General features: G+C 67.0%; 43 protein-coding genes and 3 tRNA genes (1 of these 46 running past the window's edge). 18 read left to right on the top strand and 28 right to left on the bottom strand.

What is annotated here, in order from left to right; all coding sequences use genetic code 11:
• The 4 genes from fadD32 to LKD76_RS00215 all read left to right on the top strand — a co-directional run.
• Nucleotides 1-1,768, top strand: partial view of a long-chain-fatty-acid--AMP ligase FadD32 gene (fadD32, locus tag LKD76_RS00230; RefSeq protein WP_227978886.1) — the 3' portion only. Its footprint begins 155 nt before the window's first position; 1,768 of the gene's 1,923 nt are visible here — the last part of the coding sequence; its start codon lies beyond the left edge, outside the window; the stop codon is at nt 1,766-1,768.
• Between the two features lie 256 nt (nt 1,769-2,024).
• A complete protein-coding gene (gene pks13, locus LKD76_RS00225) occupies nt 2,025-7,331 on the top strand; it encodes a polyketide synthase Pks13 (protein ID WP_305082758.1) in 5,307 nt (1,768 codons plus the stop codon).
• Nucleotides 7,328-8,872, top strand: a complete 1,545-nt coding sequence (locus LKD76_RS00220; protein ID WP_227978885.1) for an acyl-CoA carboxylase subunit beta — start codon at nt 7,328-7,330, stop codon at nt 8,870-8,872. The genes pks13 and LKD76_RS00220 overlap by 4 nt, the downstream gene beginning before the upstream one ends.
• 147 nt (nt 8,873-9,019) lie before the next feature.
• A complete protein-coding gene (locus LKD76_RS00215; protein ID WP_227978884.1) occupies nt 9,020-9,220 on the top strand; it encodes a DUF5988 family protein in 201 nt (66 codons plus the stop codon).
• A 78-nt stretch (nt 9,221-9,298) separates the two neighbouring features.
• On the opposite strand, the gene LKD76_RS00210 is transcribed toward LKD76_RS00215, so the two are convergent.
• From LKD76_RS00210 to dprE1, 6 genes are all read right to left on the bottom strand, one after another.
• Nucleotides 9,299-12,670: an arabinosyltransferase domain-containing protein gene (locus tag LKD76_RS00210; RefSeq protein ID WP_372465672.1), complete on the bottom strand. Its 3,372-nt coding sequence runs from the start codon at nt 12,668-12,670 to the stop codon at nt 9,299-9,301.
• A 112-nt stretch (nt 12,671-12,782) separates the two neighbouring features.
• Nucleotides 12,783-16,034, bottom strand: coding sequence for an arabinosyltransferase domain-containing protein (locus tag LKD76_RS00205; protein ID WP_227978883.1), 3,252 nt, complete (start codon nt 16,032-16,034; stop codon nt 12,783-12,785).
• Nucleotides 16,035-16,121: 87 nt separating this feature from the next.
• Nucleotides 16,122-18,056 (bottom strand): DUF6541 family protein, encoded by a 1,935-nt coding sequence (locus LKD76_RS00200; protein WP_227978882.1) that lies wholly within the window; start codon nt 18,054-18,056, stop codon nt 16,122-16,124.
• 135 nt (nt 18,057-18,191) lie between these two features.
• Nucleotides 18,192-20,174, bottom strand: a complete 1,983-nt coding sequence (locus tag LKD76_RS00195; RefSeq protein ID WP_227978881.1) for a galactan 5-O-arabinofuranosyltransferase — start codon at nt 20,172-20,174, stop codon at nt 18,192-18,194.
• A 243-nt stretch (nt 20,175-20,417) separates the two neighbouring features.
• On the bottom strand, nt 20,418-21,179 hold the full coding sequence (gene dprE2 / locus LKD76_RS00190) for a decaprenylphospho-beta-D-erythro-pentofuranosid-2-ulose 2-reductase (protein WP_227978880.1): 762 nt from the start codon (nt 21,177-21,179) through the stop codon (nt 20,418-20,420).
• Entirely contained in the window at nt 21,179-22,672 is a 1,494-nt protein-coding gene (gene dprE1 / locus LKD76_RS00185) for a decaprenylphosphoryl-beta-D-ribose oxidase (protein ID WP_227978879.1), read from the bottom strand. Before dprE1 ends, dprE2 begins: the two co-directional genes overlap by 1 nt.
• A 127-nt stretch (nt 22,673-22,799) precedes the next feature.
• Here dprE1 and LKD76_RS00180 point away from each other — a divergent pair, with 127 nt between their 5' ends.
• The gene (locus LKD76_RS00180; RefSeq protein ID WP_308188496.1) at nt 22,800-23,279 is read left to right on the top strand and encodes a GtrA family protein; all 480 of its coding nucleotides are present in this window, start codon (nt 22,800-22,802) and stop codon (nt 23,277-23,279) included.
• A 15-nt stretch (nt 23,280-23,294) separates the two neighbouring features.
• Here LKD76_RS00180 and LKD76_RS00175 read toward each other — a convergent pair whose 3' ends face one another.
• On the bottom strand, nt 23,295-25,517 hold the full coding sequence (locus LKD76_RS00175) for a molybdopterin-dependent oxidoreductase (protein WP_227978878.1): 2,223 nt from the start codon (nt 25,515-25,517) through the stop codon (nt 23,295-23,297).
• 117 nt (nt 25,518-25,634) lie between these two features.
• Nucleotides 25,635-26,117 carry a hypothetical protein gene (locus LKD76_RS00170; RefSeq protein WP_227978877.1) on the bottom strand — a complete coding sequence of 161 codons (483 nt, stop codon included), beginning with the start codon at nt 26,115-26,117 and terminating at the stop codon, nt 25,635-25,637.
• Nucleotides 26,118-26,483: 366 nt separating this feature from the next.
• On the opposite strand from LKD76_RS00170, the gene LKD76_RS00165 reads away from it, so the two are divergent.
• Together LKD76_RS00165 and LKD76_RS00160 are read left to right on the top strand one after the other, a co-directional pair.
• Entirely contained in the window at nt 26,484-27,158 is a 675-nt protein-coding gene (locus LKD76_RS00165; RefSeq protein WP_227978876.1) for a DUF4282 domain-containing protein, read from the top strand.
• 117 nt (nt 27,159-27,275) lie between these two features.
• Nucleotides 27,276-28,148 (top strand): helix-turn-helix domain-containing protein, encoded by an 873-nt coding sequence (locus LKD76_RS00160; protein ID WP_227978875.1) that lies wholly within the window; start codon nt 27,276-27,278, stop codon nt 28,146-28,148.
• A 5-nt stretch (nt 28,149-28,153) separates the two neighbouring features.
• Here LKD76_RS00160 and LKD76_RS00155 read toward each other — a convergent pair whose 3' ends face one another.
• Nucleotides 28,154-28,594, bottom strand: coding sequence for a MarR family winged helix-turn-helix transcriptional regulator (locus LKD76_RS00155; RefSeq protein WP_227978874.1), 441 nt, complete (start codon nt 28,592-28,594; stop codon nt 28,154-28,156).
• Between the two features lie 86 nt (nt 28,595-28,680).
• On the opposite strand from LKD76_RS00155, the gene LKD76_RS00150 reads away from it, so the two are divergent.
• Complete coding sequence (locus tag LKD76_RS00150; protein WP_227978873.1) at nt 28,681-30,150, top strand: MFS transporter; 1,470 nt, start codon at nt 28,681-28,683, stop codon at nt 30,148-30,150.
• Between the two features lie 83 nt (nt 30,151-30,233).
• Here LKD76_RS00150 and LKD76_RS00145 read toward each other — a convergent pair whose 3' ends face one another.
• Nucleotides 30,234-30,791 carry a dTDP-4-dehydrorhamnose 3,5-epimerase family protein gene (locus LKD76_RS00145; protein ID WP_227978872.1) on the bottom strand — a complete coding sequence of 186 codons (558 nt, stop codon included), beginning with the start codon at nt 30,789-30,791 and terminating at the stop codon, nt 30,234-30,236.
• Between the two features lies 1 nt (nt 30,792).
• Nucleotides 30,793-31,692: a glucose-1-phosphate thymidylyltransferase RfbA gene (rfbA, locus tag LKD76_RS00140; RefSeq protein WP_227978871.1), complete on the bottom strand. Its 900-nt coding sequence runs from the start codon at nt 31,690-31,692 to the stop codon at nt 30,793-30,795.
• Nucleotides 31,693-31,924: 232 nt separating this feature from the next.
• Here rfbA and LKD76_RS00135 point away from each other — a divergent pair, with 232 nt between their 5' ends.
• A complete protein-coding gene (locus LKD76_RS00135; RefSeq protein WP_227978870.1) occupies nt 31,925-32,941 on the top strand; it encodes an alpha/beta hydrolase in 1,017 nt (338 codons plus the stop codon).
• Between the two features lie 129 nt (nt 32,942-33,070).
• Here LKD76_RS00135 and LKD76_RS00130 read toward each other — a convergent pair whose 3' ends face one another.
• The gene (locus LKD76_RS00130) at nt 33,071-33,781 is read right to left on the bottom strand and encodes a DUF8020 domain-containing protein (RefSeq protein WP_227985020.1); all 711 of its coding nucleotides are present in this window, start codon (nt 33,779-33,781) and stop codon (nt 33,071-33,073) included.
• A gap of 296 nt (nt 33,782-34,077) precedes the next feature.
• Here LKD76_RS00130 and rfbB point away from each other — a divergent pair, with 296 nt between their 5' ends.
• A complete protein-coding gene (gene rfbB, locus LKD76_RS00125; RefSeq protein WP_227978869.1) occupies nt 34,078-35,079 on the top strand; it encodes a dTDP-glucose 4,6-dehydratase in 1,002 nt (333 codons plus the stop codon).
• Here rfbB and LKD76_RS00120 read toward each other — a convergent pair.
• Both LKD76_RS00120 and LKD76_RS00115 read right to left on the bottom strand, forming a co-directional pair.
• A complete protein-coding gene (locus LKD76_RS00120; protein ID WP_227978868.1) occupies nt 35,076-36,596 on the bottom strand; it encodes a DUF2142 domain-containing protein in 1,521 nt (506 codons plus the stop codon). The genes rfbB and LKD76_RS00120 overlap by 4 nt on opposite strands.
• Nucleotides 36,597-36,648: 52 nt before the next feature.
• On the bottom strand, nt 36,649-37,614 hold the full coding sequence (locus LKD76_RS00115; RefSeq protein WP_227978867.1) for a glycosyltransferase: 966 nt from the start codon (nt 37,612-37,614) through the stop codon (nt 36,649-36,651).
• 151 nt (nt 37,615-37,765) lie between these two features.
• Between LKD76_RS00115 and LKD76_RS00110 the strand changes: the two genes are divergently transcribed.
• Nucleotides 37,766-38,308, top strand: a complete 543-nt coding sequence (locus LKD76_RS00110; protein WP_227978866.1) for a GtrA family protein — start codon at nt 37,766-37,768, stop codon at nt 38,306-38,308.
• 96 nt (nt 38,309-38,404) lie between these two features.
• Nucleotides 38,405-40,315 carry a glycosyltransferase gene (locus LKD76_RS00105; protein WP_227978865.1) on the top strand — a complete coding sequence of 637 codons (1,911 nt, stop codon included), beginning with the start codon at nt 38,405-38,407 and terminating at the stop codon, nt 40,313-40,315.
• Between the two features lie 104 nt (nt 40,316-40,419).
• On the opposite strand, the gene LKD76_RS00100 is transcribed toward LKD76_RS00105, so the two are convergent.
• The 7 genes from LKD76_RS00100 to LKD76_RS00070 all read right to left on the bottom strand — a co-directional run bounded on the left by LKD76_RS00100 (nt 40,420) and on the right by LKD76_RS00070 (nt 46,880).
• Complete coding sequence (locus LKD76_RS00100) at nt 40,420-41,268, bottom strand: SDR family oxidoreductase (RefSeq protein WP_227978864.1); 849 nt, start codon at nt 41,266-41,268, stop codon at nt 40,420-40,422.
• 136 nt (nt 41,269-41,404) lie between these two features.
• Nucleotides 41,405-42,460 (bottom strand): ribosome small subunit-dependent GTPase A, encoded by a 1,056-nt coding sequence (gene rsgA / locus LKD76_RS00095; protein ID WP_227978863.1) that lies wholly within the window; start codon nt 42,458-42,460, stop codon nt 41,405-41,407.
• 268 nt (nt 42,461-42,728) lie between these two features.
• Nucleotides 42,729-43,190, bottom strand: coding sequence for a hypothetical protein (locus tag LKD76_RS00090; RefSeq protein ID WP_227978862.1), 462 nt, complete (start codon nt 43,188-43,190; stop codon nt 42,729-42,731).
• Between the two features lie 358 nt (nt 43,191-43,548).
• Nucleotides 43,549-44,472: a galactofuranosyltransferase GlfT1 gene (gene glfT1 / locus LKD76_RS00085; protein ID WP_227978861.1), complete on the bottom strand. Its 924-nt coding sequence runs from the start codon at nt 44,470-44,472 to the stop codon at nt 43,549-43,551.
• A 41-nt stretch (nt 44,473-44,513) separates the two neighbouring features.
• Nucleotides 44,514-45,320, bottom strand: a complete 807-nt coding sequence (gene wzt, locus LKD76_RS00080) for a galactan export ABC transporter ATP-binding subunit Wzt/RfbE (RefSeq protein ID WP_227978860.1) — start codon at nt 45,318-45,320, stop codon at nt 44,514-44,516.
• An 8-nt stretch (nt 45,321-45,328) separates the two neighbouring features.
• Nucleotides 45,329-46,153 carry a galactan export ABC transporter permease subunit Wzm/RfbD gene (wzm, locus tag LKD76_RS00075; RefSeq protein ID WP_227978859.1) on the bottom strand — a complete coding sequence of 275 codons (825 nt, stop codon included), beginning with the start codon at nt 46,151-46,153 and terminating at the stop codon, nt 45,329-45,331.
• Nucleotides 46,154-46,292: 139 nt separating this feature from the next.
• On the bottom strand, nt 46,293-46,880 hold the full coding sequence (locus LKD76_RS00070; protein WP_227978858.1) for a bacterial proteasome activator family protein: 588 nt from the start codon (nt 46,878-46,880) through the stop codon (nt 46,293-46,295).
• A 238-nt stretch (nt 46,881-47,118) separates the two neighbouring features.
• Here LKD76_RS00070 and LKD76_RS00065 point away from each other — a divergent pair, with 238 nt between their 5' ends.
• The gene (locus LKD76_RS00065) at nt 47,119-48,324 is read left to right on the top strand and encodes a cysteine desulfurase-like protein (RefSeq protein WP_227978857.1); all 1,206 of its coding nucleotides are present in this window, start codon (nt 47,119-47,121) and stop codon (nt 48,322-48,324) included.
• A 14-nt stretch (nt 48,325-48,338) separates the two neighbouring features.
• Here the strand turns inward: LKD76_RS00065 and LKD76_RS00060 are convergent, their stop codons facing one another.
• The gene (locus tag LKD76_RS00060) at nt 48,339-49,328 is read right to left on the bottom strand and encodes an NAD(P)H-quinone oxidoreductase (RefSeq protein WP_227978856.1); all 990 of its coding nucleotides are present in this window, start codon (nt 49,326-49,328) and stop codon (nt 48,339-48,341) included.
• Nucleotides 49,329-49,462: 134 nt separating this feature from the next.
• Here LKD76_RS00060 and LKD76_RS00055 point away from each other — a divergent pair, with 134 nt between their 5' ends.
• Complete coding sequence (locus LKD76_RS00055; RefSeq protein ID WP_227978855.1) at nt 49,463-49,954, top strand: MarR family winged helix-turn-helix transcriptional regulator; 492 nt, start codon at nt 49,463-49,465, stop codon at nt 49,952-49,954.
• 91 nt (nt 49,955-50,045) lie between these two features.
• Here the strand turns inward: LKD76_RS00055 and LKD76_RS00050 are convergent, their stop codons facing one another.
• From LKD76_RS00050 to LKD76_RS00035, 4 genes are all read right to left on the bottom strand, one after another.
• Complete coding sequence (locus LKD76_RS00050; protein WP_227978854.1) at nt 50,046-50,408, bottom strand: hypothetical protein; 363 nt, start codon at nt 50,406-50,408, stop codon at nt 50,046-50,048.
• Nucleotides 50,409-50,618: 210 nt separating this feature from the next.
• Complete coding sequence (locus LKD76_RS00045; protein ID WP_227978853.1) at nt 50,619-51,800, bottom strand: NAD(P)/FAD-dependent oxidoreductase; 1,182 nt, start codon at nt 51,798-51,800, stop codon at nt 50,619-50,621.
• Between the two features lie 82 nt (nt 51,801-51,882).
• Nucleotides 51,883-52,827, bottom strand: a complete 945-nt coding sequence (locus tag LKD76_RS00040) for an RNA polymerase sigma-70 factor (RefSeq protein WP_227978852.1) — start codon at nt 52,825-52,827, stop codon at nt 51,883-51,885.
• A gap of 97 nt (nt 52,828-52,924) precedes the next feature.
• A tRNA-Ser gene (locus tag LKD76_RS00035) sits at nt 52,925-53,009 on the bottom strand.
• A 191-nt stretch (nt 53,010-53,200) separates the two neighbouring features.
• Between LKD76_RS00035 and LKD76_RS00030 the strand changes: the two genes are divergently transcribed.
• Nucleotides 53,201-54,196 carry an alpha/beta hydrolase gene (locus LKD76_RS00030; protein WP_372465957.1) on the top strand — a complete coding sequence of 332 codons (996 nt, stop codon included), beginning with the start codon at nt 53,201-53,203 and terminating at the stop codon, nt 54,194-54,196.
• Between the two features lies 1 nt (nt 54,197).
• Here the strand turns inward: LKD76_RS00030 and hisC are convergent, their stop codons facing one another.
• Nucleotides 54,198-55,277 carry a histidinol-phosphate transaminase gene (gene hisC, locus LKD76_RS00025; protein WP_227978850.1) on the bottom strand — a complete coding sequence of 360 codons (1,080 nt, stop codon included), beginning with the start codon at nt 55,275-55,277 and terminating at the stop codon, nt 54,198-54,200.
• A 172-nt stretch (nt 55,278-55,449) separates the two neighbouring features.
• Here hisC and LKD76_RS00020 point away from each other — a divergent pair, with 172 nt between their 5' ends.
• The 3 genes from LKD76_RS00020 to LKD76_RS00010 all read left to right on the top strand — a co-directional run bounded on the left by LKD76_RS00020 (nt 55,450) and on the right by LKD76_RS00010 (nt 56,583).
• Entirely contained in the window at nt 55,450-56,292 is an 843-nt protein-coding gene (locus LKD76_RS00020; protein WP_227978849.1) for a dienelactone hydrolase family protein, read from the top strand.
• Between the two features lie 86 nt (nt 56,293-56,378).
• Nucleotides 56,379-56,468, top strand: a tRNA-Ser gene (locus LKD76_RS00015).
• Nucleotides 56,469-56,510: 42 nt separating this feature from the next.
• Nucleotides 56,511-56,583, top strand: a tRNA-Arg gene (locus LKD76_RS00010).
• 72 nt (nt 56,584-56,655) lie between these two features.
• Here the strand turns inward: LKD76_RS00010 and LKD76_RS00005 are convergent.
• On the bottom strand, nt 56,656-57,671 hold a 1,016-nt coding region (locus LKD76_RS00005; protein ID WP_227978848.1), incomplete at its 5' end, for a site-specific integrase.

Here is a 57,671-nt window from a genome sequence, read left to right as displayed (position 1 = left end):
GGAGTACCAGGATCTGACCTGGAAGGAATTCGGCGTTCGGCTGCGCGCGGTGGCCGCTCGTCTGCAACAGGTCACCAAGCCCGGCGATCGGGTGGCGATTCTGGCGCCGCAGGGCCTGGACTATGTGATCTCCTTCTTCGCCGCCATCTACGCCGGCACCATCGCGGTACCGCTGTTCGATCCGGACGAGCCGGGCCACACCGATCGCCTGCACGCTGTCCTGGGCGACTGCAAGCCGTCGGCGATTCTGACGGCCGGCTCCTCGGCCGCCGGGGTGCGCCAGTTCTTCCGCCCGCTGCCGGCCGCTCAGCGTCCGCGCATCATCGCCGTCGACGCGGTGCCCGATACCCTGGGCGACGCCTGGGTGCGTCCGGACCTGGCCGTCGACGACATCGCCTACCTGCAGTACACCTCGGGTTCGACCCGGACACCGGCTGGTGTGGAGATCACCCACCGCGCGGTGGGCACCAACTTGCTGCAGATGGTCAACGCCATCAACCTGGACTGGAATTCACGCGGCGTCACCTGGCTGCCGCTATACCACGACATGGGCCTGCTGTGCGTGATCCTGCCGGCGATCGGCGGCAAGTACATCACCATCATGTCGCCGAGCGCGTTCGTACGCCGTCCCGGTCGCTGGATCTCCGAACTGGCCGCGGTCTCCGACGGCGCCGGGACCTTCGCGGCCGCTCCGAACTTCGCGTTCGAGCACGCCGCCGCCCGTGGTCTGCCGAAGAACGGCGAACCGCTCGATCTGTCGAATGTCATCGGCCTGATCAACGGCAGTGAGCCGGTGACCACCTCGTCGATGAAGAAGTTCAACGAGGCCTTCGCGCCCTACGGCCTGCCGAAGACCGCGATCAAGCCCTGCTACGGCATGGCCGAGGCGACCCTGTTCGTCTCCGCGACCCGCGCCGAGGACGAGGCCAAGGTCATCTACGTCGACCGCAACGAGCTCAACGCCGGGCGCGTGGTGAAGGTCGATCAGGGTGCGCAGGATGCGATCGCGCAGGTGAGCTGTGGCTACATCGCGTTGTCGCAGTGGGCCGCGATCGTGGATCCGGAGACGATCGACGATCCCACGGGTGCGCAGGAACTGCCCGAGGGGCGGGTCGGCGAGATCTGGTTGCACGGCAACAACATCGGTATCGGCTACTGGGGTCGCGACGAGGAAACTCGCAAGACCTTCAAGAACCTGCTGACCAACCGGCTGTCGGAGGGTTCGCACGCCGAGGGCACGCCCGACGACGCCATCTGGTTGCGCACCGGTGACTACGGCGTCTACGTCGACGGTGAGCTGTTCATCACCGGCCGCGTCAAGGACCTCGTGATCGTCGACGGGCGCAACCACTACCCGCAGGATCTGGAGTTCTCCGCGCAGGAGGCCAGCAAGATGCTGCGGCCGGGCTTCATCGCCGCGTTCTCGGTGCCGGCCAACCAGCTGCCCGCCGAGGTGTTCACCGCCGACAGCCACTCCGGTCTGAAGTACGACTCCGACGATGCCTCCGAGCAGTTGGTGATCGTCGCCGAGCGGGGTCCGGGCGGGCACAAGGCCGACCCGCTGCCCATCGCCGACGCGGTGCGTGGCGCGCTGTCGCAGCGCCACGGTGTCACCGTGCGCGATGTGCTGCTGGTTCCGGCCGGTTCCATTCCGCGTACGTCGAGCGGCAAGCTGGCCCGGCGTGCCTGCCGCGCCGCCTATCTGGAAGGCACGCTGCGTGGTGGTTACCAGCAGCAGGCCTTCCCCGATGCGCCGGACGAAGAGTAGATCGTGGTCCCGGTGACCTTCCGCCGTGCCGCATACGGGGTTTCTCGTCGCCCCGGTCGGCACGTCGGCCGCTGTGCGGTACCCGAATATCCTGATCGGGGAGCAGGTCGGCGGTATGCCGACAACGGTGGCGAGGTTGCCGGGGCGTTCGTAGATTCCATGGGTTGTCCACAACCCGGCACTTGTCCACATGACGGCGAATCGGCTGTCGATCCCCGCCCGCGCAACATTCGCACACAGGTAGCTTGAGGAATTGATGGCTGACAACGAGGGCACCCAGACGACAGACACCGGCGGCGTCACCGGCGCCGCGACCACCGGCGCCGCGAACGCCGAGGTCGACCAGCAGGCCGCGGCCGAGCGGCCGGGTACCGACATGTCGGTGGCCGAGCTGCGAGAGTGGTTGCAGCAGTGGGTGGCCGAGGCCACCGGGCAACCGGTGGAGCAGATCACCGTGGACCGGCCGATGGAGGAATTCGGCCTCGCGTCTCGCGATGCGATCGCCCTGGGGGGTGATATCGAAGAGCGCACCGGCGTCATGCTGAACGCGACCATCGTGTATCAGCATCCGACCATCGCCTCCCTCGCCGAGCGGATCATCAACGGTGAGCCGGATCTGCCCGAGGACACGGCCGACGACGCCTTCTACACCGCCGGATACCAGCCCGGAGCGGCCCACGACATCGCGATCGTCGGTCTGTCCACACGGTTGCCGGGTGCGGGGGATACCCCGGAGTCGACCTGGGAGTTCCTGATCAACCGGGGTGACGGAATCCGGGAGCGGCCCGAAGGACGGTGGTCCGAATTCCTGGCCGATCCCGATATCGCGGCCGCGGTCGAGAAGGGGAACACCCTCGGCGGCTACCTCGATCAGGATGTGATCAAGGGCTTCGACGCGGAATTCTTCGCGATGTCGCCGGTCGAGGTCGAGCGGGTCGATCCGCAGCAGCGCCTGATGATGGAGCTGACGTGGGAAGCGTTGGAGCACGCGCGAATTCCCGCCAATACGCTCAAGGGCGAATCCGTGGGTGTCTTCATCGGCACCTCGACCAACGACTTCCAGCTGGTCGCCTCCCTGGGACTGGGGAAGTCGGATCCGGACGCGCCGGCGTCGGCCGATGCGTATGCGCTGACCGGTGGTTCCACCGCGATCGTCGCCAACCGGGTGTCCTACTTCTACGATTTCCGCGGCCCTTCGGTCGCCGTCGACACCGCATGCTCCTCCACACTGGTGGCGGTGCACGACGCGGTGCGTGCCCTGCGTAACGGTGACGCCGACGTGGCGCTGGCCGGCGGTGTGAACATGCTGCTGGCGCCCGCGATCACCCTCGGATTCGATTCGATCGGCGCGGTCGCGAAAGACGGTCATATCAAGGCCTTCTCGTCGGATGCCGACGGTATGGTCCGGAGCGAGGGCGCCGGCCTGGTGGTGCTCAAGCGCCTGTCCGACGCCGAGCGCGACGGCGACCGGATCCTCGCGGTGGTGAAGGGCAGCGCGGTCAACTCCGATGGCCGTTCCAACGGAATCGTCGCGCCGAATCCCGATGCCCAGGTCGATGTTCTGCGCCGGGCATATCGTGACGCGGGCATCGTGCCCTCCACCGTCGACTACATCGAAGCCCATGGCACCGGCACCCCGATCGGTGACCCGATCGAAGCCGATGCGCTCGGCCGGGTGGTCGGTCGTGGCCGCGAAGACGACAAGCCCGTCCTGCTGGGGTCTGCGAAGACCAACTTCGGCCACCTCGAGTCGGGAGCCGGCGCGGCCGCGCTCGCCAAGGTGGTGATGGCGTTGCAGCACAACGTCATTCCGCCGAATATCGGCTATGCCGGTCCGAGTCCCTTCATTCCCTTCGATCAGGCGCACCTGAAGATCGTCGACGAGCCGATCGAATTCCCGCGCTACAGCGGTACCGCGACCATCGGTGTCTCCGGTTTCGGTTTCGGTGGCACCAATGCCCACGTCGTCATCCAGGAGTACGTGCCCGCCGCGGTCGAGCCGAAAGCGACCGGCGCACCGGAGATGTCGTCCGCCTCCGATGATCTCGCGGCAGAACTCGACGACGTGTCCACCGATGTGCTCGCGGGCGCCGAGGCCATCGTCGAGGGCATCGATCCGCTGGCCGACACGGCGCCCGTCGCCGAGGCGCCCGAGTGGACCCAGGAGCGCACCGAACCGCTGCCGGTGATTCTGCCGGTGTCGGCCTATCTGCCCTCGCGTCGTCGCCGGGCCGCGGCCGATCTGGCCGATTGGCTCGAATCCGAAGCGGGACAGACGACTCCGCTCGAGGATGTGGCGCGGTCGCTGGCCAAGCGCAACCACGGCCGTTCGCGCGGTGTCGTGCTGGCGAAGACGCACGAGGAGGCTGTGGCCGGTCTGCGTGCCATCGCCGCCGGTAAGCCCGGGCCGGGTGTGTTCACCGCGGATTCCCCGGCCGCCGAGGGGCCGATGTGGGTGCTCGCCGGCTTCGGCTCGCACCACCGCAAGATGGGTAAGCAGCTCTACCTGGAGAATTCGATCTTCGCCCGGACCGTGGACGAGGTCGACGAGTTGGTCGTCGACGAGGCCGGTTACTCGGTCAAGGAGATGATCCTCGACGACGCGCAGGACTGGGACGTCGGCACCTCGCAGGTCGGCGTGTTCACCATTCAGCTCGGCCTGGCGGCCCTGCTGCGAGCCCATGGCGCCACTCCGCACGGTGTGGTCGGGCATTCGCAGGGTGAGGCGGCGGGCGCCTACATCTCCGGCGGTCTGCCGCTCGAGGACGCGGTGCGGGTGATCTGCGCACGGTCCCGCCTGATGGGCGAGGGCGAGCAGATGATCACCGACGCCGACGTCCGCAATATGGCCCTGGTCGAATACAGCGCCGAAGATATCGAGAAGGTGCTGCCCGACTATCCCGATCTCGAGGTCGCGGTCTACGCCGCGCCGACCAATACCGTGATCGGCGGCCCGCCGGATCAGGTGCACGCGATCGTGGCGCGCGCCGAGGCGGAGGGCAAATTCGCCCGCGTACTGCAGACCCGGGGTGCCGGGCACACGTCTCAGATGGATCCGCTGCTCGGTGAGCTCGCCGCCGAACTCGCCGGTATCGAGCCGACGAAGGTGACCACGGATCTGTACTCGACCGTGCACAAGGCCACCGTGTACAAAGCGGGTTCGGACCCGGTGCACGATGTGGACTACTGGGTGACCAATATGCGGCACTCGGTGTACTTCACCAACGCGATTCGCCGCGCGGTCGACGCCGGGATCACCACCTACCTGGAGCTGGCGCCGAATTCCGTGGCGCTGATGCAGGTCATGGGCACCACCTTCGCCGCGGGTGTGCACAACGCCGCGCTCATTCCGACGCTCAAGCGTAAGGAAGACGAGGCCGCGGGTGTCATCTCCGCGCTGGCTCAGCTCTACGTGCACGGGCATCCGGTGGATCTGCCCTCGCTGCTGCCCGCCGGTGAGTACGCCGATGTGCCGCGAACGGTCTTCCTGCGCAAGCAGTACTGGCCCAAGGTCAGCATCGCTGCCGGTTCCGGCAGCGGCCGGGCGCCCGGTGCGCATGTCGCGCTCCCGGACGGCCGCCATGCCTGGGAGGTGCAGGCCGGAGCCGTCACCGATCTGGCCGCGCTGGTGAATGCCGCTGCGGCACAGGTGTTGTCGGATGTCGCGGTGGGCGCCACCATCGCCCATGCCGCGGTTCCGGCCGCGGGCACGCTGACCACCACGCTGACTCCGCATCCCGGCGGCGCCTCGGTGCAGGTGCACGTCCGTGAGGACGGCGCCTTCCGGCTGCTGTTCGACGCGGTGGTGACCGCGAGCGCACCGGCGAACGGCGGTGCCGTCCCCACCGCGCAGCCCGCACCCGCTCCGGCGGAAACCGGTGGTGACGTAGCCGATCTGGTGGTCACCGAATCCTTCGGCGAGCGATGGGATCCCCACGGCACTCAGACCGTCGAGCAGCGGCTTGCCACCATCGCCGCGGAATCCATGGGTTACGCCGTGGAGGACCTGCCGATGGAGATCCCGCTCATGGAGCTGGGCTTGGATTCGCTGATGGCGATGCGGATCAAGAACCGCGTGGAGTACGAGTTCGACATTCCGTCGCTGCAGGTTTCGGCGGTGCGCGACGCCAGCCTAAACGAGGTCGGCAAGGTACTGCACTACGCCATCGAACATCGCGACGAGGTTGCCGCGATGGCGGAAAAGCAAGCCGCCGAAGGTGGTTCGCTCACCGTGGACGACACCTTCGTCGCCGCGGCGCGGGCAGCGATGGAGGCCGGCGAGAATCCGGCCGCCGCGGTGCAACAGCAGGTGGCCGCGCGGGAAGCGTCCGCCCCGGGAGAGACCGAAGCGGCCGCTCCGGCGGAAACCGCCGCGGCAGCGGAGAAGTCGTCCGCCGACGCGGCCACCCCGGCTCCGGCGGCCCCGATCACGGGGGCGCAGGTCACCGGCGCCAAGGAGTCCGAAGCCGATGTGCCGCCCCGCGATGCGGCCGAACGCCTGACCTTCGCCGCCTGGGCGATGGTGACCGGCAAGTCGGCCGGCGGCATCTTCAACACCCTGCCGATCCTCGACGAGGACACCGCGCAGAAGCTCGCGGAGCGACTGTCGGAGCGCGTGGGCGCGGACATCGAGGTCGACGACGTACTCGATTGCGAGACCATCGAGCAGTTGTCGGATATCGTTCGCCACCACCAGGATTCGGCCACCGAGGTCGACGGCTTCATCCGGCCGTTGCGGCCGGTGGTCGAGGGCTCGAACGCCGTTCCGGTCTTCGTCTTCCATCCCTCGGGCGGTAACACGCTGGTCTACGAGCCGCTGCTGAAGCGGTTGCCGGAAGACACTCCGATGTACGGTTTCGAGCGGATCGAGGGATCCATTCCCGAACGCGCGACCGAATACGCCGCCGAGATCCGCAAGATCTTCCCGAGCGGACCGTACGTGCTCTACGGCTGGTCGCTGGGTGCGGTATTCGCATTGCAGGTCGGCCAGATCATGCGGGCCGAAGGCGATGACGTCCGGCTGGTCGGATTGATCGACCTGGCCCTGCCGGTCGAGGACGAGGACTCGTCACCGGAGGGCCGCCGCGCGCGGATCGAGCGGTTCCAGGCGTTCGCGCAGAAGACCTACGGTATCGAAGGGCAGCTCGACGACGAGATGCTGCAGGAACTCGCGGATGCGAGCGACGAGCAACAGCTCGAGATCATCATGAGCCTGCTCAAGTTCGCCGATGTGAAGATTCCGGGCGGTGTGATCGAACACCAGCGCACGTCCTGGCTGGACAGCCGTGATCTGCAGAAGGCGCGGCCGTCGCACTACGACGGCGAGGTGACGCTCTATCTCGCCGACCGCTATCACGACGGCATCATCGAAATCGAGCCGCGTTACGCCGATCGTCAACCGAACGGCGGATGGGATGGTTACATTCCCAGCCTGGAAGTCATCCACATCCCGGGTGACCACCTCCAGATCATCGACGAACCGCGCGTCGCGCAGATCGGTGCCGACCTCACCCGGAAACTGGCGGCGATCTCCGACAATGCACCCGGAAAGGGAGAGCAGTGAGTACGACCGCTGAAAGGCTTGCCGACCTGCGGAAAAAGCTGGAACTCGCGCAGGAGCCGGCAGGTGAAGCGGGAGTGGCCAAGCGGGCCAAGAAGGGTATTCCGTCGCCGCGTGAGCGGATCAACATGCTGCTGGACCCGGGCACCTTCGTGGAAATCGGTGCGCTGGTACGCAATCCGAGCGACAAGAACGCTCTCTACAGCGATGGTGTGGTCACCGGCCACGGCTTGGTGGAGGGCCGCCCGGTAGCGGTGTTCTCCCACGATCAGACCGTGTACGGCGGTTCCGTCGGTGAGATGTTCGGCCGCAAGGTCGCCTACATCATGCGGTTCGCGGCCAAGATGGGCTGCCCGCTGGTCGGTATCAACGACTCCGGCGGTGCGCGCGTGCAGGAGGCGGTGACCTCGCTGCGCTGGTACGGCGAGATGGCGATCGCCATGGAGGCGTTGTCCGGTGCGGTGCCGATGGTGTCGCTGATCCTCGGCAACTGCGCGGCCGGTGCGGTGTACCAGCCGATCTGCACCGATGTCGTGATCGCCACCGAATCCGCGCACATGTTCGTCACCGGTCCGCAGGTCATCCGGGACGCCACCGGTGAGGACGTCAGCCTCGAAGAGCTGGGCGGCGCCTACAACCAGGCCGACTACGGAAATATCCATCACGTCGCCAAGGACGAGAAGGCCGCTTTCGAGTGGGCGCGGGAGTATCTGAGCTTCCTGCCCTCCAGCTGTCAGGAGGAACCGCCGATCGTCAACCCGGGCCTCGAGCCCGAGGTCACCGACTCGGACCGGGAGCTCGACTCGATCGTGCCGGATTCCGACAACGCCACCTACGATATGCACGAGGTGCTGCTGCGGATCTTCGACGACGGCGGGTTCCACGAGGTCGGATCCGATATGGCGCGCAACGTCATCACCGGTTTCGCACGTGTCGACGGCCGGCCGGTCGGCGTGGTCGCGAACCAGCCCATGTACCTCGCGGGTGCGCTCGATGCGAAGGCCTCCGACAAGGCCTCGCATTTCGTGCGGATGTGCGATGCCTTCGAACTGCCGCTCGTGCTGGTGGTCGATACCCCCGGCTTCATGCCGGGTGTGGAGCAAGAGAAGGTCGGCGTCATCAAGCGCGGTGGCCGCTTCCTGTTCTCCTTCGTGGAGGCCTCGGTGCCGAAGGTCACCGTCGTGGTCCGGAAGGCCTACGGCGGCGGCTGGGCGGTGATGGGCTCCAAGGCTCTGGGCGCGGACGTGTACTTCGCCTGGCCGACCGCGCGTATCGCGGTCATGGGTGCGGAGAGCGCGGTCGGCCTGGTGGGCCGTCGGCAGCTGGAAGCGGCCCCCGAGGATCAGCGCGAAGCCATCCGCAAGCAGATGATCGACTTCTACAACGCGACCGTCGCCACCCCGTGGCCGGCGGCCGAACGCGGCTATATCGATGCGGTCATCGAGCCCTCGGCGACCCGTCTGGAGCTTCGGCGCGCGTTGACGATGCTGCGCGACAAGCGCCTGCAGCGTAATCCGCGCAAACACCATCTGCTGCCCCTGTAGCGGGTCTCGGCACCCCCTTCCGGCGCCCCCTCATCCGCATTCGGACGAGGGGGCGTTGTCGTGAGTTACGCCCGGCTGAACGCACGGTAGCGCGTGTCTTTCCTGGAATCAGCCGGTCACCCGCTCCCCATGTGAGAGCCTTCAGCTATGGGTACCTCACCGAAGGCTGTACTCGAGGGCGGACCAGCCGACCTACCGCATCGCATCGTCCCCATCACGCCCCCCGGCATCGAACTACGGGTCCAGACAACCGGGGGTTACGAGCGATTCAAATCCACCCCCCGCCGCCAGGAGACCCCGGAAGGCAACCTGCCCGTTTACGAATGGATCGAACACGTCGACGTGTAGTCGGCACCGGCAGCTACGGAGACGACGACGGGCGGCGCACATGATGTGCGCCGCCCGTCGTCATCGGTGCGGATCTACTCAGAACACCCGCAACTGTCCCGGGGACCAGAAGCCGGACCGGTTCGCCGTACCGGTGTCGATCCGGGCCGGTTGCGCGTCCTTGTAGTACCGGTCGTAACGCTCCAGGGTGCCCCAGTCACGTGCCCAGTTGTCCTTCAGATAGGTCGGGATCGTGGTGGACCCGGCCAGCATCTGCGTGAAGCCGAGCGGACCACCGAACTCCTCGGCCTGCCAGGTGTCGGTCGAGCTGATCGCCAGCGGACGGTCGGGCAGGATGCGGAAGTTCGGCATGGTCGCCACGCCGTACCGGTGCGGGAACGGCTTCTGGCAGGGGAACTGCAGGCCGACCGCCCAGTCCTCGAGCACGGGCTGTTCGGAGCCCAGGAAGTTGTTGAGCGTTACCATCTTCGGCACCCGCGGCGGGGTGAAGGCCAGCCACTGATCGCCGATGAGCACATTGCGGTTGGCCGAGATCCGCACCGTATCCGCGTCCGGAGCGATCTCCGACAGCGGAATGCGCAGGTTCCGCCAGGACGGCGCCGGACCGATATCGCGCGGGACGTAGCTGCCCTCGAGCTTCACCGAACCATCCGGCTGCCGCTTCCCGTAATCCAGCTTCAGATCCTGGCCGTACTGCATCGCACCGGTCTGATCGAAGGACATGATGCGCCCGGCGGCGGAGATGACCACCAGCGGCGAATCCGCCGTGCGGGCGGGTAGTTCGTACCAGCTCGAGGTCAGATGCGCGGGCTGCTGAATACCCTGCTGATAGCTGCCCATCACCGGCGTCGTCTGCGGATCCAGGCCGAACGGCAGTGCGACCGAGGAACCGTTGATTCCGGCCCCCTCGGTCCGGCCACCGCCGGTACCGGCGTTCTGCCCCTCGGCGAAGTTGGCGCCCACCGACTGATTGGAGGTGTTCCCGGTACCCGGCTTCACCTCCACCGCATCGGCTTTCAGATCGGTCGGCACGCCGTTGGGATCGAATCCCGTCGGCTCGGCACCGGCCAGCGGGTCGTTGTTCTTCGGTGGATGTGCGGGATCGATGATCGGATTCAACCGGCCCGCGTTCGAATCGGATTCGACCAGTACGTCGTCGGCGATACCGCAGCGGCTGCCGCCGATCGCGTCGACATTGCCGCGGGCCAGCGAATAGGCCGGGTACTGCGTGACCGCGCCCTTGGCCAGCGACAGCACCTCGAACAGCACCATCGCGGCGGCGACGATCGTCAGCGGAATCGCGGCGAACCGCCGGATGCGTTTGCCGCGCGCAGACTTCGAACTCTCCGGCGGTTTGGCGTAGCCCTCGCGCAGCGCCTGCCAGGCCACCACGGCCAGCGCGAGCCCGAACAACACCAGCATCAAGGTGTTGGACTGGAATCCGTGCAGCGACACCGACTTGTCGAACCACGGGACGCCATAGCTCGAGACGTACCAGTAGCCGTTGGTGCCGGAGAACGACAGCGCCAGTGCGAACAGCAACGCGGCCAGGAAGATCGAGCGGTTCTTACGCGACCGCAGCGCGGTCGCCGAAACCGCCACCGCGGTCACCGCGGCCAGCGCGCCCGCGATTCCGGCGTAGGCGCCGAAGTGGTGGGTCCACTTGGTCGGGTTGAACATCATGAAGAAGATGGTTCCGCAGACCACCCCGATCAACCGCCAGGTCGGACCGCTGGAGATGCCGGGAATCCGCTTGCGCCGCAACAACACCAGCGTGGTGGTGATCAGGCACAGGATCATCGCGATGAACGCGAAGCGGCGCGATACCGAACCGTCGACGGTCTGCACGAACAGGTAGTAGTAGCGCAGGTAGTCCTCGTACCAGGCCAGGTTCGGGCCGGTCAGGCGCCGGACCCGGTTGGCCTCCTGGATTCCGGCGAAGGTCTGATCGCTGTACACCACGGTCAGAACGAGGAATCCGGCCGCGGCGATCGGGGCCAGCAGGGGCAGTGACGAGACGAATCCCGATGCTCGCCAGCCACTTCCGGCGCGACGCTGCAGATCACGCTTGCGGCGCACCACGACCCACACCAGCGGTCGGATACCGGCGAGCAGGGCGGCCACACACATCAGACCCGTCGGCGCCGCCGCGAGGGTGAAGGCGGCGACCAGAACCGCGGTGGCGGCCGGCAGCAGACGCCGGGTCGCGATGGCCCGCTCGATCGAGACCCAGGTCAGCAGCGCACCGAGCGCGACGATCGGTTCGGACCGCAGGCCGTTGTCGTACGGCATCCAGAAGGCGAGGAACACCAGTCCACCGGTCCACAGCGCGACCTTCGAGGTTCGTACGCTACGGCCCAGCCGAGGCACCACCTCGCGGCTGATCACCATCCAGCACAACATGCCGCACAGCAGCGCGGGGATGCGGACCCACGGACTGGCCGTGGAGATCTGCGCGAAGACTTGGATGACGTCGTAATACCAGCCGAAGGGCGCTTCCGGCACGCCGTACCAGCGGAAGTAGTTCGCCAGGTAACCGGCGTGCGGTGCCACTCGCACCATGGTGAGGATGTAGCCGTCGTCGGAGGTGTTGGCGCCGATGAAATGCCACAGCACCAGCGTGCCCAATACCGCGCCGTCGGCCCAGGTGGGCTCGAGCCAGTGCGCGGGGAAGAAGCGGCGGTGACCGCGGCCGTCACTGGTGTCCAGGCGGCCGAGCGCGGCCAGAGCGATGAGGGTGCACAGCACCGCGGCGATCATCGCCACCAGTTTGATCACCGTGGGCGAGGAGGAGAACCGGGAATCGACTGTCATGTGGAACGACAGTCCGGCCGGCGCGGCGCCCTTCAGATCGGAGAACACGCCGACCACCTGGGGCCGCAGATCACCCTGCAGCGCCCCCTCGACCGGAACGGTCGCCGTTTCGGTGCCGCCGGTGGCGCTGGGTCGTTCGATCTGCTGGGTCAGGCCCTCGAAGTGGGCGTAGGTGCGATTCATATCGGAGGTGATGGTGATGGCGGTGCACCCGGCGAGCTCGGATCGCTTGGCCGTGGCCACGATCGCATTGCGATCCACCACATCCACGGAATCGCTGGTCACGCGCACGAACATGCCTTCGAGCGCGGCCCGGTCTCCCTGCGGTGGTGCGGTGTTGAGGACCATGCCGCCCTCCGGCAGCTGGGCGATCGCCGAACACGGGATCGAGGCCCGCAGATCGACCGGTACCTGCGACATCAGCGGCGCCTCGACGTTGCCGATGGTCCCGTTCTGCGGCCAGTTCACCTCGGCGGTGGTCTGCTGAACCGGCAGGAACGGGGTGGCGAGAGCGAAGATCGCACCGAGCAGACCGGCGATCACGGCGATCAGGCGGGCGGTGCGGAAATCGCGCGACGTCACCGGTTCTTCGGTGACCGTCGGTTTTGTCAGTACGGCTGTTGCGGCGTCGGGCACGGATGGTGATGTTATCTGCCCACACTGAGAGTGACCGTGTTCACGGGAACGGTTCGGGCGTATCGATGTGCCGAACCTGTTCCCGTGACCGTACCGGGTACCGGACTACCTGCTATTTCGTCTTGATCGGGGCGTCCTTGGCCCAGCCCCACCGGTTCTGCACCGTGACCCCGACGGTCGCCTGCTGGGCCTCGGGGACATACGGGGTGAACCGCTCCAGCGAACCCCAGTCGCGACTCCAGTCGTCGTTCAGATAGGCGGGGACGGTCTGGGCCGACAGCAATAGTCCGGTCCAGCCGAGGGGACCGCCGCCGATATCGTCCTGCCAGGCGTTGGAGGCATCCGAACCCACCCGATCGGGCAGAATGCGCCACTTCGGCACCTCTGCCACCCCGTCCTTGTGGTCGAACGGACGCTGGCAGGGGAAGGCCAGGCCGACGTGCCAATCCTCGAGCACCGGATCGGTATGCCCGACCACCGAGTCCAGGGTCGCCAGCTTCGGCAGCCGCGGCGGTGTCACCGCGAGCCACTGCTTGGGGGTCAGATCGTTGGCGACGGCCACGATCCGCACGGCGTCGGTGCCGTCGGGGATGCGATCCAGCGGTACCCGCATATTCCGCCACGACGGCGCGCCGCCGATATCGAGCGGGACGAACGAACCCAGCGGGCGCACGGTGCCGTCGGCGGCCCGGTCACCGAATTCGACCTTCAGATCCTGACCGTAGGTGAGCACGCCGTCGGCGTTCACCGACTTGATCCGCCCCGCGGCGGTGACCACCAGCAGCCGATGGTCCGGATCGCGGCGGGCGTCGGCCACATCCATCCGGTACCAGCCCGAGGTCAGGTGCGCCTGCTGTTTGGTGCCGGTGGTGTAGCTGCCCAGTACCGGCGTGCGGGCCGGATCGAGGCCGAACGGCAGCGCTACCGAACTGCCGTTGATACCGGTCTGCTCGGTGGTGCCACCGCCGGTACCCGCGGTGGTGGTGTGCGTGGTCTTGTTGGCGGAGTCGGTGTTGACCGAGTTCGCGCCGCCGGTCGTGGTCTCCTCGGCATCGGCGGTGAGGTCCTGGGCCACACCGTCCGGGCTGAAGCCGACGTTCTCGGCGCCGAGAGCGTCGGCCGCGGATCCGGTGTAGGGCTGCAGCACCGAATCGGCGGTATCGGTCTCGGTGAGTACGGCGTCGGCCATCGAGCAGGTATCTCCCCCGAGGGCGCGGAAATTCGACTTCGCGATGGAGTAGGACGGGTATTGCCCGATCGCGCCCTTGGCGAGCGAGGCGACCTCGAACAGCACCATGACCGCCGCGGCGACGGTCAGCGGTTGGATCGCCCAGGTGTCGAAACGCCTGCGGCCCGCCGAGTTCCGATACGGCTCGCGGTAATACTGGTAGCCGGCCAGCAGCACACACAGCACCGCAAGACCGAGGAACAGCGTCGACAGGCCCTTCCCCGCGATCAGCGGAGCCTTGTCGAACCACGGGACACCGTAGCTGGAGACGTACCACCAGCCGTTGGAGCCGGTGAAGGTGATCGCCAGCAGGAAGAACACCGCGGCGGCGAACAGTGACCGGTTGTAGCGCGCGCGAATACCGTTGACGCCCACCGCGACCGCGGTCAAGGCGGCCACGGAACCGGCCAGCCCGGCGTAGACGCCGAAGTGGTGGGTCCACTTGGTGGGGGTGAACATCATCAGCACCAGGGACATGAAGACGATGCCGAGGATGCGCGCGGAGGGGCCCTTCGCGGTTCCCGGAATGCGCCCGTTCTTGCGCAGCATGACCAGGACGCAGACGAACAGGCACAGCAGCATGCCCAGGATGCCGAAGCGCCGCGACAGCGATCCGTCCGGTGCGAGCATCAACAGCGAATCCCAGCGGGTGCGCTCGTCGAACCAGGCCACATTCGGGCCGATCACCTTGCGGACCCGGGTGGCCTCCATGACCGAGGCGAGCGTCTGATCGGCGAAGACCACCACCAGCACGAGCGTTCCGGCGGCCACTCCCGGCGCGAGCAGGGCGCCGTAGCGCAGGATCGTCGCCCGGGCCGAGCCGCCGCCCCGAGCACGGGAGATGATGTGCTGCAGGACCGGTCGCGATCCGGCGATCAGCGCGGCGATGCAGATCAGGCCGGTGGGCCCGGCGGCCAAGGAGAAGGCCGCGATCAGCACCGCGATCGCCGCGGGCAGCAACCGTTTGGTCGCGATCGAGCGTTCGATCGAGCACCAGGTCAGCAGGGCGCCGAGCGCGATCAGCGGTTCGGGGCGCAGACCGTTGTCGTAGGGCAGCCAGGCGACCAGGAACACCAGACCCGCCGTCCAGCGCGCCACCGTGTCCGACCGGACTCGGGAACCCAAGCGCGGCAGCACCTCCCGGCTGAGCACGAGCCAGCACAGCACGCCCGCGACCAGCGCCGGCAGCCGCATCCACCAGCTGGCATCGCTGATCCGCGTCATCCAGGTCAGCACCTCGTACGGCCAGCCGAACGGCGCCTCGGCCACTCCGAACCAGCGGTAGTAGTTGGCCATATAGCCCGAATGTTTCGACGCCCGGGCCATATTCAGGATGTAGCCGTCGTCGGAGGTGTTGGCGCCGATGAAGTGCCACACCACCAGCGTGCCCAGCACCACCGCGTCGGCGATGGTGAACCGCCACCAGTGCGACGGCAGGAAACGGCGGGCCCGGCGGCCGTCGGCGGTATCGATCAGATGCAGGCAGATCAGCGCGATGAGGGTGAACAGGACCGCGCCGATGATCGCGGCCAGCTTCAGCGGACTCGGGGAGGAGGAGAACCGGGTGTCGATATCGGCGTGCAGATGGGTGTCGCCGAGCCGGTCACGCGTGAGATCGGTGAAGACACCGACGATCTGGGGCCGGATATCCCCGCCGACCGTATTGGTGAACGGTGTGCCGTCCTGCCGCGTGACGCCGGTGAACTCCGCGGTGGTGGCCTGCGCGGTGGAGGTAACGGTGAAGCGCGCACAGCCGCCGACCTCGGCCAGCGGCGCCGACAGCACCGGGATATCGCGCTGGAGCACCGACAGGGTGCGCCCGCCCGGCTCGTCGACGACCTTGACCAGCAGCCCCTTCGCGGAGGCGTTGGGTGCGTCCGCGGGGACCGTCGACAACACCGTGCCACTCGGCAGATCGCGGAACGCGCCACACGGCAGCGAGGCATTCAGCGTCAAAGGCACGTAGGACACCAACGGGGCGGTCACCGGGACCGACTGTGGCTGCGGCCAATCCAGACTCGCCCGGTCCTCGCGCACCGGGAGCAGCGGTGTGGCCACCGCGAGGACGGCGGCGATCAACCCGGACAGCAGGGCGATCAGTCGGATGCGGGGAAACGCTGGGGAGTCTGCGCGCACCCAGCGATGCTAAGCCACCGCACCGTCCGGACCCGCTGGCGCATCTGCGGAATCGGGTGCGGATACCGACGATTCGCCCGCGGCGTCTCAGCGCAGGGTGCGCACGTCCCAGACGACCACCCCGTCGACCACCTGGCCGGGTATACCGAGCAGCTGGTCGAGGGTGGCACGTACCGCTCCGCCGTGCTCGGTCGGCGGGAGCACCACCACATCGGCGCGCCAGTAGGCGAGGTCGGTCAGCGCCTGTGCGCGTGCCTTCTCGTCGACGGCGGGAATCCGGTCGGTGCGCTGTGCCTGCATCAGCAGGGCCGCGGTCGGGCGATCGTCCGGACCGTAGCGCCCCTTCTTGTCCGCGGTCGGTCCGACGAAATACCCACCTGCCAGCGGGAAGTCGAATCCGGAATCGATCTGCCAATTCAGCGGCAGCGCGTTGCGCCGGGTCGGGGGTGGCGCGATCACGACCGAACCGCCGCTCACGTACCGGCCGACCGTGCCGTCGGTGAAGAACTGCGGGGTGGTGTCGCGGTGGGTGACCGGTTGCGTCGTGGGCACCAGCGGGACCAGCGCCAGTGCCACCGCGACGAACCAGATCGCCGGGCGCATGTCGGCGGTGGACTCGCGGGCGTAGTCCAGCATTCGCTGGGTGGCGAGTGCGAGGACGGCCGCGATGGCCGCAACGGCGGCGAGGGTGAACCGTGTCTCGAGCACGGTATTCAGCAGCGGCACCTGATCGAGCCAATGCCATGGCAGGGTGATGCCGGTATCGGATCGCTCGACGGTCAGCGAGACACCCAGCGACAGCACGCTGAACACCACGATGACGGCGGTGGCCGCGCGCACCACCCGGTGTTCGGGTTCGCGCCGGCGCCACAACCAGATCGCGGTCGCGGCGACCAGCACCAGCAGTGGCCAGCCGAAGTAGGCGTTCTCCTCGGTGGGATTGATGGACACGTCCCGGCCGGGGGCGAAGTGGCCGCCGAGCGATTGCGACGGGAACTGGGTCAAGGCCGCGAGATCGTTGCCCATCGGCCCGTGATCGATGGACCGGTAGCTCTGCGGACCGAAGAACTGCCACCACAGCGGGATCGCGGTGAGTGCCACGGTGATGAGCGCGCCCAGTACCAGGGTCGGGGTCAGCGCACGGACGATCCGCAGGCCGAGCCGCGGCCGATGCAGGTGGTAGACGAGAGCGAACAGGCCGAAGCCCAGTGCGAAGATCAGTAGCGGCTCCTCGCCGAGCGCGATCTGCAACGCCACCAGCACCGCCAGGACGATCGCCTCCCGCACTCGCCGACCGGGCGGCACCGGCTCCTCGTCGACGGCCCGGCGGGCCATCCGGATCACCAGCAGCGCCAGGACCGGCAGCAGTGCCAGCAGGACGAAATTGGGGTGGGCGCTGGCATGCGACACCATCGCGGGTGCGAATCCACAGAACGCACCGCCCAGCGCGGCGGCGAAACGCGAGGTGACCAGTTCCCGGGAGAACAGCCAGTACCAGGCGAATCCCGTCCCGGCGAGGCCGAGGGTCAGGACCAGGACGAAGGTGACGGTCGGCCCGAACAGCAGGGTGACCGGGGTCAGCGGGATCCCGACGCCGAACATGGCGGTATTGGCCATCATGTTCACGCCGTCGGGGAAGTTCTGGAGGTCGGTGCCCAGTGGATTGTGCAGGTGGGCCACGGCATGAGCGGTGACGGCGAAGAACCATTCCCACATGGACTGGTCCTGGCCGCTCTTGATCAGATAGCCGTGCGCGGTATCGCGCCACTGCCGGGACATGACGACGACCGCGAAGAGCAGATATACGGCCGCCACCGCGATATCGCCGCGGGCCGTCGCGATCCGCGGCAGCAGCGGGCCGAGGCGATCAGGTGCGAAGGCGTACCGTGCGCGGTTACCGTCTCCGGCCGTCTCCGGGGCCGCCGGGGTTCTCGCCCCCGCCTCCGGTTCCTCGACGGTGACCGTGCCGGCCCGGGCGGGCCGAGCCGAGTCGTGCGGATCCGTTTCCCCACCCTGTACCACTGATAAAGCTCCTCCAGCCGACGATCAGCCACCCACCGTACTCATCGCCGTTGTGGAGCGCACCCGCGCGGATCTGGGTTATCCACAGGATCTCCGAAATTTCACAACCTTATCCACAGGTGGTCGTGGTCTCGATCACTGCCGAACGACCAGCGTGAACGGGCCGATATCGGTGATCCGGAAATGCGGGTCGGCGAACAGCGTGCCCGGGAACTCGACGGTGTACCGCCGCACATTCGGATCGTTGGGATAGACGTCCTCGGCCAGCCGCAGGGTGTAGTTCTCCCCGCTGCGGCGGAACAGGAACGCGTCGGGCGCCCGCCAAGGGGAGTGGTTCAGCGCATCGATCAACTCGGCCGGCGTCCCCAGCTCGCTCCAGCGCTTGATCTCGGCCGCGCGCGCCGGAAAATCGGCGAGCGGATTGGCATAGTGCGAGGTCAACGCCTGGAATCCGTAGTACGGGTAGTACGACAGGAAGCTGGTGTCGGCGGTGAGGACCACCGACTGATTCCGGGGCCGTCCGGTCTGTTCGGTGAGCGCCTGGTCGATGCGGCCGTAGTACGCGACGGCCGAGGGGTTGCGCTTGTCCGCCCGCGCGCCGCTGCCGTCGGTGTCGGTGTACGCGGTGGTGATCTCCGCGTTGAGGATGCCGGGGATGCTCTGCGTGAAGGCCAGCGCGCCCAGAACGGCGATCACCGCGGTGACCGCCCGGAACCGGCGCGGCTCGTCGATGGCCTGATAGATGGCCCGGGCGCCCTCGACGAATCCGAACGCCCCGGCCGCGGCCAGCAGCACCTGCAGGATCGGTTCCAGCCGGAATGCCAGACCGGTCGTCCCGGCGGCGGTGACGAGCATCGAAGCCAGCGACCACAGGTAGATCGCGATCACCGAGATCCCCAGCGCCTGGGCGCGGCGTGAGCTGGCGGCCCGCAGCACCAGCCAGATGGTGCCGAGCAGGCACAATGCGCCGAGCAGCGGTTCGGAGAAATCGAACATCGGGAACGGCAGATGTGAACCCGCCTCGGGCAGATAGTGCAGCGCCGAGTTGGAGCTGGGGAGATGCCCGGTCAGCACCTTCGCGAGGTAGGGACCCCAGACCACGAGTGTCATCAGACCGGCGATGACAGCCATCACGATCAGTCGCAGCAGAATCGGCCACAACAGCCGGAAGACGCCGACGCGCGGCTCCCGCGGCCGGTGCACTGCCTCCGCCCGCTGCTGCCACCACAGCGCGATCCACGCGACCAGGCCCATCAAGGCGACCGTGAACGCGGCCAGCCCGAAGAACAGGGTGTAGAACATCGCACTCAGGCCGACGAACGCGCCCGCGCCGATCGTGGCGCCCCATCCGCCGGCGGTGCGGGCGGCGGGCGCCGGTTCCTCGTCCGGTTTCGATGGGGACGGACGGCGGAACTCCTCCGGCCGGTAGAGCGCACCCCACGCCAGCACCATCGCCGGGGCGAACAGGATCACCAGCACCGCGCTGTAGGCCTCCGGCGAGGCGAACGCCACCATCACCGCCGTGGTGGTGGCGGCCACCGCGACGGCCCAATCCCAGCGAATCAGCGTGGACCACAACACCAGTGCCAGAACCGATGCCACCGCCAGCGAGACGATCGCATACGGCTTGAAGGTCTCCCATCCGGACGTACCCAGCAGATTCGCGACCCGTCCGCCGATCCAGAACCAGCCGGCCGGGTAGTACGCCGGGAGATCGGCGTAGGTCATATCGCGCAGCGCCGCGGTATCGGTGAGCCGCGTCAGATATTCGGTGCGGAACTCCTGATCGACCGAGATGCCGAAGAGATACAGTTTCGTCGCGGCCAGCGGCATGCCCAGCGTGATCGTCACGAAGGCCGAAAGACCGGCCCAGGACAGCACTTTCGCCAGCCACGGCCACCGCCGCATCCGGATCAGCACGATCGCGAGCACGAGCAGTACCGCGGCACCCGCTTGGCCGACGGTCGTCAGCGCCCGCGTCACATTGGAGGAATTGAACGCCGGCCACTGCACCGCCGACATCGCCACCAGCCCGGCGGCCGCCACCAGTGCGGCGACCACCGCTCCGACGACAGCCTCCCCGAGCCCGCCCCCGACCTGCCGGACTAGTACGCGCACTGTGCCTCCGGATCCTCTCGCATCGCAATCTGACCGCGAGCCTACAAGCCGGGCGGAGTTCGGACCGTGCGACGCCGAGCACCTGTCCGGTGCATCGGACACCGTCCGGATCCGCCGCCTCGGCCGGCCGTATCCCGCGGTCCCACAACCCAGCCGCCGATACAGCAGAGTCGGCACCACGACTGGTGGCGCCGACTCTGCTCGTCGATTCGTCGGCGGCGGCTCCGGCCGCCGTCGCAGAACTCAGATGGGGAGTTTGCGGAAGATCGGGCGCGGGATGTGGCGCAGGATCATCATGACCCAGCGGAACGTCCCGGGCGCCCAGATCAGTTCCTTACCCTTCTCGGAGGCCGAGACCGCAAGGGCGGCAACGTCTTCTTTGTTCACCGTGAGTGGCGCCTCGGCGACGTGCGCGGAGAACTGGGTGCGCACCTGGCCGGGACGCACCACCGTGACGCGCGGGCCGTGCGGGCGCAGCGCCTCGCCGAGTCCGAGGTAGAAGCCGTCGAGTCCGGCCTTGGTCGAGCCGTAGACGAAGTTGGCGCGCTTGACGCGCTCACCGGCCACCGAGGACATGACGATGATCCGCCCGTAGCCCTGATCCTTCAGCTTCTCGCCGGCCAGCACACCGACGGAAACGCCCGCGGTGTAGTTGACCTCGGCGACCCGGACCGCCTTCGACTGGTTCTGCCACAGTTCCTCGGCATCACCGTCGAGCGCGAAGGCGACGACCACGACATCGACATCGCCGCCCTCCCACGCCTGTTCGATCACCTTGGGGTGGCTGCCGGTGTCCAGGGCGTCGAAATCGATGACCTCGACCTTCGACGCGCCCGCCGCCTCCAGCAGCGCCACCGACTGCGCGCGCAGTGGATCGTTGGGCAGCGCCGCGAGCACGACCCGTGCCGGACCCTTCTTCAGATACTCCTGGCAGATCGCCAGACCGATCTCGGAAGTGCCGCCCAGCAGCAGAATGTTCTGCGGGTTGCCGACCGCGTTGATCACTATTGCAGCTCCAGCCTTCTCGCCATATCGGACATGAAAACGCCTGTGGGATCGACACTTCGGCGGACCTTGATCCACTCGTCGATCCGGGGGTACATCTGGTGGAAGGTTTCCGCGGTGGTGCGGGAATCCTTACCGGTGTAGAGACGGCCGCCGAATTCCAGTACGCGCCGGTCCAATTCGGTGACGAATTCGTTCAGACCGGGTGCGATCGGGAAGTCGAGGCAGACGTTCCAGCCGGGCATCGGGAAGCTCAGTGGCGCCTGATTGCCCTGGCCGAAGTACTTGAACACATTGAGGAACGAGTATCGCCCGCTGGCCTGGATATCGATGAGGATCTGCTTGAACTCCTCGACCGCCTCCGGCGGCACCACGAACTGATACTGCAGGAATCCACGCGAACCGTAGGCGCGGTTCCACTCGCCGAGCATATCCAGCGGGTGGTAGAACGCCGTCAGATCCTGCGGCTTCTGCCGGTAGGTCGCGCCCTTGCGGTACCAGATCTCGGTCGCCAGGGTGAAGGTCTTGTTGTTGAGCAGACCGTTCGGGAAGACGTCCGGGAAGGTGAGGAACGTCTTTCCGGTGAATCCCAGCGGATTCTTGCGCAGCTTCTTCGGCAGCTGGTCCAGCTTGGCCAGCGAGCCGCGGGAGATCACCGCCCGGCCCAGTTTCGGCATCGGGCTGAGCGCGTCGAACCAGGCCGAGCTGTATTCGTAGTTGTCCTCGGAACCGTCGCTGTGGAAGGCGATGGTCTCGTCGAGACCCGAGGTCACATCCCCGTCGGCGATGAAATACGCGGTTTCGGTCGGCGTCATCTCGATCGTCGCGCGCAGGATGATGCCGGTGAGACCGCAGCCGCCGACGGTGGCCCAGAACAGCTTGGCGTTCTTCTTCGGCCCGATGGTCTGCACCGTGCCATCGGCGGTGAGCAGCTGGATCGACCGCACGTGATTGCCGAAACTGCCCGCGCTGTGGTGGTTCTTACCGTGGATATCGGAGCCGATCGCGCCACCGACGGTGACCTGGCGGGTACCGGGTAGCACCGGAACCCACAGGCCGAACGGCAATGCCGCCTTCATCAGCTGATCGAGATTCACACCCGCGTCGACATCGACCAGATGGGTGTCGCGGTCGATGCGGTGGATCTGGTTCAGCGCCGTCATGTTGACGACCAGGCCGCCGGCGTTCTGGGCGTTGTCCCCGTAGGAACGTCCCAGCCCGCGGGCGATCACGCCGCGGCGCAGATGCGGTGGCTTGGATTCGTTGTCCTCCGCGACCATGGCGACTGCCCGCACGATCTGTTCCGGATCGCCGGTCGAGAGCACTTCGGAGGTGGTCGGTGCGGTACGACCCCATCCGGTGAGACGACGGGTGTGCGTGGGCAGCGTCACGTTCTCGTCCGAGCCTTTGCTTGCCGGTGGCACCTCGCCGTCGCTCGCGGATTTCGCAGGACCCGCGGCGGTGGAGGTCTGAGCTTTCGTGGACATCGGCATAGAGGCTACATGCACTGGCTGAATAGGGGTCGGCTCTTACCGCCGTGCTCGGGTAGCGAGGCCGAACTCACACCGTCACGGCCATGGCGGCGCGAGGGCCGTGGCCGAACCCGTTACTCTCGTGCGCGTGAGTGCGGAACCCCATCTCCCTCTTCCGGCCGAGTTACCGCTGGCCGACCAGCCCGGCGGGACGGACGTCGACCTGAAGACGCAGATCGTGCGGTTCGTGCTGACCGGCGGGTTGTCGGCGATCGTCGATTTCGGTCTGTACGTGCTGTTCATGGCCCTGGGGATGCCGCGCGATATCGCCAAGGCGTGCAGTTTCGTGGTCGGCACGACCACGGCGTATCTGCTCAATCGGCGCTGGACCTTCAAGGCCCCGCCCAGCCGGTCACGCTTTCTGGCGGTGTGCGTTCTCTACGCGGTCACCTTCACGGCGCAGGTCGGGATCAACGCGCTGCTCAACGACCAACTGCCTCCGATGACGGTCGATATCGCCGGTCATTCGGTGAAGGGCACGGTGCTGATCGCCTTCGTCATCGCCCAGGGCGTCGCGACCGTGATCAATTTCGTCGTCCAGCGCGCGGTGATCTTCAAGATCCGCTGATATCCGCCGCCCTGGTCAGGCCGGGGTGATGGTCACCGGGACCCCGTTGAACACCGCGTTCCCCGACAGCACGTCGATGCGTGAATCGTCGGTCAGGGTGTTGGCGTTGACGCCCGCGTGCGCCCGCGCGACGGTCTGGGTACTGCCGGCATGTCCCCAGCCGTGCGGCAGGCTCACCACGCCCGGCATGATCTTGTCGTTCGGCTCCACGGTGACGGTGAGTTTTCCGGCCGCGGATTCGATCGCGGCCAGCTCGCCGAGTCCCAGCCGTGCCACATCATCGGGATGAATATGCAGTGTGCAGGTATTGGATCCGCCGACCAGCGTGGCCACATTGTGCATCCAGCTGTTGTTGGAGCGCAGCTGCCGCCGACCGATCAGCACCACATCGGGCCGGGCATCGGTCAATCCGGCGACCAGGCGGGTCGTATCGTCGAGCAGCGGTTGCGGGGCCAAGTCGATCCGCCGCGACGCCGTGCGCAGCGCCCCGGGCAGCCGCGGCCGCAGCGCACCGAGATCGATGCCGTGCGGATTGTCCAGCAGGACCTGCAGATTCAGGCCGTTCGCGGCGACGTCCACCGGTTCCCGCTCCGGATTCCACTCACCATAGGGACCCAGCCGCAGCATCAGGTCGATGCGCTGCTCGGTGGTGTTCGCGCCGATCAGCTCGCCGCGGCGGGAATCGAGCCCGGCCTTGCGCAGCGTGCCGGCGATGATCAGCTCGTCGACCGCCGCGACCGGATCGAGGTCCGGTCCGGCCTGCTGACCTGACAGTGAAAGAGCCAGGCGAGCAAGGATTTCCGGTTCCGACGGCCGATTCTCGGACGACGGCACCACCGGCGGTGAATACCGCGCGTAGTTGTGTACCGCGAACTGCAGCAGGGCGAAGTCGTAGTGCGGCGCCTGCAGGGTGCGCGGCGGCGGGAGGATCACATCGGCGTGCCGCGTGGTCTCGTTGAGATAGCGATCGACGCTGACCATGAATTCCAGGCCCGCGAGCGCATCACCGAGCCGGGCCCCGGCCGGTGCGGACAGCACCGGATTACCGGCGACCGTCACCAGCATGCGCACCTGCCCGTCACCCGGGGTGGTGATCTCGTCGGCGAGCGTCGCGATCGGGAATTCGCCCATGGTTTCGGGCAATTCACGGACCCGGCTGGTCCAGCGGCCGAGGCGGAACGGCCTGGTCCGGACGATGCCCAGGGCCGCGGCGGTGGCGAACATCGCACCACCGGGCCGATCCAGATTGCCGGTCAGCACATTGATCACATCGACCAGCCACTGGGTGAGCGTGCCGAATTCCGCGGTGCAGGTACCGATCCGCGCGTAGACCGCGGCGGTCGGCGCGGCGGCCAGTTCCCGGGCCAGGCGCACCACGGTCTCGGCCGGGATACCGGTGCGCTCCCGGACCGCGTCCGGGGTGAACGGCACCGCGACCGAACGAATCTGCTCGATGCCGTCGACCGGCACGCCCTCGGCGCCGATATCCACCAGTTCCTCGGCGAAGAGCGTGTGCACGATGCCGAACAGCAGATAGGCGTCACTGCCGGGCCGGATGAACAGATGCTCGTCGGCGAGATCCGCGGTGCGGGTGCGCCGCGGATCGACCACCACCAGCCGGCCGCCCCGCTTGCGCAGCGCCTTCAATCGGCCCGGATAGTCCGGGGCGGTGCACAGCGAACCATTGGATTCCAGCGGATTGGCGCCGAGCATCAGCAGATAGTCGGTGCGATCGAGATCGGGGACCGCGACGGTGAGCGGGTCGCCGAACATCAGTCCGCTCGACACCTGCTTCGGCATCTGATCCGCGGTACTGGCGGAGAAGAGATTGCGGGTGCTCAACGCCCGGATCAGGGCCGGTACATACAGTGCGCCGGCCACGGTGTGCGCATTCGGATTTCCCAGATACAGCGCGGCGGCCTGGCGGCCGTGTTCACCGACGACGGCCGGGGCGCGTTCGGCGATCAGCTCGAAGGCCTGTGCCCAGGTCGCCGGCCGCCAGGTATCGGTGGCGCGATCCCGGATCATCGGTTCGGTCAGGCGGTCGGGATCGGCATCGAGCGCGCCGAGGCTCGCGCCCTTGGGACAGATGAAGCCCCGGCTGAACGGATCCTCGCGATCACCACGTACCCGGGTCACCCGGTCCTCGGCGTCGAGGGTGATCTCGAGTCCGCACACGGCCTCGCACAGCGGGCAGGTGCGGTAGGCGGTCCGCGATCCGGTGGTGACGCTCGTCATGGATCCATCATCGTCGGCCGCCGGGCGGTGTGTCGCGATTCATCCGAAACGCGCGAAAACCGCAGGAACGCGAAACCGCGAGAACATGCGTGTTCTCGCGGTTCGCGGTGAGTCGGTTCAGCTGGCGATGCGGGTGAGCTGCGGCTTGCGGCCGGTGGTCGCCGAGCGGACGGCCGCGGCGATCGCGACGACCGGCGGCAGCCAGCGGGCCTCGTTCGGCGCCACGCCCCAGCAGGCCTCGCCGGCCGAGAGCTGAGTGGGAGGCAACGGGATGCCCGCACCGTCGGTGTGGACGACCGCGCCGGCGGCGCGCAGGGCGTCGAGCGCCCGCGTGGCCTTGGCGAGTCCGGTCACCAGGTGGATCTCGCGGCGCTCGGCGCCCGGAATCTCGATCACCGGTCCGGACAGGTTGTTGGCCCGCAGGAATCGGCGCACATCCGCGGCCAGTTCGCCGGCGACCTCGATGCCCGAAACCTTCGTATCGGTGATCAGGCAGATGCCGTTGGCCGTTTCAGCGACCGTCCATCCGCGCTGGATGTAGTCCTGCGCGGTAGCGGCCAACGTCGCCGCCGAGACGGAAGTCGGAAACGTCGTACGCACTGTCTTCTCCATTCCCCGGGTAGATCTGGGTCCTGCGTCGGTGTTCATGGGACGTATCGGGACGCGCTACCGGCTGTGTTACAGATTGGTGGAACTTTCTTCGGCTCGGTCGGATACGTCACACGGACGGGCGATCATCGCCGCTGGCTATGACCCGCTTTCGGGCCGCTCGCCGCCGTTGTGAACTTGTTACGACTACCACCTTTGTGCGCTCGGCTGTGAATCGATTGCGTTGCGGCTGTTGATTCCCTGGCAGCTTGCTGGGAGTCGGAGGGGTCGAAATGTGATCTGAATCGCAGCCGAGGTCGGAGTCGGTGTTCGTCACCGGCATTGCCCGCTTGCGCTGTGCGGGAGAGGATTCGCGGTATGAGCGATAGTCCGCAGCGGTCCAGGAATCGAGATGTCGAAACCGGTGGTACGCGCGATGTCGCTGAGAGCGAACGGGATATCTCCGATGCGCCCGGCCTTCCGCCGGAGCCGCCGCAGACCTGGTCCGACGACGATCCGGCCGAGGCCGACTATGCCGTGGAGGCGCGGCGGTTCACCTGGCGGGAGTCCGCGCTGCGGCGGTGGTCCCCATCCACCGAGACCGCCGAGGACGAGCGGCCCGAACCCTTCCGCAGTCCGGGCGCCTTCCGCGCCTGGTGTGTGAGTGCGGCCCGGGCCCTGCTCGATGTGCAGTTCGCCACCTCGGCCACTCGTACCCTGCTGCCGCTCGCCTATCTGCTGGGCCTGGCCTTCGCGATCGGGATTCCACTGGTGCTGATCGTGCTGCTCTGGCAGGTATCGGCCCTGCTCGGGCTGATCTTCGCGATCGTGGTGGCGGTGCCGCTGGGACTGACCATCGCGGCCTCGGTGCGGTTGATGCTGGAATTCCTGGTCAACGCGTCGCGGCTGGCTACCCGGGTGGAACACATCAATGCCCTCGCCGACGATTTGTTCCGGGCGCTGTCCGATGTCGCGGAGCCGGTGAACCAGCTGTCCGAAGATGTTCGCGCGGTGCAGTTCTGGCGTTTTCGCAAGCGTCCGCCGCGTAAATAGGGGCAGCATGGGGGCAGTTCGCGTCGCTGTCGGGGCTTGTTCGGTTGTGCAACAATCCGTTCGAGCGTCGCGGGTTCGAATTCGGGTCCCCGCGAAGGTTTCTGCCGAGGGGGAAGTATGGCTCTACCGCAGGGGATCACGGGTTCGACCATGCCGCGCCGGCAATTGGGGCGACGGCTGCGTGACCTGCGTCATCGCGCGCGCATGACGACGAGGGTGGCCGCGCGCCGCCTGGAATGGTCGGAGGCCAAGATCTGGCGGATCGAGACCGGCCAGACCTCGTTGCGCAGCCTCGATGTGGAGGCCATGTGCAAGGTCTACGGCGCCGCCGAGAGCGAGCTGGAACCGCTGACCGCCCTGGCCCGTGAAACCAAGGCCCGGGGCTGGTGGTCGTCCTACGGCGACGCCATCGTGGACGGGTTCGAGGTGTACATCGGCCTGGAGGAGGCGGCCACCACGCTGTCCACCTTCGAGAACGAATTCGTCCCCGGCCTGCTGCAGACCGCGGACTACACCCGCGCGCTGCTGGCCTCCGCGCGCCCGGATCTGACCCCGGTCGAAGTCGACCGCCGGGTCGAGGTGCGCACCACCCGGCAGCGATTGCTCACCCGTACCCCGGACGCGGTGCGGCTGATCGCGATCATCGGTGAATCACTGCTGTGGCGGCGTATCGGTGACGCGTCCGTCGCCGCCGGGCAGCTGGCACATCTGCGCAGTATGTGCGAGCGCCCGAATATCGATATTCGATTGGTGCCCAACGATTCCGGTTATCACGAAGGGCTCGACTCCGGCCGCTTCGTCCTGCTGGAATTCGGTGAATCCGGTGCCGCCGACGTCGAGCCGCCGGTGGTGTACGTCGAGAATTTCGCCGGTACCGCCTTTTTCGACAAAGATCACGAAATCGACCGCTACCGTGCGGCATTCGCGAATATTCGCGCGGCCTCCGTGGATGGGCGGGCAGCGCTGGACGAGGCCATCGCCGCCGCCTGAGACGGTCAGTGCAGGGTTCGCCGCAGTACGTCGCGGTGGGTCGGCGCCGCGGCGCTGTGGACGGCACGGCCCTTGTCCGTGAGGCAGACGAACACCGCCCGCCGATCCTCCGTGCACAGGGTGCGGTCCACCAGGCCGTCGCGCTCGAGCCGGGCGACCGCGCGGGAGAGGGCGCTTTGACTCAGGTGGATGTCGTTGGCGAGATCGCTCATGCGGTAGCTGTCGCACGAGGCGTCGACCAGGCGGTCCAGCGTCTCGAATTCGCTGAGGCCGATCTGATGGTCGCGCTGAAGATCCTTCTCCAATGCGCAGGACACCGCCGCATGGCGAGCGAGCAGGTCGCGCCATTCTCCGACCAGCCCGCCTGACCGGCCGGACTTCGATGCGGTGCCGGTAGGCCCCTGTGGGCAGGCCGGCGCCACGGTAACCGTCGACGCCTTCGTCATGGGGCCATCCTAGTGGGCACCCCGGCAATATGCAAACGCATTAAATGCTTGTGCATTAGATGCGTATGCATGTAATGTTCCGCGGCATGACTTCCACAGCAACACTTCCGGCCGCCTCGGCAGCCGATACTCGGTGGCCGATCCGGCTCTGGGGCATGCTCATCACGCTGTGCATCGTGCTGTTCCTGGACGGCCTCGACGTCTCGATGGTCGGCGTCGCGCTACCGTCCATCGGTTCCGAACTCCACCTCGAGACCTCGACTCTGCAGTGGCTGGTGAGCGGATACGTCCTCGGCTACGGCGGGCTGCTGCTGCTCGGCGGCCGCACCGCGGATCTGCTGGGCCGGCGCAAGGTCTTCCTGATCGCGCTCGCGATCTTCGCCCTCGCCTCGCTGGCCGGCGGGCTGGTCACCTCCGGGCCGCTGTTGATCGCCACTCGTTTCGTCAAGGGCCTGGCGGCGGCCTTCACCGCGCCCACCGGCCTGTCGATCATCACGACCAACTTCGCCGAAGGTCCGGCGCGCAACAAGGCGCTGTCCATCTACACCGTGTTCGGTGCCGGTGGCTACTCCATGGGCCTGGTCTTCGGTGGTCTGATGACCGGATTCGGCTGGCGCTGGACCTTCCTGCTGCCCGTGCCGATCGCACTGGCGGCGCTGATCTCCGCCGCGATCCTGGTCCCGCGCGACAAGCCGGGTGACGGCGCCGAGGGTGGGCACGATCTGCTCGGCGCGCTGTTCTCCACCGCCGCCATGTTGCTGCTGGTCTACACCGTCGTCTCGGCTCCCGCGGCCGGATGGGGTTCGGCTCGCACCATCGGTTCGTTCGCCGCGGTGGTCGCGCTGTTCGTCGCCTTCGTCGGTGTGGAGAAGCGGGTCCGGCATCCGCTGGTCCGGCTGGGCATCCTGCGCAAGGCCTCGTTGGTGCGGGCCAGTCTGGTGATCATCGCGGTCGCCGGCTCGTACTTCAGCTGGCAGTTCCTGGTGACGCTGTACCTGCAGGACAGCCTCGGCTGGTCGCCGCTGACGCTGGCCATGGCCTTGCTGCCGGTGGGTGTGCTGGTGGCGCTGTCCTCGGTGTTCTCCGACAAACTCGTCGACCGGTTCGGCACCGGGCCGATCATCGCGGTCACCACGGCGGTGATGGCGATCGGTTACCTGCTGTTCCTGCGGGTGGACACCGCGCCGTCCTACGTCGCGGTCATCCTGCCCGCGGTGCTGCTGATCGGTATCGGCTGGGTCGGTTTCCCGGCCATCAACATCCAGGCCACCAACGGGATCGACGACGACGAGCAGGGGCTGGCGGCCGGTGTGCTGCAGACCTCGATGCAGGTGGGTGCGGCCATCGTCCTGGCCATCACCACGGCACTGATTTCCGCGGGACCGCACGGTAATTCACCGCAGGCCGTCCTCGACAGCTACCGGCCCGGCCTGATCTTCGCGGGTGTCGCCGCGATCATCGGCGCCCTGATCGCCCTCACCCACTTCCTGCCCACTCGCACCAAGCGGCAAGCGGCCGAGGAGGCCGAGCGGGAACCGGAACTCGCCGCGGCCTGATCGCCCGGCGCGAAAACGAATGCCACGTCCGGCTACCCACCAGCCGGGCGTGGCATTCGGCTGTGATCGGCGGGCAGCCGCGATCAGCCGAGCGACCGCAAGCGGGGTGCGGCCGCGTCCTTGGCCGAGCGGACGAACGTCAGCGGCCGGCCGTCGGAACCGACCGTCGGCCAATCGATCCCGAGATCCGGATCGAAGGCGTCCAGATCCCGATCGAATTCCGGCGCGTACTCGAGCGAGCAGAGGTAGGTGACGGTCGAATCGTCGGCGAGCGACAGCAGCGCATGCCCCAGTCCCTCGGAGACGAAGACCGAACGCCGCGCCACATCGTCGATCACCACACTGTCCCAGCGGCCGTAGGTGGGGGAGTCGCGACGCAGGTCGACCACCACATCCAGGAACGCGCCACGCACGCAGGTCACGTATTTCGCCTGGCCCGGAGGGTTTTCGGTGTAATGGATGCCGCGCAGCACCCCGGCGGCGGAGGTGGAGGTGTTGACCTGCAGCAGATCGAGGGTCCGGCCGGTCGCCTTCTCGAATTCGGAGGCCTTGAAGGTTTCGGCGAAGACGCCGCGGTCGTCGCCGTGCAAGGCCGGCGTGAACTCCCACGCGCCCGGTACCGCCAGTTCGCGAATCCGCATGTCACACGTCCTGTCCGTCATGATCGCCGAGTTCGTCCCGGCCGCGGGTCAGCAGGTCCATCAGATAGCTCCCGTACCCCGACCGCACCAGCGGCTCGGCCAGCCGGCACAACTGTTCGTCGTCGATGAATCCCATCCGCCAGGCCACCTCCTCGGGCACGCCGATCTTGAGCCCCTGCCGTTCCTCGATCGTCCGCACGTAGTTGGCGGCGTCGAGCAGGGAGTCGAAGGTTCCGGTATCGAGCCAGGCGGTGCCGCGGGCGAGCGTCTCGACCTGCAGTCTGCCCTGTTCCAGATAGGTGCGGTTGATATCGGTGATCTCGTACTCACCGCGCGCGGAGGGCCGCAATCCACGGGCGATCTCGACGACGTCGTTGTCGTAGAAGTACAGCCCGGGAATGGCGTAGTTGGAGCGCGGCAGCTTGGGCTTCTCCTCGATCGAAACCGCCTTGCCACCGGCGAATTCGATCACCCCGTAGGCCGAGGGATCCGAGACCCGGTAGGCGAAGACCGCGCCGCCCTCGAGACCGTCGAAGCGGCGCAGCCGGGTGCCGAGTCCGGGTCCGTGGAAGATGTTGTCGCCCAGCACCAGTGCCGCGCAGTCGCCGCCGATGTGGTCGGCGCCGAGGACGAAGGCGCTGGCCAGTCCATCGGGTTCGGGTTGCACCACGTAGTCGATCGACAGGCCGAACTGGGCGCCGTCGTCGAGCAGCCGGCGGAACGCCCCGGCATCCTCGGGGGTGGTGATCACCAGGATGTCGCGAATACCCGCCAGCATCAGGGTGGACAGCGGATAGTAGACCATCGGTTTGTCGTACACCGGGACCAGCTGTTTGCTCACCCCGCGCGTGATCGGGTGCAACCGGGAACCGGTGCCACCGGCCAGGATGATTCCGCGCATGTGACGCAAGTCTGCCAGCTGCCGCCGGCTCGGGCTCGATGAGGTTCCGACTCGACCGCGAAATGGTCACGGTGGTTTCGGATGACCATGGTTGGGCGATCAATTATTGCGTAGGTCACATTTCCGTGGTCTTCTGAAACATGATTGTGTGAGATGTCAGCGCCGACATCTCGGCTACCCGCCCTGCCGGGGGCCGGTGCGTCGGCGCGCCGAGATGGCAGGCAGGTGCGCTATGACCGCGATTCCGATCGGCGAGGCCGAATACCGGCCGGGGCTCGAACCCGGCACTGTCGTGAATCCGGAGGGTGTCAGCCTGCATTCCCAGGCCGTGCTGCTGACCTGCCGGGGAGTGGTCGGACCGTTCATCCGGCGCTATCCGATAACCCCGATGACGATGCCGGTGGCCCGGGTGATGGTCGATCGCCTGGCGGGGCTGCGGCCGCGCGTCCAGGGCGTCGAGCGTGAACAGGTGCGGATGAACGGATTCCGCATGGAGATCATCCGCCCGGCCGGAGCCCGGCGATCGCTGCGCGACGGCGCGGTGATGTACATGCACGGCGGCGGGTTCTTCCTGTGCGGGCTGGACTCGCATCGGCCGGTAGCGGCCAGTCTGGCCCGGCGCACGGGCCTACCGGTGGTGAATGTGGACTACCGGCAGCTGCCCGGCACCTCGATCGCCGGTTCGGTGGAGGACTGTGAGACCGCCTATCGCTGGCTGTTGCGGCACGGGGCGGATCCGGCGCGGATCGTGTTCGCCGGTGATTCCGCGGGCGGATTCCTGAGCTTCGCCACCGCGCTGCGGGCCCTGCGGTCGGGACTGCCGGCGCCGGCCGGACTGGTCGGGTTGTCGCCGCTGCTGGATCTGGACTACCGGCTCAAGGCCGACTACCGCAACGCCGTGCGCGATGCCTACATCCCGATGTCGGCGGTGCGCCAGATGGTCCGCTACGGCGCGGAGGTCGATCGGGCACTGGATCCGGCGCTGTCGCCGGTCAACGGGGCGCTGGCAGGTCTGCCCCCGGCGTTGCTGATCGCGGGCGAGGACGAATTGCTGCGCCACGACTGTGAGCTGATGGCCCGCCGCCTCACCGCCGCCGGGGTGCCGAATTCGCTCGAGTTGTGGCGCGGACAGGTGCACGCCTTCATGAGCATCCTGCCGAACATGCCCGAGAGCCGGGCCGCGCTGGCCCGGGTGGCGCGCTTCGTGCGGGCCCGGATCGAGCCGGATCAGCAGGCACGCAGCGCCTGAGGAGGCGCCGACGACAACGGGGCCTCGCAGCGATCGCTGCGAGGCCCCGTTGTCATCGGATCAGGTGGCCCGCCCGCTCAGGGGTACCGGAGGTTCCACGAGATCCAGGTGTGGCGACCGGTGGCCGGATTACTTGGCCGGGGCCGGCGGGTTGAACGGCGCGTTGACGGTGGCGAAGTACTGGATCACGGCGCCGATCGCGACCGGCGCGGTCACGAAGAGCTGGCCGGCGATCACACCGAGGAAACCGACCGCGGCGGCGCCGGCGACACAGCCGCCGAGCGGGCCGAGGCCGAACAGGGTGGCCAGGGCGCCGGTCGCGACGATGCCGAGGGCAGCGCCCGCGACGCAGCCGGCGGCCGCGCCACCGAGACCGCCGACCAGGGTGCCGATGGTGGCGCCGGTGGCGATGGTGTCCTTCATGCGGGTGAAGGCGGCGACCTCACGGTCGTAGGGGGTCTTCCACGGCGCCGAGTCCTCGAACGGCAGGGCGACCGGCTTGTAGACCGCGTGCGCCATGTCGTACTGCGGGGTCAGGGTGGCGGTGTTACCGGAGATGTCGGCGGCGATCGGGAACTCGAAGTCGTCGACTCGGAAGTTCAGGGGAGTGCCGGCGAGCACGGTGCCGTTGGCGGCCTTGATCTTGAATACACCGTCTTCGACGTCCATCGAGCCGCCGTCGGTCTTGACAACCGCCTTGTTGTCGTCGACAACGTTGGCCTTGTAGTGGACGCTTTCGGGAGCGGCGGGCGCAGCCGGGTCAGCCGAAGCGGTACCGGCGGCGACGCCGACCGCAGCAACCAGCATGGCGGCCGTCGCGACGAATTTCCTCATCATCATTTTTGCGGAACCTCGATAGAGAGTGGTTCTGGGACGAGATAAATGAAAATCGAGGTCAGCTAACGCGCGGTGAACCTGTTGTGACCGTTCATTCAAATTCTGTTCACCATCGGGTTCTTGCCCATTGTCAGGTTGCGGAAACATGCAGTGTGCGTGTGGTTTTCACCCAACCCCAAGAATTCGAGCAAAACGGACATTCGGCACTGCGTGTGACGAAGGTCACTCGACCTATCGGGTTCGACGTGACCCGATGGTGATTGACGTCCCGTAACCGTGGGCGCGTTAGGGTGGCGATCGTGCGATTGCTCGTAACCGGCGGAGCCGGATTCATCGGCGCGAACTTCGTCCACCAGACCGTGGCCGAGCGGCCCGACGTCCGGATCACCGTCCTCGATGCGCTCACCTACGCCGGAAATCGCGCGTCGCTGGCGCCGATAGCCGATCGAATCGAGTTCGTGCACGGCGATATCGCCGATTCCGCCCTGGTGGATCGGCTGGTCGCCGGCGCGGACGCGGTGGTGCATTTCGCGGCCGAATCTCACAACGACAATTCGCTCGCCCGGCCGTGGCCATTCGTGCAGACCAATATCGTCGGCACATTCACGCTGCTGGAAGCGGTGCGGAAATACGATGTGCGGTACCACCACATCTCGACCGACGAGGTATACGGAGATCTCGACGCCGATGATCCGGCATTTACCGAGACCACGCCGTATCAACCGTCCAGTCCGTATTCGGCCACCAAGGCATCGAGTGATCTGCTGGTGCGAGCCTGGACGCGCTCGTTCGGGGTCCGGGCGACGATCTCCAATTGCAGTAACAATTACGGCCCGTATCAGCATGTGGAGAAATTCATTCCGCGCCAGATCACCAATCTCATCGACGGTGTGCGGCCGCGGCTCTACGGGGCCGGCCACCAGATCCGGGACTGGATCCACGTCAGCGATCACAATCACGCGGTCTGGGACATTCTCGACCGCGGCCGCATCGGACAGACCTATCTGATCGGCGCCGACGGCGAACTCGACAACCGGTCGGTGGTGGACCAGCTGCTCGCCGAATTCGGCCGGGAGCCGGACGATTTCGATCATGTCACCGATCGCCCGGGACACGATCAGCGCTATGCCATCGACGCGACGCTGCTACGCACCGAACTCGGCTGGGCGCCGCGCTACGGCGATTTCCGGTCCGGGCTGGCCGCCACCATCGCCTGGTATCGCGACAACGAAGCGTGGTGGCGACCGCAGAAGGAGAACACCGAGCGCGCCTACGCGGCGGCCGGTGAGCGGGTGCTCTAACCCCAGACCAGCACGTTGTACTTGATCGCGGCCGCGGCCAGCGCCACCACGGTCGCGATCACCACCGCGATCGCGGGACCGCGCACCGGTGTCACACCGCGAGAATCGGTCAGTCGCAACGGCATCCACCGCAGGACCACCGCGAGTCCGGCGATCGCCAGTGGCACGAAGTAGCGGCCCTGCACGCCATCGATCATCCAGTAGCCGACCGGGGTGAACGACATGTACAGCGTCACATAGATCATCGCCACGCTCGCCAGAACGGCCAGCGCGATGATCCAGGTGCGCAGGCGATTTCCGGTCAGCCGATCCGCGATCCCCGCACTGACCGCCACCGCCAGGAGGCTGGCGAGCATGGACAGCGCCGGCACATCGATATAGGCGAATCCCAGCTCCCCGAAGAACTGGTTGAACCAGCGTTCGTCGCGGAACCAGATGCTGTCGCCGAATACGTTCAGGAAATGGATGGGATCGGAAAGTATGCCGTGCAATTGGTCGCCCGGCCGCACCGAATGCCACTCCGCCGGTTTCCGCATCAGTCCCATACCGTCACCGGTCGGCGCGGCGACCTTCATCCACGCCGCGAACAGCGCCGCGCCCACCGCCGCGAAACACCACGGCAGCCAGCGCAGAGCCTTGGAGAAGCCGTACTGCCGCGCGGGAATCAGCACCACGAGCATCGCGAGAATCACGTAGGTGGGCTTGCTCAACGGCAGCGCCAGCGTCGCCGCCAGCGCGGCGACGACTTCGAGCCGGGACAGCCGGGAATCGAGGAAGACCCCCTTCACCAGCAGGCACGACACCAGCACCGCCAAGGCGTTGGTGACGGTGTCCGCGGTGACCGTGCCCGCCTGGAACAGCGCGATCGGCAGTACCGCCACCGTGAACGCCAGCCACTGGATCCGGAAGCCACGCAGCGCCCGCAGCGCGAACGCCACGATCAGCACATAGGCGAGGAGTCCGGCCAGCCGGGTGAGCAGCACGGTATCGCCGACATCGAGTCCGATCGCCTCGGCCAGCCGGATGCCCACGGCCGCGGGCACGTACGGCACCGGCGAATACGCCGCGGTGTTGGTGAACCACATCTGCTTGGTGGCCGAGGTGGTCACCGGGGCCGAACCGAGCCGATCGTAGGCCTGTGGGTCGGCGGCCAGCGCGTCCGGCTCCGCCGGGTGGCGGTTGTAGTCGGTGAAGGCGTAGCCCATCATCCCGTCGATGCTCAACGGGATCGAGCCGCCGTAGGAGACGCCGCGGTCGTCGGTGATCCGTTCGGGGGTGAAGCCGCCGTGCGCCACCTGGTACGAGCGTCCGAACTGGGTGATCTCGTCATGCCCCCAGAACGGCGGGGTGATGGCGGCGAAGACGATCCCGAAGATGCCGGCGACGACCACGAACGCGGCGGCGGCGAAGCCGAGGTGCCGTCGGATACCGGACCGGAGGCGCTGTACCGGGCCGTTCCCGCTCGATCCGGTCTGCTCGCCCGGCGCCGACACGGTCTTCGTCTCGTCCGTTCGCACGGCCCCGGTATCCGGGGCCGATCAGCGGCCTCCTTGTCGGCCTGGGTGGTCATCAGTGCGCCTGCCGGACCTGCTCGGGGGTCTCGGCGCCGACGGCCGAGTACCGCAGATACATCAGACGCGCGGCCTCGTGCCGGGACCGGCGGATACCGTCCAGGATCAGTCCGGCCGTCCACGCCAGACTGCCGAGCAGCAGCAGGGTGAACGCGAGGAACAGCGTCGGGAACCGCGGCACCGAGTGGATCTCGTAGAACTGGATGACGATCGGCACCGTCAGAATGATCGAGATCAGCCAGGCCACGGTGCCGAACAGCCCGTAGAACGCGACCGGACGCTCGTGCCGCGCGAGACCGAAGATCAGTCCGAGAATCTTGAAGCCGTCGTGATAGGTGCGGAGTTTCGATTCACTGCCCTCGGGCCGATCACGGAATCCGACCCGCACCGAGGTCTGCGGAACGCGCAGATGCAGGGAGTGCACGGTCAATTCGGTTTCGATCTCGAATTCACGGGAGACCGCGGGGAAACTCTTCACGAATCGGCGGGAGAACACCCGATAACCGGAGAGCATATCTTCGACGTTCTCACCGAATACCTTGCCGACCACGCCGTTCAGCACCCGGTTGCCGGATTCGTGGCCGGCGCGGTAGGCCTGTGCGCCCTCGTCCTGCTTGCGCACGCCCAGTACGTGGTCGTAGGGCCCCGACAGCAGGGCCTCGATCATCTTCGGGGCGGCGAAGGCGTCGTAGGTGTCGTCGCCGTCGATCATCAGATAGACATCGGCCTCGATGTCGGCGAATGCGCGGCGGACCACATTGCCCTTGCCCTTGACGGTCTCGGTGCGGACCACCGCACCGGCCTCGCGGGCGCGCTCGGCGGTGGCGTCCGTGCTGCGGTTGTCGTAGACGTAGACGACGATGCCCGGCACGGCAGCCTTGAGGTCCGTGACCACCTTGGCGACCGCGGCCTCCTCGTTGTGGCAGGGCACGACTGCGGCAATGCGAAGTTCGGTGGGGTTCACCCCGTCAATCCCTCATTTTGATCGGCCGACGAAATACGGAACACCGGGAGGGTACAGGTCGCGCACAGGTGCGCGCCCGTTAACCCTCACTGTGTCGAGACCTTGTGGTGTGCGCGGGCCACCCCGTACCGGGGTGCGGTACCGTCGCCGGGTGGCCAGCAGTGAGACGGCGACCGAACCGGTCGATCGAACCGGCGATACCTGGCGGCGGAAGGCCGTCACCGCACTGCGTCAGGGTTCGGCCTTTCTCGTGGTGGGCGCGATCGGGTTTCTGGTCGACGCCGGAACGTACAACCTGCTGGTCTTCTGGGGCGGTCACGGCGTACTCGAGCACCAGCCGCTGACGGCGAAGATCATCTCGATTCTGGTGGCCACGGTGGTCACCTATTTCGGCAACAAATGGTGGACCTTCGCGCACAAGAAGGGCGGGAGCCCGGGGCGCGAATATCTGCTGTACGCCCTGTTCAATGTGGTAGCCATCGGTTTGCAGCTGGCGTGTCTCGGATTTTCCCGCTACGTGCTGCACCTGTCGTCGCCGCTGTCGGACAACATCTCCGGCACATTGATCGGCCAAATCGTGGCGGTGGTGTTCCGCTACTGGGCCTATGACACATTCGTATTCGCCGAATCACGTTCGGGCCGCGATATGGGTGACACCCGCGCCGGGCACTCCGAGTCGGACCCCGCGACGTGAGTTGGACATAATGGCTATTGCTCGCAACGAGCTCGCACTTGACCGCGCCCGCGCCGGAACCGGCGCCATCGGACACTGTTTACGAGGGATTCCACCATGGACCAGTCGGCTGGCCAGGCCGTGACCGCCATCGAGAACGACCGGCGTAATGCCGACCCCGCACCCGGCACCCAGCCGGCCGTGCGGCGCACTCCGGGCAGACTGGTCCTGGCCCGCGGCATCTTCACCGGACCCGCACCCAAGATCAGCGACGAGCTGTACGCGGTGGTCAAGGGCAAATCGCAGCGCAAGCGGATGTCGCTACGGCTGGAGAAGGGCGCCCACGCCCACACCAACACCTATTTCGGCCGATTCGCGGCCAGTTACTGGCAGCGCTGGACCACGGTGACCGAGGTCGAGGTCACCATGCAGGTCACGGTGGGGGATCTGGCCCGGATCCGGCTGGCGGCCTCCGATATCGCCGGTCACCGCCGCATCATCGACTCGGCCGATGTGGATGCCGACGGCGCCGTGGTGCTGCGCGCACCGCTGGACCAGTATGTCGACGGCGGTGCGCTGTGGGTCGAAATCGACGCTGTCGGAGGCGAAGTCGCGATCAGCGATCTCGTCTGGACCGCCCCCGCACCGGAGCGGGTGCGCCCGGTGGCCATCGCGATCTGCACCTTCAACCGCGCCGACGACTGCGCGCAGACGGTGGCCGCGCTGGCCTCCGATCCCGAGGTGCTGGGCGCCATCGACGCGGTGTACGTGGTCGATCAGGGCACCGACGCGGTTGCCGATCGTGAGCTGTTCCAGCAGACCCGGCCGCAGTTCGGGGACAAGCTGCGCTACATCCGGCAGCCGAATCTCGGTGGGGCGGGCGGCTTTACGCGCGGTCTGTACGAGGTGTCCGCGGAGGGCAGCTTCGAAGGATCCGAACACGCCGACGTCATCCTGATGGACGACGACATCCTGTGCGAACCGGAAACGGTGTTGCGGCTCAACGCGTTCGCGAATCTCACCGTGGAACCGACCCTGGTCGGCGCCCAGATGCTGTTCCTGCTGAATCCGGACTACCTCAACGTCGGTGCCGAGGACGTGCATCTGCACGAGTTGCGGCACGGCCAGAAGGTCCCCAAGGCGCTGCGCAATACGAGCATGCTCAAGCGCAATCAGGAACGTCGCGTCGACGCCGGCTACAACGCCTGGTGGACCTGCCTGATCCCGGCCGAGGTGATCGCGCGGATCGGGCTGCCGCTGCCGATCTTCTTCCAGTGGGACGATGTCGAATACGGCGTCCGGGCGCGGGAGGCCGGCTTCGTGACCGTGACCCTGCCGAACGCCGCGGTCTGGCACGCCGACTTCTACTGGAAGGACTTCGACGACTGGGCGCGCTACTTCAGCATGCGCAATTCGCTCATCGTCAGCTCGATACACGCCGATCTGGATGCCAAGGCGGTGACCCGCAAGCTGTTCCGCGAGATCGCGGAATATCTGGTGGGTATGCAGTACGGCCTCGCGCATACGACGCTGCAGGGTATCGAGGACTTCCTGCAGGGGCCGAAGGTGTTGCGCGACGGTGGTATCGACGCGCTGTCCGCCGCGCGGACCAGCCGCGGCGACTACGGGGAGACCAAGAAGCACGCGGCCGCGACCGCCCCGGTCCGGCAGTCCGACATCCGGATGCGCCGTGCCGGTGGTGAACCCAGCCGCCCGATGCTGGTGCTGGTGAAGCGCGCCATCCAGCAGTGGACCGGTCGCACCCAGCACGGCGTGGTCGGCGTCACCCGCGAGGATGCGCACTGGTGGCATCTGGCCCTGTTCGACCACGTCGTGGTGACCGACGCCTCGCAGTCCGGGGTGCGAATCCGGCAGCGGGACAAGGAGAAAGCCCGCGCGCTGCTGCTGCGCACCTGGCGGGTGCTGCGCCGGCTGCGCCGCGATCTGCCGAAGGTGAGCCGTCAGTACCGCGAGGCGGCGCCCGAACTCATCAGCCGGGAGAACTGGGCGCGCCTGTACGGCATTTGAATCGGGATCCACCGGTCTCGGATGGTGCGGCGGGCGCGGACCTCCGCGGTCCGCGCCCGCCGCTCACCTCGGGTACTCGTCCCCGCTGGTTCGCGGGATGTTCACTACAGGAACAGATCGGTGGTGAGCGGACCGTCGCCCGGCACCACGCGATACTTGTCGAGATCGGTGATCCCGTGTGCGGCAAGGACATCGTCATCGATGAAGAAGTTGCCCGTGGTGTCCTTCGCGGGCGAGGTGAGTACCAGGTAGGCGGCGTCGGCGTAGATATCGGGGGTGCGTGAGGTCTGCACCATCTCCTCGCCGCCGAGCAGGTTGCGGACCGCGGCGGTGGCGATGGTGGTGCGCGGCCACAGCGAGTTGACGCCGATGCCGTATTTGCGCAGCTCCTCGGCCAAACCCAGTGTGGTCAGCGACATTCCGTACTTGGCGATGGTGTAGCCCAGTGAGCTGCCCGCCCATTTCGGATCGAGGTTCAGCGGCGGCGACAGCGTCAGGATGTGGGGATTGCGGCCGGCCTGCGCGGATTCCCTCAGCGCCGGAATGCTGGTCTTGGACAGCAGGAAACTGCCGCGGCAGTTGATGTCCTGCATGAGGTCGTACTTCTTCATCGAGATCGTCTCGGTGGGCGAGAGGTCGATCGCGGAGGCGTTGTTCACGACGAGGTCGATACCGCCGAAGCGGTCCACGGTCTGCTGAACGGCGGCGGCGACACCCTCGTCGTCGCGGACATCGCCGACGAATTTCAGGACCTGCCCACCGGCCTCCTCGAGTTCCGCGGCCGCGGTGTGGATCGTGCCCGGCAGTTTCGGATGCGGTTGATCCGTCTTGGCGATGAGCGTGATATTCGCGCCGTCCGCGGCGGCTCGCTTGGCGATTTCGAGGCCGATGCCGCGGCTGCCGCCCGACATGATCATGGTGCGGCCGGCCAGTGGCTTTCCAGCTTCGGTCATATCCGTGCTCCCATCTGTGCGACCACCCCGGCTCCATGATCGGCGATCCGGTGGGGCCGGGGTGAGGAACTACCCGAATTGCACAGTAGGCGACCCGAAGGGTGCTATGCAACCAGTTGCATAGTGAGAACCTCCGTCAGCGACGAGCATCACGTTCGCGATATCGGCGGCGACTCGACTTGGTGATCTCGCGCCAGGCCCGCTCGCGCTCGGCGCGCAGCCGGGCATCGGTGCGACTGGCCAGCCATTCGTTCTCCCGCTGCAGTTTGCGGAAGCTGGCCAGCCGTCGCTCGGGGACCGCGCCCGAATCGATCGCCGCCAGCACCGCGCAGCCGGGCTCACTGTTGTGCGAACAGTCCGAGAAGCGGCACTCGGCGGCCAGCGATTCGATATCGGTGAAGGTGCGCGCCAGCCCCTGCTGCGCGTCCCAGAGCCCGATGGCACGCAGGCCGGGGGTATCGATGAGGGTGCCGCCACCGGGTATCGGCCGCAGCTCGCGGTGCACCGTCGTATGCCGTCCGCGCTTGTCCGAGGTCCGCACCCGATCGGTGGCGAAGACCTCCTCGCCCAGGACGGCATTGGCCAGCGTGGATTTTCCGGCGCCGGAGGATCCGATCAACGCGACCGTGCCCGTGGCCGCGGCCCGCAGTACGTCCATCCCGACTCCTGTGGTGGCGCTGACCGCCAGCACGCTCGCGCCGGGTGCCGCCGCCCGCACCTCGTGCAGCGGGATATCCGGTGCCAGATCACCTTTGGTCAGCACCACCATCGGCCGCGCACCGGATTCCCAGACCAGGGCCAGCATTCGTTCGATGCGACCCAGGTCCACCGCGTCGTCCGCGGCGGCACAGATCAGGACCGTGTCGACATTGGCGGCCAGCGGTTGCGGCTCGGAGCGTCCCGATACCGTGGCGCGGCGCAGAATCGTGCGGCGCGGCAACAACTTTCGCACGATGAGCGGCTCATCGGCAGGTGCGACGGCCACCCAGTCGCCGGTGCACAAGCCGTTGATGTTGGTATCCGCCCGTGGGCAGTGGGCGCGTGCGAGCCCGGTGGGCGTCGCGATATCGCATTCACTGCGATCCATCCGGATCACACGGGCCGGGACCCAGCCGGTATCGAACCGGCCTGCGTACTCGGCGGAGAGTTCGGCGGTCCAGCCGAAGGGAAGAAGACGGTCGTAATCGACCATGACGGAAGACGTCCTTCGTCGGGCACCGAGCCCGCGAAGGAACTCAGCACATGGGGAGGAGAGTGGAAATACGTGCGGCGGAGCTACCCTCGGTGAGATACCGGGCTCCGGCCGCGACAAACCGGTTGTCGACGTTCACGTATTCCACCTCCTTCGACCCTTCTCTATATCGCTACTGCGACTCGTTGTGTCGCGTCCGCGACTGGAATGAATACACCATCGCAGCCCGCGTCGTGGGCCGCAAGGTATTTTTCGCGGGACTACCCGATCAGATCGAGCAGGCCAGCAGCAGCTGCAGCAGGATCAGTACCCCGACCACGCCCAGGCTGATGTAGGAGACCATCGCACCGGGGGCGGCCTGCGGCACCGGGCCGATCGCGCCGTTGATGAAGGCGATGGCCGGCGACTTGTAGTACACGTGCGTGGTATGTCCTTCGGCCACCGGCACCGTGGTCTCGGCCGGCCCCATATCCCACAGCCATTTCGTGGCCACCCGTACGTGATGCTGCCCGGGGCCCACCGGAATATGCGTCTGCCCCCACTTCGCCATCGGTACCTCCATACCGTTGACGATGATCTTCGGACCGGTCAGCGCGAGCATGAAACCGAGCGGGAAGTACGAGGAATCCACCACGATGCCCTGCGGTCCCGGCTGCGGCTGGAACTGCGGCGGGCCGTAGGCGCCGAACTGCCCCTGTGCTCCGGGCGGGGCGCCGTAGGGTGCGCCCATCGGCGGCTGACCCGGATGAGGTTGTCCGCCATACGGATTCGCGGGCGGCTGACCGTAAGGCTGCGGCGGGGCCGCGGGTGCTCCCCAGCCCGGCTGGGGGTGCGGTTGCGAGGCGCTGTGCGGCTGCATCGGATGCGGCTGCGAACCGGCATGTGGCTGCACCGGCGGATAGCCCGGTGCAGCAACGGCTCCGCTACCTCCGTACGGCTGCGGCGCACCGTACGGCGCACCCCCGTTGGGGGGTTGCTGAGTGGGGGGATAAGGCTGTGCACCGTTGGGTTGAAATGGTTGCCCATAGGGTGGCTGCCCACCGTAGGGGTTGCTCACAGCCGTACCTCCTCATGCGAAATGCGCTGATCTAACCGGGTTTATGGAACTGCTCGCGTCGCCCCAGACGCCGCAGCCGCAACCATTCTCGCAGACCGGCCGGATCTTTTTGCTGTACGAGGAAGAACCAGGAGAAGCGCGCCCATTCCTGAGGCAGCAGTTTGCGCATCCCGGGCTGTGCCATCAAGTAGCCACGGTTGCGATACGTGAAATAACGTTTGACCGGATCGTCCGGATACTGGGTGTGCATCCGCCCGCCCAGAATCGGCTTGAATTCCGACGAGCCGTTCGGATGCAGATAGGCCGTCTGCAAACAGGTTCCGAACGGCAGTCCCGACCGGACCAGCCGTCGATGGACCTCGACCTCGTCACCGCGGACGAACAGACGCAGATCGGGGACGCCGATCACCTCGAGCGCCTCGGCGGATATCAAGGCGCCGTTGAACAACGACGCGATACCGGGCAGGAAGTCCTCGTCACCGAGTTCGGACCGCAGCCGCCGCCACACCACGCCGCGGCGCAACGGAAAGGCCAGCCGGTCCGGATCGTCGATATCGGCGACCACGGGGGAGACTTCCGAAAGCCCGTGCCGCTGTGCGCAATCGAGCAGCTTCTCCAGGACCTCCGGACCCTCGGGCCGGCCGTCGTCGTCGGCCAGCCAGACCCAATCCGCGCCCATGGTCAGCGCGTGCAGCATGCCGAGTGCGAAGCCGCCCGCGCCGCCGAGATTGTGTTCCGAGCCCAGATAGGTGGATTCGATCGGCTGTTGCTTCACCAGCTCACCGACCTCGGACTCGTTCCCGTTGTCGATGACGATCAGGTGGTCGATCGGACGGGATTGGGAGGCGAGGACTTTCAGCGATTCGCTCAGCAACTCACGCCGCTTGTGGGTGACGACCACCGCGATGATCCGGCCTGCCCCGAGGTCCGCGGACGAGGCCGCCTGATCGCTCATGTTCGTGTCCCTAATCTCGTCTGCCGCCGTATCCGTTCCGCTCATGCGGGATTTTGCTCGAGCGCCAGCTCGCGCAGAATCTGTGCCACGTGATCGCCGGCCTCGGGCCCCTCGTAGGCGCGCACCACATCTTCGATATCACCCTGCATGCGCAGTGTGCCGTGGTCGATCCACATCGCGGTATCACACAATTGGGCCAGAAATTCGTTGGAATGGCTGCAGAACACCAGAATTCCGGAGCGCGCCACAAGGTCACGCAGTCGATTACGGGCCTTCTTCATGAATTCCGCGTCGACCGCGCCCAGCCCTTCGTCCAGCAGTAGGATCTCCGGATCGATCGAGGTGACCACGCCCATCGCCAGCCGCACCCGCATACCCGTCGAATAGGTGCGCAGCGGCATGTTCAGGTACTCGCCGAGCTCGCTGAATTCGGCGATCTCGTCGACCTTGGCCAGCATCTGCTTGCGGGTCTGGCCGAGGAACAGGCCGCGGATGATGATGTTCTCGTAGCCGGAGATCTCGGGATCCATACCGACGCCCAGGTCGAAGACCGGCGCCACCCGCCCCCGCACCTGGGCGGTGCCGCGGGTGGGTTCGTAGATCCCCGACAGCATCCGCAGCAGGGTCGACTTACCCGCGCCGTTGTGGCCGACCAAACCGACCCGGTCGCCCTCCTTCAGCGACAGGGTGATGTCGCGCAGCGCCTCGACCACCACCACATCGGACTGATTGCGCCCGATGGAACCACCGGCCTTACCCAGGAACGCCTTCTTCAGCGACCGTGACTTGGCGTCGAAAATGGGAAACTCCACCCACGCTTCGCGGGTTTCGATGCTTACTCCGGTCATATCGCCCTTTACACCCAGTACGGCACGCGGGAACGGAATTGCTTCAAGGCCAGCAGCGCCAGTACCCAGCCGACAACGGTGATCACGCCGACCACCAGCCAGGACCGCGCGTGCACCGGGTCGCCGAGCAGCGGAGCGCGCACGATCTCCAGATAATGGTAGGTCGGCACCAGTTCGACCAGTTTCGCCCGCTCACTCACCGAGCCACCCTGATCATGCAGCGATTTGGTGGTCCACATGACCGGGGTCAGCACGAACAGCATCAGTGTCATGCTGCCGAGGATCGGGGCGATATCGCGGTAGCGGGTGGACAGGATGCCGAAGACGATCGATATCCACGCCGAATTGAGGAACAGCAGCACGACCGCCGGCAGCGCCAGCACGACCGTCCAGTCCAGATGTTCCCAGACACCGAAGGCGACCAGCATGACCAGATAGATCACGATGTTGTGGGCGAAGAACAGCAACTGTCTCCACACCAGCCGGTAGACGTGCACGCTCAGCGCCGAGGGGAGCTGTTTGATCAGACCCTCGTTGGCGATGAACACATCCGAGCCCTCGAGGATGCTGGCGTTGATCACATTCCAGACGATCAGGCCGATCGTCACGTACGGCAGGTAGGTCCAGAGGTCCTGGTTCAGGATGGCCGCGTAGAGGACGCCCATCGCAGCGGCCTGAACGCCGGTGGCGATGGTGATCCAGAACGGGCCGATCACCGAACGCCGATAACGCTGCTTGATGTCCTGCCAGCCCAGCTGTAACCACAGCTCGCGCTGAGAGAATCCCACGCGGAGGTCCTTGAACGCACGCGGGAACGTTTGGGAATCCGACATCAGGGGCACCGTGACATCGGCTGGACTGTGTTCGGCTGTCGCCGAATCGGCAGGGGCAGCTGCTGGCACAGTGCACGACTGTAGCGCAGAACAAATCTCCGTCGGTGGGGGCTGGAGGGTATCCCGTGATCAGCGGTGTTCAGAGGTACTGACCGCCCCCGGTGACCGATCCGCCCTGCCCGCCCTCGCGCGGGCCGTGCACACCCGGCGGCAGGGCGTGGCGCATCTGCTCGAGCTGTGCCCGGGCCGCCATCTGCTGAGCGAACAACGCCGTCTGGATGCCGTGGAACAGTCCTTCCAGCCAGCCGACGAGCTGTGCCTGAGCGATCCGCAGCTCCGCGTCGGAGGGGATCGAGTCCTCGCCGAACGGCAGCGCCAGACGCTCGAGTTCGTCGCGCAACTCAGGGGACAGGCCCTGCTCGAGCTCGTGTACGGACGTCTTGTGGATCTCCTTGAGCCGGCTGCGGCTGGCATCGTCGAGCGGTGCGGCCCGCACCTCCTCGAGCAGCTGTTTGATCATGGTGCCGATGCGCATCACCTTGGCGGGCTGCTCGACCATGTCGGCCAGCGATTCCTCGCCGGCGTTCGCCGCGGCCTCGGCGTCGAGGTCGCCGACCACCTGCCCGGCGAACGGCGCCTCACCCTGCGCGCCCGCCGGAATCACCAGCGGTCGCCCTTCGGGCCCGATGACCACGATGGAATCCGGTGCTCCGTCCGATTGCGTCATGGCATCCATGATGTCTGCTCGCGCCGCGATGCGCTAAGTGAACGGCGCATCGCGCCGGTCGGAGGCCGGTGCCCGTGCTGGGTATACGGTCCGATTTCCAGCGCAAGTATTCTGTGACGGTTCTGGTCCGCCTCTGGTGTGGTTCGGTTTTGTGAAAGTCGGGTGCCATGTCGCGTGATATCGCATTCGGTCGGCGCACGGTTCCGCCGACTTGCCTGCTGCCCTTAGAGTGGCCAGCATGACTTACGACGTCGCGAGGGTTCGGGGGTTGATACCGTCCCTGGGCGACGGCTGGATCCATCTGGACCCACAGGCAGGAATGCTGGTCCCGGATTCGGTATCGCGCGCCGTGTCAACGGGTTTCCGGACCTCTGCTTTCTCGCACACCAATCGCCACGCCGCGGCGCGGCGCAGCGGTGCGATTCTCGACGCCGCCCGGGAGGCGGTCGCCGATCTCGTCGGCGGCGATCCGGCCGGGGTCGTGCTCGGACCGGACCGGGCGGTGCTGCTGGCCTGGCTGGCGGAATCGTTGAGTTCGCGGCTCGGACTGGGGACCGGCATCGTCTTGTCGCGGCTCGACGACGAGGCGAATGTGGCGCCCTGGCTGCGCATCGCCAACCGTTACGGCGCCCATGTGCGCTGGGCCGAGGTGGAGATCGAAACCTGCGAGATGCCGGCCTGGCAGTTCGAGGAGCTGATCGGCCCGACCGCGCGCCTGGTGGCCGTGACCGCCGCCTCGCCCATCGTCGGATCCGCGCCCTCGGTGCGGGTGGCCGCCGATCGCGTGCACGAGGTGGGCGGGCTGATGGTCGCCGACTGTTTCGGCGCCGCGCCCTATGCCCTGATCGATATCGATGAGCTCAATGCCGATGTCATCGCCCTGTCCGCACCGGCGTGGGGAGGTCCGCAGATCGGTGCGCTGGTCTTTCGCGACCCGGCGTTCCTGGACCGTATTCCCTCCATGTCGCTGAATCCCTACGCCAAGGGCGCCGAGCGGCTCGAGGTCGGCGGACATCAGTACGCGCTGCTGGCCGGGCTGACGACCTCGATCGACTATCTCGCCGGCCTGGACGAACAGGCCGTCGGCACCCGGCGTGAGCGGCTCGAGATCTCGATCACCTCACTGCAGGACTATCACGATCAGCTGTTCGAACACCTGATGGAGGTGCTCGAACACGTTCCGGATCTCACCGTGATCGGCCGCGCGTCCACCCGCATCCCGACGGTCAGCTTCACCATCGCGGGTATGCAGGCGGAGAAGATCTCCGCCGAACTCGCCGACCACCGCATCGGCACCGTCAGCGGCGCCCACGGCGGCAGCCGCCTGCTCGACGCGCTGGGAGTCAACGACGAGGGTGGCGCCGTCACCATCGGATTGGCGCCCTATACAACGAAATTCGAGATCGACCAGCTGGGCCGGGCCCTGAACTCGCTGGAGTCCTGAGCCCGGGCGCCTCGTCACGCTTCGTCGACGCGCAGCACCACCTTGCCGACGGTTTCCGCCGAATCGAGCAGTTGTTGCGCCTGTGCGGCCTCGGTGACCGGGACCTCGGCGTGCACGATCGGCACCACCGCGCCCTCGGTGATCAGCGGCCACAGGTGCCGCCGCAGTTCCGCGACGATCTCGGCCTTGCTCGAACGTCCGGTCGCCGGCCGCCGCCGCAGATTGGTGGCGTGGATCGTGCCGCGCTTACCCAGCAGCTCGGACAGAATCAGCTCGGCCTTCACCCCACCCTGCATACCGATGATGCAGATCTGACCGTCGTCGGCCAGGGCCGCCACATTGCGCCCCAGATAGGCCGCGCCCATATTGTCGAGAATGACGTCCGCGCCACCAATTTCGCCGAGAACCTCGACGAAATCCTGCTCGCGGTAATTGATTCCGATATGTGCCCCCAATTCCAGGCAGCGATCGATCTTGTACTGCGATCCGGCCGTGATCGCCACTCGCACACCGCGATTCACCGCGACCTGAATGGCGTGCGTGCCGATTCCGCTCCCGCCGCCGTGGATCAGCAACCGCTGCCCGGCGTGCAGACCGGCCCGCATGACCAGATTCGACCAGACGGTGGCCGCGACCTCCGGAAGTGCCGCTGCCGCAGCCACATCCATGCCCTCGGGGACCGGCAGCACCTGTGTCGCCGCGACCACCACCCGCTGGGCGTACCCGCCGCCGGACAGCAGTGCGCAGACCCGTTCGCCCGGCTGCAGATCCCGCACGCCCTCGCCGACCTGGGCTACGACACCCGAGACCTCGAGGCCCATGATGTCGCTGGCTCCCGGTGGCGGCGGATAGAAGCCCTGGCGTTGCAACAGGTCCGCACGATTGACGCCGGCACCCACGACATCGATCGACACCTCGCCCGGGCCCGGCGGCGGGAGATCGGGCACCTCCGTCCAGCGGATTACCTCGGGCCCACCGTAACCATCCAATGTCACCGCGTACATATCTCGACTCTAGGTGGAGGTATCGCCGGAACGGGTGCGGCTGCGAATTCGATCATCTCCTCCCCGCGGGCAGGTCGCTGACCTGCCGACATACTTCCCATTACGGACTCGCCGCGGGCCAATAGAATGGTGGGATGGCTAACGAACCGAGTGGTCACCCGGCGCCGCAGCCGCTGTGGCTGAGCTCGGCCCAGCAGCGCGCGTGGCGCGCCTTCATGGACGGCCATCAGCGCCTCATGGTGGAACTGAACCGCCAGCTCGAGGACGACAGCGATCTGAGTCTGCCCGAATACCGCATTCTGGTGATGCTCTCCGAGAGTCCCGGCGGCTCGCTGCGCATGAGCGATCTCGCCGACGGCGTGCTGTCGTCCCGCAGCCGCCTCACCCACCAGATCCGCCGCATGGAAGAACAGGGCATGGTGCGCCGCACCAGCTGCGAGGAGGACGGGCGCGGGGTCCGCGCACACCTCACCGAGGAGGGGATGCGGCGCCTGGTCGCCGCCGCCCCCGGTCACGTGGCCGCGGTGCGTCGAGCCTTCCTCGACCTGATCAGCCCGGACGAGCTGGACGCCATCGGCGACGCCTTCGAGCGGGTGGACAACGCGAACGATCGCCGGCGGCCCTGACCCGCCCCGAAAGCGCACCGCCGCCCCCGCTCGCGCATCCCGTCTCGCCCACCACCCGCACTCCGCGGGTTCGCGCCGCGCCCCGATCCGGTCATGGCCCGGAATGGGAAAAGGCCGCCCAGACCCCTATTTCTTGTTCACCCCATGTTTCTTGTTTACCCCATGCAATTTCTTCGATCCGGATTTCCGGCGGGCATGCTTTCCGATCGGTGTCGTAGGTCCCTAGTCGCCACAGTTGACCAGCGCGACCATGAGAAGTGCACATATCGAGCCGGGACTTCCGGTTTGCTCTGGAAAGGTTGAAATCGAAAGGTTCGAACATGAAGAAAAGGTCCGCAAGAATTATCGCGTCCGCAGCGATAATCATGTCCCTCGGCGCCGTGGCAGCACCCATGGCATCGGCCGACACCGTGTCCGATACGACGGCGAAAGATATCGCCATCTGCATCACCATTCCATTCCCCGGATCGGCATCCTGGGTGTGGTGCTTCTGACCCCGACCTCCGCTGTGCGGACAATGTCCGAATCGATCGATGGCGCTGACTGTCCCGACGGTCGGCGCCATCGCTGCGGGTGGGGCAGCCCGTCGATCCGTCGATGATCAGCCGCGGCGGGTGGTCGGCGCCATCCGGGTCGGCGAACGGCGACGTGACTGCCGCCGCTGTCACGCGGTGAGGAGGCGGCTCGGCTCGGCCGTGAGGTGACGGCGGCGCGATGGCATCATCGCGGTCGGATGCGAGACGCTCCACGCCGCGCTCTTGCAGATGAACTCCTTGAGTCGCGCGGCCGCTCGTCCGGTGAGGGCGGAGGACTTGGGCTGATCGTCGGGGGTGACCCACTGCATCACCGCGTCGCGGCGGCCGAGGCTGATGCACTGGCCGGTGTAGCCGATCGAGTTGCGGGGGACCTCGCGGCCGGTCAGGCGGGCGGCGATGACGTCGGCGGCGTGATAGGCCGAAGGCACACCCGAGGCGCAGGACATCCGCAGCGGATCGCCGCTCGCCCCGGGGGCGAGCGCGGCGTCGCCGACGGCGTAGACGTCGGGGTGTGAGACCGAGCGCATCGTGGCGTCGACGACGATCTGTCCCGTCGCCGATACCTGCAGGGTGGAGGCGGCGGCGATCGGGTGGACAGCGAAACCTGCTGTCCACACGGTCAATTGGCTCGAGATCGTGCGGCCGTCGGTGGTGTGCGCGCCGGTCCGGTCGAGGCGGGCGACATCGGTGTGCTCGTGGACGGTGATGCCGAGCCGGTCGAATGCGGTGCGCAGATGGCGTCGGGCTTTCTCGCCGAGCCAGTCGCCGAGGTCGCGGCGCGCAACGAGGGCGACCTCGAGATCCGGTCGGGCTTCGGCGATTTCGGTGGAGGCTTCGATTCCGGTGAGACCGCCACCGACGACCAGCACGGTCGCCCCCGCGCCCAGGCTCGCCAGCCGTTCGCGCACCAATAGCGCGGACCGCTTACCGGCGATGTCGTGGGCGTGCTCGGCCACACCCGGCACACCGCCGTCGGTCGCGGCGCTGCCGAGAGCGTAGACGAGGGTGTCGTAGGCGATCTCGCGGGAGCCGTCGGCGGCGTCGACCCCAACCACGTGCCGGTCGGCGTCGATCGAGGTCACCCGCGCCGGCTCCACCCGCACGCCGGTGCCGGCGAAGAGATCGGTCAGCATGCGGCGCCGCAGTTCCTGACCCGTCGACAGCTGGTGCATGCGGACCCGCTCGACGAACTCGGGATCGGCATTGACGAGGGTGATGTCGACATCGGCTGGGTGCAGCCGCTTGGCCAAGCGGGCGGCGGCGTTGGCTCCGGCGTATCCGGCGCCGAGAACGACGATGCGGTGCTTCATGATCCGACTCCTGTCTGGGTGGTGTTCGCTTCCTGAACCGGACAGCGGGGCGAAACCTGACAGCAGTGGACTGTGGCCTACATCACCATCCGGTGACGAGCGGTTCCGTGTGCTCGAAGGCGGCCCAGTGGCGGGTGGCCCGTTCGAGCTTGGCGGGGTTGGCTTGGGTGTGAACGGCCGAGATGCCGTCGGTCGTCACCTCCAACGTGAGGATGCCGACGATCCGCTCGCAGACCACGATCACCAGCGCGGGTACGCCGTTGACCACCGCGGCGAACAGATCGGCACGACCGCCGATCTGCTCCCACTTGTGCTCGGTGGGCTCGAACAGCCGGCGCAGGAATCGCGCCACCCGCAGCGCGCCGGTGACCGGATGCGGCAGCGACGTCACCACGCCACCACCGTCGCCCGCGCTCACCGCGTCGTCGGTCAGCAGCCGCACCAGCGAGTCGGTGTTGCCGCTGAGCGTCGCGGCCAGGAATTCCTCGACGACCTTGCGGGCCGAGACCGCATCGACCTCGCGGCGGGTCCGGTCGTCGGCCATATGTTGTTTGGCGCGCCGGTAGATCTGATAGCAGTTGGACTCGGTGAGATCGACGATTTCGGCGATCTCGTTGTGCGCGTAGCCGAATGCCTCGCGTAGCACGTACACGACGCGCTCCCTGGCCGACAGCCGTTCCATCAGGGTGAGCATCGCGATCGATACCGATTCACGTTGTTCGACGGTGTCGGCCGGGCCGGACATCGGGTCCGCGGCGAAGATCGGCTCGGGCAACCACTGACCCACGTACGCCTCGCGCCTCACCCGTGCCGACGCGAGCTGGTTGAGACAGATATTGGTGAGTACCTTCGTCAACCACGCCTCGGGCGTCTCGACGTACCCGCGATCGGCGGCGTGCCACCGTACGAACGCATCCTGCACCGCGTCCTCGGCATCGGTCGCCGAACCCAGCAGGCGATACGCGATCGCTTCCAAACGCGGCCTGGCGTCCTCGAACACCTGGCCCTCGCGCACACCGGTCGACATGAGTCGAAATTAATCGCCGTCGGCCGTGACCTCCAACCGCCTGTTCCATCCCGCGGCAACAGGACCGCGGCGGAGCACGGAAAACGGGAGGCACCCGCGGTGGGTGTGGGATTTGAACCCACGGTGGCGTGAACCACGACGGTTTTCAAGACCGTTCCCTTAGGCCGCTCGGGCAACCCACCTCGTTCCGGGCGGGCCCGGAACGGTGTCTCAGCCTACTGGCGGAGGTGGGCCGATGCCGAATCGGCCGGATACGCCAGCGCGCCACGCTCGCCAGTTTTCGACGCCCCGCTCTGCCTCTGGCAGGATGACGGCCATGGATCGTCGCCGGATACGGCGTCGGCTGCCCGGCGTCGCCATCGCCGCACTCCTGATGTGTGCGGCGATGTGCACGGCTCCGCTGACAGCCGCCGCGCCCGCACCACCGGCCGATTCCGGCTCGGCAGAGGGACCGGCTCCGTCGGTGGACACTCCACCGCCCAGTGCCGCGTCGGTCGATCGTGTCGAGCAGATCACCGACCGCCGGGTGCGAGTATTCGTGCGGTCACCCGCGATGGCGCGCACGCTGCCGGTGGAGGTGCTGCTGCCCGCCGACCGCAGCCGTCCCCGCCCGACGGTGTATCTGCTCGACGGCCGCAGTGCCAGCAACGATTACAACAATTGGACCGAACGCGGCGGTGCGGTGCAGTTCTTCGCCGACAAGGACGTCAACGTGGTGCTCACCATCGGCGGCCCGGCGGGCTACTACACCGATTGGCAGCAGCCGGACCCGGTGCTCGGCACCAACCGGTGGGAGACATTCCTCACCCGCGAACTACCGCCGCTGATGGACGCGACCTTCGAGGGCAACGGCCGCAACGCCGTCGAAGGCGTGTCGATGGGCGCCGAGGCCGCGATGATGCTGACCATGCGCCACCCGCAGCTGTACCGGGCGGTCGCGGCCCACAGTGGTTGTTATGCGATGGGGTCGGATATCGGGCAGGCGCAGGCCCGCGCGGTGGTCCGCACCTATGGCGGCGAGCCGGACAACATGTTCGGCAAGCAGGACGATCCGGACTGGCTCGCCCACGACGTGATGATGCACGCCGATAGCCTGCGCGGAACTGCGATCTACCTGTCCGCCGGATCCGGTATGCCCGGACCCTACGATGGTCCCGGCAATCCCGAGGCGGCGTCCGCGATCGGATTCGGCGGGCCGCTCGAGGCGGGCGCCAACGCCTGCACGATGGCCCTGGCCGATCGCCTGGAACGCATGCAGATTCCGGCCGATGTCGACCTGGAGAAGGTCGGCACGCACTCGTGGCCGTATTGGAAGGACGAGTTGCCGCGGGCCTGGCCGACGCTCGCCGGCGCGCTGGGTACCCGCTGACTCAGCCGGCGAAGCGCGCGACGGTCTCCGCGGCGGTCGCGAAGGCCAGGAACAGGTCGTTCTCGTGTGGATCGCCCGCGGTGATCCGCACGCCGTCGGTTCCATAGGGCCGCACCAGAACTCCGGCCTCGGCGCTGGCCGCGCCGAAGTCCGCGCTGTCCGCGCCCAGCGGCAGCCAGACGAAATTGGCCTGGGTGGGCGGTACCCGATACCCGGCCGCCAGCAGCGCTTCCCGCATCCGATCGCGCTCGGCCACAACATGATCGGTGCGGTCGAGCAGTTCGCCACGGGCCTGCAGGCAGGCCACGGCCGCGGCCTGAGCCAGCCGGTTCACGCTGAACGGAACATGCACCTTGAGCAGTGCGGTGATCGGATCGGGATGACCGACGGCGTATCCGACGCGCAACCCGGCTAGTCCGTAGGCCTTCGAGAAGGTCCGCAGCGCGACCACATTGGGGCGATCGCGGCCGAGTTCCACCCCGTCGGCGCGATCGTCGGCCGGCAGCCGCAGATATTCGTAATACGCCTCGTCGAGCACGACCAGCACGTGCTCGGGAATCGCGTCCAGGAAGCGGACCAGGTCACGCCGTCCGTAGGCGGTTCCGGTCGGGTTGTTCGGATTGCAGACGAAGATCAGCTTGGTCCGATCGGTGACCGCGGCCGCCATCGCGTCCAGATCGTGGGCGTACTCGTCGTTCAGCGGAACCGGCACCGCGGTGGCGTTGCCGACCTGGGTGAGGATCGGATAGGCCTCGAACGAGCGCCACGCGAACATCACCTCGTCCGCGGGGGACGTACAGGTGATCTGAACCAGTTCCTGGCACAGCGCGACGCTGCCGCATCCGATGGCGATATTCGCGACCTCGACACCGTGGAAGTCGGCGAGGGCTGCTCGAAGTTCGCCCGAGGAGTTGTCCGGATACCGGTTGATGAGTTCGGCCGCTTCCGCGATCGCTTTGGCGACACTCGGCAGAGGCCCGGCAGTGGACTCGTTGCTGGCGAGTTTCACCGCACCCGGGTTGCTGCGACCTGGAGCGTAGGCCGGGATGGACTCGAGGTCCGGACGAATACGAGCACTCACCCCATCACCCTAATTGTTCGCCGCACCGGGCCGTTCCCGCGGCCGTCCGACGGGCGCTCCCGCCGATCCGGCACTTCGGAACCGTCTGGGCGGTATGTCGGAATTTTTCCGGGAAATGGGTACTTACGTGCAACTTCTCCCGAATGTGATGCCCGCGAATTACCCTGGTTTCATGTCGGGCATCTATCGAGACGAGGCACCATTGCGCGACAACGGGCAGGTTGTGGATGGCACTCGGCCACAGGAGGCCGGGGGGCGAGTGCCGATCACGGTGATGGAGCCGGAGGGCAACGCCCGCGGCGGCATCGTCGTGCTCCATGAATCCCGCGAGTTTGCCAATGTATTGCTGGATATGATGAAGTCGCTGTCCGGCGAGGGTTGGATCATGGTGGCGCCCAATTTGTTCCACCGGTTCGACCGTCCGGAGGCGAACGTCGGCGCCGCATCCGGAGGGCTCGACGGGGTCGCGCCGGGGACGCGGGCTGTCGACGGGGGACCCGCCGGGGCGACGGCCACCGCCGTACCGGAGCAGGTGTTCGGCGCGGACCTGTTCGCCGACTTCGACGCCTGTTTCGACTGGCTGGTCGGCCGGGGTGTCTTCGCCGACACCATCGGCGTACTCGGTTTCGACAACGCCGGCACCGCGGCCCTGCTGGTGGCGACGAACCGGCCCATCGGTGCCGCCGTGAGTGTCGCCGCGCCCGGCATCGTCGAGCCGCTCACCTCGGAGGCGACGGCACTCGTGCACGCCGCGCCCCGATTGCAGGCCCCGTGGCTCGGCCTGTACGGCGACGACGATCCCGCCACCCCGTCCGACCAGGTCGAGCGACTCCGGGACGCGGCGGCCCGGGCCATGGTCGCCACCCTGGTGGTCAACTACCCGGGGCTGCACCATCGGCCGGACCACCCCGGCTTCGAGATGAGCGACTTCGAGCAGCTCGCCGAGGAAGAGAAGCGAATGCTGATCGACGCGCAGACCCGGATCTTCGACTGGTTCGACAGTCACCTGCGCTGACCAGCCGTTTTGCGTACTGGCGGGTTGCTCTGTACTCTTGCCTCTCGGCGGTTCGAAAGGACCGGCGCCCTCGAAAGAAGGCTCCAGGAGGCGTGCCAGAGCGGCCGAATGGGACTCACTGCTAATGAGTTGTCCCTTCACGGGGACCGGAGGTTCAAATCCTCTCGCCTCCGCCACGCCCGGGTAACCGGGCACACAACTGAACACGGTAAGACCCTGCGCCCGTAGCTCAACGGATAGAGCATCTGACTACGGATCAGAAGGTTGGGAGTTCGAGTCTCTCCGGGCGCGCAGAAAAGAGCCCCCGAGCTGCATCAGCAGATCGGGGGCTCTTTCCTTCCAAGATCATCGAGGTGAAATCCCTCACTTTCCCCTTATATTCGAATCCGTACTTTCCTTCGCGTACCGGTCGAGGACCTCGCGAACATCCGGACCGTGCGTGCGCCGTTCGACGTAGTGGTGCTCGGTCGTCGCGAGCTGAGCGTGGGACAGCTGGGCTTGTGCCTGCTCGACTCCGAGGCCGTCGCGGATCACCGTTCCCACGGTTCGCCGCAGCGAATACGGAGTGACCCACTTCAGGTCATCGGGCAGTGCAGCACGCAGAGACCGCCGAAGGTTGTTCAGGCTCATCCACTCGCCGTCGCGATTCGGAAAGACCGGCTTGTCCGCGAGAGTCTCCAACGATTCGAGATCCTTGCTCGCTTCACCGAGCAGCTGAGCCAGCGCTTCGACAGCCAGCGATGGCAATACGACCGTGTGATCGGGCGCATCGCCCTTCCGAGAATCCTGCCGACGCAACGACTGACCTTTGACCTTGCCGTGATCGATCACCGTGCCCGCGACCGTCATGACTGGCGGATCGGACAGCAGATCGACATCCGACCAACGAAGCCCGAGCACCTCATTCGGCCGGCACCCGGTCGAGCCCATCACATCGACGAACGGAGGCAACAGACGTCCTGGTCGTGGACCGGAAACGTGTTCACGTTGGGTGTACGCGACCACCGCCGCGCGAACCCTCGCGAACTCGTCCACGGTCAAGGCACGCACCGGCGTCTTCTTCCTCGTATTACGCGATGTCTCTCGGAGCGGATTGACCGCCAGCACGTCATGCCGGACAGCCATCGCGAACATGCCGGTGAGTGCCACCCGGAGAAACTTGGCCTGACTCATCGCCGACTCAGCCACGATCCCGAGGTGGCTTTCAGCGCGACTGGTCGGGAATTCTCGGACCCGCAGTTCACCGATCTGCTTGGCGCCGTGCTTGTCCCATGCACGCTGGTATTTGTCGACGCTTTGGCGCTTCAGCCCGGCTTTCTCCTTGCTCGCGATCCACAACGCGAACAGCTCGGCGAGCGTCGTACGCTCCGTTATCACCG

The organism is Nocardia spumae, assembly GCF_020733635.1.
Taxonomy (GTDB): Bacteria; Actinomycetota; Actinomycetes; order Mycobacteriales; family Mycobacteriaceae; genus Nocardia; species Nocardia spumae.
This window is presented reverse-complemented; position numbering and strand designations above follow the sequence as displayed.

Bases quoted from the DNA above. Each gene is read 5' to 3' on its own strand.
- LKD76_RS00065 (WP_227978857.1), top strand. From the start codon at position 47,119: ATGACTTACGACGTCGCGAGGGTTCGGGGGTTGATACCGTCCCTGGGC.
- LKD76_RS00165 (WP_227978876.1), top strand. From the start codon at position 26,484: ATGAGCGATAGTCCGCAGCGGTCCAGGAATCGAGATGTCGAAACCGGT.
- wzm (WP_227978859.1), bottom strand. From the start codon at position 46,153: ATGTCGGATTCCCAAACGTTCCCGCGTGCGTTCAAGGACCTCCGCGTG.
- LKD76_RS00135 (WP_227978870.1), top strand. From the start codon at position 31,925: ATGACCGCGATTCCGATCGGCGAGGCCGAATACCGGCCGGGGCTCGAA.
- LKD76_RS00020 (WP_227978849.1), top strand. From the start codon at position 55,450: ATGTCGGGCATCTATCGAGACGAGGCACCATTGCGCGACAACGGGCAG.
- LKD76_RS00160 (WP_227978875.1), top strand. From the start codon at position 27,276: ATGGCTCTACCGCAGGGGATCACGGGTTCGACCATGCCGCGCCGGCAA.
- LKD76_RS00070 (WP_227978858.1), bottom strand. From the start codon at position 46,880: ATGACGCAATCGGACGGAGCACCGGATTCCATCGTGGTCATCGGGCCC.
- LKD76_RS00145 (WP_227978872.1), bottom strand. From the start codon at position 30,791: ATGCGGATTCGCGAACTGGCGGTACCGGGCGCGTGGGAGTTCACGCCG.
- LKD76_RS00150 (WP_227978873.1), top strand. From the start codon at position 28,681: ATGACTTCCACAGCAACACTTCCGGCCGCCTCGGCAGCCGATACTCGG.
- LKD76_RS00055 (WP_227978855.1), top strand. From the start codon at position 49,463: ATGGCTAACGAACCGAGTGGTCACCCGGCGCCGCAGCCGCTGTGGCTG.
- LKD76_RS00030 (WP_372465957.1), top strand. From the start codon at position 53,201: ATGTGTGCGGCGATGTGCACGGCTCCGCTGACAGCCGCCGCGCCCGCA.
- LKD76_RS00060 (WP_227978856.1), bottom strand. From the start codon at position 49,328: ATGTACGCGGTGACATTGGATGGTTACGGTGGGCCCGAGGTAATCCGC.
- LKD76_RS00040 (WP_227978852.1), bottom strand. From the start codon at position 52,827: ATGTCGACCGGTGTGCGCGAGGGCCAGGTGTTCGAGGACGCCAGGCCG.
- rsgA (WP_227978863.1), bottom strand. From the start codon at position 42,460: ATGGTCGATTACGACCGTCTTCTTCCCTTCGGCTGGACCGCCGAACTC.
- LKD76_RS00045 (WP_227978853.1), bottom strand. From the start codon at position 51,800: ATGAAGCACCGCATCGTCGTTCTCGGCGCCGGATACGCCGGAGCCAAC.
- glfT1 (WP_227978861.1), bottom strand. From the start codon at position 44,472: ATGAGCGATCAGGCGGCCTCGTCCGCGGACCTCGGGGCAGGCCGGATC.
- LKD76_RS00090 (WP_227978862.1), bottom strand. From the start codon at position 43,190: ATGGGCGCACCCTACGGCGCCCCGCCCGGAGCACAGGGGCAGTTCGGC.
- LKD76_RS00100 (WP_227978864.1), bottom strand. From the start codon at position 41,268: ATGACCGAAGCTGGAAAGCCACTGGCCGGCCGCACCATGATCATGTCG.
- LKD76_RS00130 (WP_227985020.1), bottom strand. From the start codon at position 33,781: ATGATGATGAGGAAATTCGTCGCGACGGCCGCCATGCTGGTTGCTGCG.
- pks13 (WP_305082758.1), top strand. From the start codon at position 2,025: ATGGCTGACAACGAGGGCACCCAGACGACAGACACCGGCGGCGTCACC.
- rfbA (WP_227978871.1), bottom strand. From the start codon at position 31,692: ATGCGCGGAATCATCCTGGCCGGTGGCACCGGTTCCCGGTTGCACCCG.
- LKD76_RS00105 (WP_227978865.1), top strand. From the start codon at position 38,405: ATGGACCAGTCGGCTGGCCAGGCCGTGACCGCCATCGAGAACGACCGG.
- wzt (WP_227978860.1), bottom strand. From the start codon at position 45,320: ATGACCGGAGTAAGCATCGAAACCCGCGAAGCGTGGGTGGAGTTTCCC.
- LKD76_RS00215 (WP_227978884.1), top strand. From the start codon at position 9,020: ATGGGTACCTCACCGAAGGCTGTACTCGAGGGCGGACCAGCCGACCTA.
- LKD76_RS00175 (WP_227978878.1), bottom strand. From the start codon at position 25,517: ATGACGAGCGTCACCACCGGATCGCGGACCGCCTACCGCACCTGCCCG.
- LKD76_RS00050 (WP_227978854.1), bottom strand. From the start codon at position 50,408: ATGGTGATGCAGATGGCGATATCTTTCGCCGTCGTATCGGACACGGTG.
- dprE1 (WP_227978879.1), bottom strand. From the start codon at position 22,672: ATGCCGATGTCCACGAAAGCTCAGACCTCCACCGCCGCGGGTCCTGCG.
- LKD76_RS00155 (WP_227978874.1), bottom strand. From the start codon at position 28,594: ATGACGAAGGCGTCGACGGTTACCGTGGCGCCGGCCTGCCCACAGGGG.